Annotated in this window: 46 protein-coding genes and 7 tRNA genes; 35 read left to right on the top strand and 18 right to left on the bottom strand. The window is 54.8% G+C overall.

The annotated features are described in order from the left end of the window. The 12 genes from NR195_RS11980 to nagB form a co-directional block, all read right to left on the bottom strand. Positions 1 to 75, bottom strand: a tRNA-Gln gene (locus NR195_RS11980). A gap of 30 nt (positions 76 to 105) precedes the next feature. Beyond that, a tRNA-Gln gene (locus NR195_RS11975) sits at positions 106 to 180 on the bottom strand. Positions 181 to 186: 6 nt separating this feature from the next. Beyond that, positions 187 to 263 (bottom strand) — tRNA-Met (locus NR195_RS11970). A 22-nt stretch (positions 264 to 285) separates the two neighbouring features. Continuing rightward, positions 286 to 360, bottom strand: a tRNA-Gln gene (locus NR195_RS11965). Between the two features lie 34 nt (positions 361 to 394). Beyond that, positions 395 to 469: transfer RNA gene (locus NR195_RS11960), tRNA-Gln, on the bottom strand. Positions 470 to 491: 22 nt separating this feature from the next. Continuing rightward, positions 492 to 576 (bottom strand) — tRNA-Leu (locus NR195_RS11955). A 9-nt stretch (positions 577 to 585) separates the two neighbouring features. Next, a tRNA-Met gene (locus NR195_RS11950) sits at positions 586 to 662 on the bottom strand. 219 nt (positions 663 to 881) lie between these two features. Beyond that, entirely contained in the window at positions 882 to 2,549 is a 1,668-nt protein-coding gene (asnB, locus tag NR195_RS11945) for an asparagine synthase B (RefSeq protein ID WP_256844551.1), read from the bottom strand. 307 nt (positions 2,550 to 2,856) lie between these two features. Continuing rightward, entirely contained in the window at positions 2,857 to 3,609 is a 753-nt protein-coding gene (locus NR195_RS11940) for an HAD-IIA family hydrolase (protein ID WP_010260664.1), read from the bottom strand. A gap of 39 nt (positions 3,610 to 3,648) precedes the next feature. After that, positions 3,649 to 4,869 (bottom strand): N-acetylglucosamine repressor, encoded by a 1,221-nt coding sequence (locus tag NR195_RS11935; protein ID WP_010260667.1) that lies wholly within the window; start codon positions 4,867 to 4,869, stop codon positions 3,649 to 3,651. Positions 4,870 to 4,876: 7 nt separating this feature from the next. Then, the gene (nagA, locus tag NR195_RS11930; RefSeq protein ID WP_010671285.1) at positions 4,877 to 6,025 is read right to left on the bottom strand and encodes an N-acetylglucosamine-6-phosphate deacetylase; all 1,149 of its coding nucleotides are present in this window, start codon (positions 6,023 to 6,025) and stop codon (positions 4,877 to 4,879) included. Positions 6,026 to 6,087: 62 nt separating this feature from the next. After that, positions 6,088 to 6,888: a glucosamine-6-phosphate deaminase gene (gene nagB / locus NR195_RS11925; protein WP_256844550.1), complete on the bottom strand. Its 801-nt coding sequence runs from the start codon at positions 6,886 to 6,888 to the stop codon at positions 6,088 to 6,090. A gap of 328 nt (positions 6,889 to 7,216) precedes the next feature. Here nagB and nagE point away from each other — a divergent pair, with 328 nt between their 5' ends. The 3 genes from nagE (at position 7,217) to NR195_RS11910 (ending at position 11,695) form a co-directional block, all read left to right on the top strand. Beyond that, positions 7,217 to 9,244: an N-acetylglucosamine-specific PTS transporter subunit IIBC gene (nagE, locus tag NR195_RS11920; protein WP_031293061.1), complete on the top strand. Its 2,028-nt coding sequence runs from the start codon at positions 7,217 to 7,219 to the stop codon at positions 9,242 to 9,244. Between the two features lie 152 nt (positions 9,245 to 9,396). Beyond that, a complete protein-coding gene (gene glnS / locus NR195_RS11915) occupies positions 9,397 to 11,064 on the top strand; it encodes a glutamine--tRNA ligase (RefSeq protein WP_010260682.1) in 1,668 nt (555 codons plus the stop codon). Between the two features lie 235 nt (positions 11,065 to 11,299). Beyond that, positions 11,300 to 11,695, top strand: coding sequence for a hypothetical protein (locus NR195_RS11910; protein WP_010260686.1), 396 nt, complete (start codon positions 11,300 to 11,302; stop codon positions 11,693 to 11,695). A gap of 71 nt (positions 11,696 to 11,766) precedes the next feature. On the opposite strand, the gene fur is transcribed toward NR195_RS11910, so the two are convergent. The 4 genes from fur to ybfF all read right to left on the bottom strand — a co-directional run bounded on the left by fur (position 11,767) and on the right by ybfF (position 14,430). Then, positions 11,767 to 12,210: a ferric iron uptake transcriptional regulator gene (fur, locus tag NR195_RS11905; protein WP_009091454.1), complete on the bottom strand. Its 444-nt coding sequence runs from the start codon at positions 12,208 to 12,210 to the stop codon at positions 11,767 to 11,769. A gap of 348 nt (positions 12,211 to 12,558) precedes the next feature. Beyond that, positions 12,559 to 13,089 (bottom strand): flavodoxin FldA, encoded by a 531-nt coding sequence (gene fldA, locus NR195_RS11900; protein ID WP_010260687.1) that lies wholly within the window; start codon positions 13,087 to 13,089, stop codon positions 12,559 to 12,561. A 132-nt stretch (positions 13,090 to 13,221) separates the two neighbouring features. Next, on the bottom strand, positions 13,222 to 13,497 hold the full coding sequence (ybfE, locus tag NR195_RS11895) for a LexA regulated protein (protein WP_010260688.1): 276 nt from the start codon (positions 13,495 to 13,497) through the stop codon (positions 13,222 to 13,224). 168 nt (positions 13,498 to 13,665) lie between these two features. Beyond that, entirely contained in the window at positions 13,666 to 14,430 is a 765-nt protein-coding gene (gene ybfF / locus NR195_RS11890; RefSeq protein WP_033766681.1) for an esterase, read from the bottom strand. Positions 14,431 to 14,680: 250 nt separating this feature from the next. Between ybfF and seqA the strand changes: the two genes are divergently transcribed. Then, a complete protein-coding gene (gene seqA / locus NR195_RS11885; protein ID WP_010260690.1) occupies positions 14,681 to 15,229 on the top strand; it encodes a replication initiation negative regulator SeqA in 549 nt (182 codons plus the stop codon). 26 nt (positions 15,230 to 15,255) lie between these two features. Further along, positions 15,256 to 16,896, top strand: coding sequence for a phosphoglucomutase (alpha-D-glucose-1,6-bisphosphate-dependent) (pgm, locus tag NR195_RS11880; RefSeq protein WP_250327322.1), 1,641 nt, complete (start codon positions 15,256 to 15,258; stop codon positions 16,894 to 16,896). 272 nt (positions 16,897 to 17,168) lie between these two features. Here the strand turns inward: pgm and kdpE are convergent, their stop codons facing one another. Beyond that, the gene (gene kdpE, locus NR195_RS11875; protein WP_010260694.1) at positions 17,169 to 17,843 is read right to left on the bottom strand and encodes a two-component system response regulator KdpE; all 675 of its coding nucleotides are present in this window, start codon (positions 17,841 to 17,843) and stop codon (positions 17,169 to 17,171) included. A 257-nt stretch (positions 17,844 to 18,100) separates the two neighbouring features. On the opposite strand from kdpE, the gene NR195_RS11870 reads away from it, so the two are divergent. The 11 genes from NR195_RS11870 to nei all read left to right on the top strand — a co-directional run bounded on the left by NR195_RS11870 (position 18,101) and on the right by nei (position 27,329). Next, entirely contained in the window at positions 18,101 to 18,301 is a 201-nt protein-coding gene (locus NR195_RS11870; protein ID WP_010671290.1) for a DUF2517 family protein, read from the top strand. 154 nt (positions 18,302 to 18,455) lie between these two features. Beyond that, positions 18,456 to 19,412, top strand: coding sequence for a 2-thiouracil desulfurase family protein (locus NR195_RS11865; RefSeq protein ID WP_010671291.1), 957 nt, complete (start codon positions 18,456 to 18,458; stop codon positions 19,410 to 19,412). A 12-nt stretch (positions 19,413 to 19,424) separates the two neighbouring features. After that, positions 19,425 to 20,849: a deoxyribodipyrimidine photo-lyase gene (phrB, locus tag NR195_RS11860; protein ID WP_256844549.1), complete on the top strand. Its 1,425-nt coding sequence runs from the start codon at positions 19,425 to 19,427 to the stop codon at positions 20,847 to 20,849. Between the two features lie 18 nt (positions 20,850 to 20,867). Continuing rightward, positions 20,868 to 21,611: a type 2 GTP cyclohydrolase I gene (locus tag NR195_RS11855; protein ID WP_010260703.1), complete on the top strand. Its 744-nt coding sequence runs from the start codon at positions 20,868 to 20,870 to the stop codon at positions 21,609 to 21,611. Positions 21,612 to 21,770: 159 nt separating this feature from the next. Further along, the gene (gene pxpB, locus NR195_RS11850; protein WP_052270803.1) at positions 21,771 to 22,427 is read left to right on the top strand and encodes a 5-oxoprolinase subunit PxpB; all 657 of its coding nucleotides are present in this window, start codon (positions 21,771 to 21,773) and stop codon (positions 22,425 to 22,427) included. Continuing rightward, complete coding sequence (gene pxpC / locus NR195_RS11845; RefSeq protein ID WP_010671294.1) at positions 22,421 to 23,350, top strand: 5-oxoprolinase subunit PxpC; 930 nt, start codon at positions 22,421 to 22,423, stop codon at positions 23,348 to 23,350. The genes pxpB and pxpC overlap by 7 nt, the downstream gene beginning before the upstream one ends. Continuing rightward, a complete protein-coding gene (pxpA, locus tag NR195_RS11840) occupies positions 23,340 to 24,077 on the top strand; it encodes a 5-oxoprolinase subunit PxpA (protein WP_045140672.1) in 738 nt (245 codons plus the stop codon). The genes pxpC and pxpA overlap by 11 nt, the downstream gene beginning before the upstream one ends. Positions 24,078 to 24,130: 53 nt before the next feature. Then, entirely contained in the window at positions 24,131 to 24,859 is a 729-nt protein-coding gene (locus tag NR195_RS11835; protein ID WP_163640617.1) for a DUF969 domain-containing protein, read from the top strand. Further along, entirely contained in the window at positions 24,859 to 25,875 is a 1,017-nt protein-coding gene (locus tag NR195_RS11830) for a DUF979 domain-containing protein (RefSeq protein WP_031592206.1), read from the top strand. The genes NR195_RS11835 and NR195_RS11830 overlap by 1 nt, the downstream gene beginning before the upstream one ends. Positions 25,876 to 25,881: 6 nt before the next feature. Next, entirely contained in the window at positions 25,882 to 26,529 is a 648-nt protein-coding gene (gene pcp / locus NR195_RS11825; protein WP_256844548.1) for a pyroglutamyl-peptidase I, read from the top strand. 11 nt (positions 26,530 to 26,540) lie between these two features. Continuing rightward, positions 26,541 to 27,329: an endonuclease VIII gene (gene nei, locus NR195_RS11820; protein WP_010671297.1), complete on the top strand. Its 789-nt coding sequence runs from the start codon at positions 26,541 to 26,543 to the stop codon at positions 27,327 to 27,329. A 286-nt stretch (positions 27,330 to 27,615) separates the two neighbouring features. Here the strand turns inward: nei and NR195_RS11815 are convergent, their stop codons facing one another. Next, positions 27,616 to 28,899 (bottom strand): citrate synthase, encoded by a 1,284-nt coding sequence (locus NR195_RS11815; protein ID WP_010260725.1) that lies wholly within the window; start codon positions 28,897 to 28,899, stop codon positions 27,616 to 27,618. A 633-nt stretch (positions 28,900 to 29,532) separates the two neighbouring features. Here NR195_RS11815 and sdhC point away from each other — a divergent pair. The 19 genes from sdhC (at position 29,533) to cpoB (ending at position 48,687) form a co-directional block, all read left to right on the top strand. Continuing rightward, positions 29,533 to 29,922 carry a succinate dehydrogenase cytochrome b556 subunit gene (gene sdhC, locus NR195_RS11810; protein WP_029519433.1) on the top strand — a complete coding sequence of 130 codons (390 nt, stop codon included), beginning with the start codon at positions 29,533 to 29,535 and terminating at the stop codon, positions 29,920 to 29,922. Then, complete coding sequence (gene sdhD / locus NR195_RS11805; RefSeq protein WP_009091417.1) at positions 29,916 to 30,263, top strand: succinate dehydrogenase membrane anchor subunit; 348 nt, start codon at positions 29,916 to 29,918, stop codon at positions 30,261 to 30,263. Before sdhC ends, sdhD begins: the two co-directional genes overlap by 7 nt. Next, positions 30,264 to 32,030, top strand: a complete 1,767-nt coding sequence (gene sdhA, locus NR195_RS11800) for a succinate dehydrogenase flavoprotein subunit (RefSeq protein ID WP_256844547.1) — start codon at positions 30,264 to 30,266, stop codon at positions 32,028 to 32,030. It begins immediately after the preceding gene. 14 nt (positions 32,031 to 32,044) lie between these two features. Continuing rightward, a complete protein-coding gene (locus tag NR195_RS11795) occupies positions 32,045 to 32,761 on the top strand; it encodes a succinate dehydrogenase iron-sulfur subunit (RefSeq protein WP_010260736.1) in 717 nt (238 codons plus the stop codon). 200 nt (positions 32,762 to 32,961) lie between these two features. Continuing rightward, positions 32,962 to 35,769 (top strand): 2-oxoglutarate dehydrogenase E1 component, encoded by a 2,808-nt coding sequence (gene sucA / locus NR195_RS11790; protein ID WP_010260738.1) that lies wholly within the window; start codon positions 32,962 to 32,964, stop codon positions 35,767 to 35,769. A 15-nt stretch (positions 35,770 to 35,784) separates the two neighbouring features. Further along, positions 35,785 to 37,008 carry a 2-oxoglutarate dehydrogenase complex dihydrolipoyllysine-residue succinyltransferase gene (odhB, locus tag NR195_RS11785; protein ID WP_010260740.1) on the top strand — a complete coding sequence of 408 codons (1,224 nt, stop codon included), beginning with the start codon at positions 35,785 to 35,787 and terminating at the stop codon, positions 37,006 to 37,008. A gap of 70 nt (positions 37,009 to 37,078) precedes the next feature. Continuing rightward, positions 37,079 to 38,245 carry an ADP-forming succinate--CoA ligase subunit beta gene (gene sucC, locus NR195_RS11780; protein ID WP_003853151.1) on the top strand — a complete coding sequence of 389 codons (1,167 nt, stop codon included), beginning with the start codon at positions 37,079 to 37,081 and terminating at the stop codon, positions 38,243 to 38,245. Continuing rightward, positions 38,245 to 39,120, top strand: coding sequence for a succinate--CoA ligase subunit alpha (gene sucD, locus NR195_RS11775; RefSeq protein WP_010260744.1), 876 nt, complete (start codon positions 38,245 to 38,247; stop codon positions 39,118 to 39,120). The genes sucC and sucD overlap by 1 nt, the downstream gene beginning before the upstream one ends. Before the next feature lie 574 nt (positions 39,121 to 39,694). Then, positions 39,695 to 41,266, top strand: coding sequence for a cytochrome ubiquinol oxidase subunit I (cydA, locus tag NR195_RS11770; protein ID WP_010260749.1), 1,572 nt, complete (start codon positions 39,695 to 39,697; stop codon positions 41,264 to 41,266). 11 nt (positions 41,267 to 41,277) lie between these two features. Further along, a complete protein-coding gene (cydB, locus tag NR195_RS11765) occupies positions 41,278 to 42,417 on the top strand; it encodes a cytochrome d ubiquinol oxidase subunit II (protein WP_256844546.1) in 1,140 nt (379 codons plus the stop codon). A gap of 15 nt (positions 42,418 to 42,432) precedes the next feature. Beyond that, positions 42,433 to 42,537, top strand: a complete 105-nt coding sequence (cydX, locus tag NR195_RS11760; RefSeq protein WP_010260755.1) for a cytochrome bd-I oxidase subunit CydX — start codon at positions 42,433 to 42,435, stop codon at positions 42,535 to 42,537. After that, complete coding sequence (gene ybgE, locus NR195_RS11755; protein ID WP_256844545.1) at positions 42,537 to 42,830, top strand: cyd operon protein YbgE; 294 nt, start codon at positions 42,537 to 42,539, stop codon at positions 42,828 to 42,830. The genes cydX and ybgE overlap by 1 nt, the downstream gene beginning before the upstream one ends. A 178-nt stretch (positions 42,831 to 43,008) precedes the next feature. Next, entirely contained in the window at positions 43,009 to 43,413 is a 405-nt protein-coding gene (gene ybgC / locus NR195_RS11750; protein ID WP_010260759.1) for a tol-pal system-associated acyl-CoA thioesterase, read from the top strand. Further along, positions 43,410 to 44,096 (top strand): Tol-Pal system protein TolQ, encoded by a 687-nt coding sequence (gene tolQ / locus NR195_RS11745; RefSeq protein WP_010260762.1) that lies wholly within the window; start codon positions 43,410 to 43,412, stop codon positions 44,094 to 44,096. Before ybgC ends, tolQ begins: the two co-directional genes overlap by 4 nt. 13 nt (positions 44,097 to 44,109) lie before the next feature. After that, entirely contained in the window at positions 44,110 to 44,538 is a 429-nt protein-coding gene (tolR, locus tag NR195_RS11740; RefSeq protein WP_010260764.1) for a colicin uptake protein TolR, read from the top strand. Between the two features lie 27 nt (positions 44,539 to 44,565). After that, complete coding sequence (tolA, locus tag NR195_RS11735; protein WP_256844544.1) at positions 44,566 to 45,891, top strand: cell envelope integrity protein TolA; 1,326 nt, start codon at positions 44,566 to 44,568, stop codon at positions 45,889 to 45,891. Positions 45,892 to 46,006: 115 nt separating this feature from the next. Beyond that, entirely contained in the window at positions 46,007 to 47,302 is a 1,296-nt protein-coding gene (tolB, locus tag NR195_RS11730) for a Tol-Pal system beta propeller repeat protein TolB (protein WP_010260769.1), read from the top strand. A 50-nt stretch (positions 47,303 to 47,352) separates the two neighbouring features. Further along, positions 47,353 to 47,883 (top strand): peptidoglycan-associated lipoprotein Pal, encoded by a 531-nt coding sequence (gene pal, locus NR195_RS11725; protein ID WP_010260771.1) that lies wholly within the window; start codon positions 47,353 to 47,355, stop codon positions 47,881 to 47,883. Between the two features lie 9 nt (positions 47,884 to 47,892). Then, entirely contained in the window at positions 47,893 to 48,687 is a 795-nt protein-coding gene (gene cpoB / locus NR195_RS11720; RefSeq protein WP_010260773.1) for a cell division protein CpoB, read from the top strand. Positions 48,688 to 48,854 lie beyond the last annotated feature (167 nt).

Raw genomic sequence — 48,854 nt, 5'->3', positions numbered from 1 at the left:
TGGCTGGGGTGCAGGGATTCGAACCCCGGAATGCTGGTATCAGAAACCAGTGCCTTACCGCTTGGCGACACCCCAATAATGGTGTTTTTCAAATTGTCTTTTGTATGGCTGGGGTGCAGGGATTCGAACCCCGGAATGCTGGTATCAGAAACCAGTGCCTTACCGCTTGGCGACACCCCAATTATATGGTGGCTACGACGGGAATCGAACCTGTGACCCCAGCATTATGAGTGCTGTGCTCTAACCAGCTGAGCTACGTAGCCAAATTGTACTGCATTTCAATGATGGCTGGGATACCTGGATTCGAACCAGGGAATGCCGGTATCAAAAACCGGTGCCTTACCGCTTGGCGATATCCCATTCGTCCGTTCTCAGCCTCGAGAATCATCGAAATTGGCTGGGATACCTGGATTCGAACCAGGGAATGCCGGTATCAAAAACCGGTGCCTTACCGCTTGGCGATATCCCATCCACGCTGCCGAATAATGAAATGGTGCGGGAGGCGAGACTTGAACTCGCACACCTTGCGGCGCCAGAACCTAAATCTGGTGCGTCTACCAATTTCGCCACTCCCGCAAAAAAAGATGGTGGCTACGACGGGAATCGAACCTGTGACCCCAGCATTATGAGTGCTGTGCTCTAACCAGCTGAGCTACGTAGCCATCTTTTTTTTCGCGTTACCTTCATCGGCGTTGCGGGGCGCATTATGCGGAGTTGACCAGACAGCGTCAACAATTTTTTTACCGTTTTTTGCCAGATAATTGCTGTTTGACTGGCTTATAACCAGCCTGGATGTTTATTCGGCAATTTTTCAGTGAATACAACGCTAATCGTAAAAAAAATGGGCCACAGCGGGCCCATTCTGGCTGCTCTCTGCCGGCTTATTTATAGGCTGACTGATGCACACCCACGGCACGACCAGAGGGATCGTCCATGTTTTTAAACGCTTCATCCCATTCAATCGCTTTGGCAGAAGAACAGGCGACCGATGGACCGCCAGGCACACACTCTGCCGCGCTCGCCAACGGGAACAGCTCTTCAAAGATCTCACGATAGAGATAGGCTTCTTTCGAACCCGGCGTGTTGAACGGGAAGCGGAAGTGAGCGGTAGCCAGCTGCTGATCGCTGATTTGCTTCGCAGCCACTTCTTTCAGTGAGTCGATCCAGCTGTAACCCACGCCATCCGAGAACTGCTCTTTCTGACGCCACGCCACGCTCTCCGGCAGGTAAGAGGAGAAACATTCACGCAGAATGTGCTTCTCCATTTTACCGTTGCTGCCACACATTTTATCGGCCGGGTTGATTCGCATCGCCACATCCAGGAATTTTTTATCCAGGAACGGTACGCGGGCTTCAACGCCCCAGGCGGACATCGCTTTGTTGGCACGGGCGCAGTCGAACATATGCAGCGCCTGCAGTTTACGCACGTTTTCTTCGTGGAACTCTTTGGCGTTTGGCGCCTTGTGGAAATAGAGATAGCCGCCGAAGACTTCATCTGCGCCTTCGCCCGACAGCACCATCTTAATGCCCATCGCTTTAATTTTACGCGACATTAAGTACATTGGCGTAGAGGCACGAATGGTGGTGACGTCATAGGTTTCAATGTGATAAATCACATCGCGAATGGCATCCAGACCTTCCTGCACGGTGAAATGAATTTCATGGTGTACGGTGCCCAGATGCTCCGCCACAGATTTCGCCGCTTTTAAGTCGGGTGAACCTTCCAGCCCTACCGCGAAGGAGTGCAGCTGTGGCCACCACGCATCACTTTTATCCTGATCTTCAACCCGCTTCGCCGCGTAACGCTTGGTCACGGCTGAAATGATGGAAGAGTCCAGACCGCCTGACAGCAGCACGCCGTAAGGCACATCTGACATCAGGTGGCTTTTCACGGACTCTTCCAGCGCATGTTTCAGGTCAGCGGCGTCGGTGGTGTTGTGCTCAACGTTTTTATATTCCATCCAGTCGCGCTGCCAGTAACGGCGGATCTCGCCATCGGTGCTGGAGAGGTAGCTTCCCGGCGGGAACTCTTTGATTGAACGGCAGGCAGGTACCAGCGCTTTCATTTCTGAAGCAACAAACAGGTTGCCATGCTCATCGTTACCCATATAGAGCGGGATGATGCCGATGTGGTCGCGACCAATCAGGTACGTTTTTTTAACGGTGTCATAGAGGATAAAGGCGAACATGCCTTCCAGCTCATCGAGGAAATCGACACCTTTCTCCTGATAGAGCGCCAGAATCACTTCACAGTCAGAACCGGTCTGAAACGCGTAGCGATCGCTGAGTTCAGCGCGCAGTGCCTGGTGGTTATAAATTTCGCCGTTAACTGCCAGTACGTGGGTGTGATCGGCGTTGTATAGCGGCTGTGCGCCATTGTTAACGTCAACAATTGAGAGACGTTCATGCGCCAGAATAGCATGGTCATCGGCGTAGACGCCTGACCAGTCCGGGCCGCGATGACGCATTAAGCGTGAACATTCCAGCGCTTTTTTGCGCAGCTCAACAGGATCGGTTTTCAGATCCAGCACACCAAAAATTGAACACATAACTGACTCCTGAGCTCACCTTACGGCGATGTTATCTTTTGCGTTTGTCCGGCAGCCTGATGCTGCGTGATACATAAGAAAATGCGCTATTTGGTGCATTCAATGCAAGAGGAATCGTGATTTACTGATAAAAAGATTGCTTGCATGGCAATAAAATTGAATAAACGATAATTTTAAAGCCGTTTAGTTGATGTATCAGCAATAAAATGGCTTTTTCGAGCAGAAATCAGACAGTAAAAGTGGGAGATATAGCGCAAAAAGGGGGGACGCATCACAGATTAGCCGGATGCGTCATAAGAGAAATGAATCAGAACAGGTCAATATCGGCCACAGAAGGGTAGATCCAGTCCGGACGGAACGGCATGGCATCGATATCACTCAGCGTCGAGACGCCGGAGAGCACCAGCACCGTCTCCAGACCCGCCTGAAAACCGGCCAGAATATCGGTTCGCAGATTGTCACCGACAATCACGGTCTCTTCCGAGTGGGCCTGCATTTTGTTCAGCGCGGCGCGCATGATGTAGGGGCTGGGCTTGCCGACCACAAACGGGCGACGGCCTGATATCTTCTCAATACCCGCACAGAGTGCGCCACAGGCAGGAATAAAACCGCGCGCATGGGTATCCGGATTGGTGGCAATAAAGCGAGCGCCATTAGCCACGAAGAAGGCCGCTTTATGCATCATGTCCCAGTTGAACGAGCGCGTCTCTCCGACAATGACAAAATCGGGATTCACATCGGTAATGGTAAAGCCCGCTTTGTAGAGTTCATGAATCAGTGCGCCCTCACCAATTACATACGCCTTTTTGCCCTCCTGACGGCGCAGGAAGTCGGCGGTTGCCATTGCGGAGGTATAGAAAACGGAATCGGGCACCTCGACACCGGCCGAGGCAAAGCGGTTTGCCAGATCCTGCTCGGTTTGCGAGGGATAGTTCGTCAGCACCACCAGCGGCATCTCTTTGGCCAGAATGCGCTGTAAAAACTCCTGTGCGCCGGGAACGGCCGTGTTGTCGTGCATCAGCACGCCATCGATATCACAAATTACGCTTTTAATGGTCATAGTCAGATCCGATATGGCCCGCCACAGCAGCGGGTTAGCTTAGTCTTCCAGAAGATGTTGCAGCAGAATGCCGTTAAGCATGGCACGTTTAGCGAGCGCAAAGGCGCCAATAGCGGAACGATGATCCAGGGTGGAACGCACGACCGGCAGATTTTTACGGAAGGCCTCTAATGCCTGAGTATTAATGCAGCCCTCAATCGCGGGCAGCAGCACTTTTTCTGCTTCAGTGATCTCACCCGCCAGCACCACTTTTTGCGGATTAAACAGGTTGATCGCAATCGCGATAGCTTTGCCAAGATAACGGCCAACGTGCTCAACCACTTCGCAGGCCAGTGCATCACCCTGATTGGCCGCTTTGCAGATGTGAGATATCTGGCACGCCTCCAGCGTCAGTACGCTGGGATAGCCCTGATTCAGCAGATGCCGTACCCGATTTTCAATGGCGCCGTTGGCGGCAATGGTTTCAAGGCAGCCAAAGTTGCCGCAGTGACAGCGCTCGCCAAGCGGGTCGACCTGAATGTGTCCGATCTCGCCAACGTTGCCGTTGCTGCCGAGAAAAATATGGCCGTTGGCAATAATGCCGGCGCCCGTGCCCCGGTGTAAACGCACCAGAATTGAGTCAGCACAGTCGCGGCTTGCACCGAAATAGTGCTCAGCCAGCGCCAGGCTGCGAATATCATGACCTACAAAACTGGTAACGTTAAAACGTTTTTTCAGGCTGGCGACCAGCGGCCAGCGGCTGACAGAGATGTGTGGCATATAGCGGATCACGCCGTTAATCGGATCGACCAGCCCTGGCAGGATCACTGAAATCGCGATCAGCTCGCGAATTTTACGCTGGTGCTGCTCAATGAAGCTGCTGATGGCGTTAAACAGCGCATGTTCCAGCGTCTCCTGAGTGCGTTCCGGCAGCGCATAATCTTCCTGCGCCAGCGATTTACCGCTGAGGTCAAACAGAGTCAGGGTGGCGTCGTTGCGTCCGAGGCGGACGCCGATGGTATGGAAATGGCGGGTTTCAGTGATAATGGAGATGGCGCGGCGACCACCGGTAGACGCCTGCTGGTCTACCTCTTTGATCAGGCCGCGCTCAATCAACTGACGGGTAATTTTGGTGACGCTGGCGGGCGCGAGCTGGCTAAGTTCGGCAATCTGAATGCGCGATATCGGCCCCTGTTGATCAATCAGCCGGTAAACCGCTGCGCTATTGAGTTGCTTAACAAGATCGACATTTCCTATTTGTGACTGGCCGCCAGTGGTCATTCAGTGCTTACTCGCTCAGGACGTCGTCTCCGTTGACAAACGTCTTTATGATTTTAAAGTCGCGCGTAAACACAGTCAGGTTCGCGATTTTTCCTGCTTCGATCGAGCCTGACTGCCTTTCCACGCCCATCGCCCGTGCCGGGTAGAGTGTTGCCATGCGCAACGCTTCGTCCAGTGCGATCCCTGCATGCTCAACGCTGTTTTGTACCGCTTCAATCATCGTCAGGGCAGAACCACTTAATGTGCCGTTTTCGTCGACACAGAGCCCATCGCGATAATAGATTGTTTTGCCTGCAAAAATAAACTCGCTTATGTCCGCGCCAGCCGGTGCAGTGGCATCCGTGACCAGCACCAGTTTGTCGCCTTTGATGCGTTTTGCATTGCGCACGTTAGCGTAATGTACATGTAAACCGTCCGCAATAATGCCGCAGTATACATCAGGCGAATCAAACAGCGCACCGATAAGCCCGGGTTCACGTCCCGCAAAAGTGGGCATGGCGTTGTAGAGGTGCGTCGCGAAACTCACACCAGCAGAAAAGCCCGCTTTAGCCTCTTCATAGGTCGCATTCGAGTGACCGGCTGAGACAATAATCCCGGCATCAGTCAATTGACGAATCACATCGCTACCCGCATTTTCAGGGGCAAGCGTGACTTTGGTGATGACGTCCGCGTTGTCGCACAGGTACTGCACCATTGCCGCATCCGGCAGGCGAATCAGCGCCGGATCGTGAGTGCCTTTTTTCGCTTTGCTCAGCCAGGGCCCTTCCAGATGCAGACCCAGCGCCTGATTCTGATGTTTCTGCAGGTAGGCGCGCATGGTTTCAATCGCCCGCTTCATCAGGGCGTCGCTGCTGGTTATCAGCGTTGGTAAAAAGCTGGTGCAGCCAGACTTTTCATTGGCGCGCTGCATCGTTTCCAGCGTTTCAATGCTGAGCGCCTCAAGGCTGTCGTTGAATTGCACGCCACCGCAGCCATTGAGCTGGAGATCGATAAAGCCTGGCGCAATATTCGCCCCTGCCATATCCCGCTGCTCAATATCCGCCGGGAGCGCTTCACGCGGACAGACGCGCGCAATACGCCCATCGGCAACCACCACCGCGTGATTATCCAGAACCTCATGGCCACTGTAGATTCGACCGTTAACTAATGCGTACATCTTTCTTCTCCCGTCCTGGCCTGCTGTCACTCAGAGTAACAGCAGGGCATGACAATGTTCTGTTACACGCCTTTCATATTTTCCGCTTCCATTTCGCGGAAATATTTCACGGTTTTCACTTTCAGTTCCATGGTGGCCGGCTCATCGCACACTACCACCGATTTCGCGTGCAGCTGCAGGCAGCTGATGGTCCACATATGATTAACGTTGCCTTCAACCGCCGCCTGTAATGCCTGCGCTTTAACATGGCCGGTAACCAGAATCATCACTTCCTCTGCATCCAGCAGCGTACCGACGCCGACCGTCAGCGCATATTTAGGCACCTGATCAACGTCACCGTTAAAGAAGCGGGAGTTCGCCACGCGGGTGTCATGGGTCAGGGTTTTAATGCGGGTACGGGAAGCGAGAGAGGAAGCCGGTTCGTTAAAGGCGATATGACCGTCGTTGCCAACGCCGCCCATGAACAGGTGAATTTTACCCAGCGCGCGAATTTTCTCTTCGTACTGACGACATTCTGCGTCAATATCGGGGGCATTACCATTCAGCAGGTTGATATTTTCCGGTTGAATATCAACGTGATCGAAGAAATTTCGATACATGAAGCTGTGATAGCTCTCAGGATGCTCTTTTGGCAGGCTAACATATTCATCCATATTGAACGTCACGACGTTTTTAAAACTGACCTGGCCCGCTTTGTGCATATCAATCAGGTGTTTGTACGCTTCCAGTGGCGTACCGCCGGTTGGCAGACCCAGGACAAAAGGTTTATCCGCCGTCGGGTTAAACGCATTGATACGATTAACAATATGTCGGGCGGCCCATTTTCCCACCTGGGTTGGTGTCGCTAAAGGAATCAGTCTCATGTTTCACCTCAATTGAAAATAGAAAGGGGATGGCTAAGCCGTTGCGTGAGTCAACAATCTGAACAGATGATTCATTGTCGCCATGGCCAGCGCATAATTCAATATTTCGGATCATAAAATAAGTTTACGGTCATAGCCAGATGTTGCCGTATGAAACGATGTTTTTTAGTGATAAAAATCACATTTACCAGGCTTTTAATTTGCGAGGCGAATTAATTTATCATTACACTTCGCTGCGTGATATGAAGTGTATTAACGATCTTTGCAGCTGACATAACAACATTAAGCAGCGCAAAGCGACAAGTCAGGCTCATAGGGGGAAGGGGATATGTTAGGTTACTTACAAAAGGTGGGGCGCGCACTGATGGTGCCGGTAGCAACCCTGCCAGCAGCAGCGATATTAATGGGCGTGGGCTACTGGATCGATCCAGACAGCTGGGGCGCAGGTAATGCGCTGGCGGCGTTACTGATCAAATCTGGTGCTGCCATCATTGAAAACATGTCAGTGCTGTTTGCGATTGGTGTCGCGTATGGCATGTCGAAAGATAAAGATGGTGCGGCAGCCCTGACCGGCTTTGTCGGATTCCTGGTAGTCACCACACTCTGCTCACCGGCCGCGGTGGCAATGATACAGAAGATGCCGGTTGACCAGGTGCCTGTGGCGTTTGGTAAAATTAATAACCAGTTTGTCGGTATTCTGGTCGGTATCCTGTCGGCGGAGGTCTATAACCGCTTCAGCCACGTCGAGCTGCCGAAAGCACTCTCCTTCTTCAGCGGACGGCGACTGGTGCCGATACTGGTCTCGTTCCTGATGATCCTGGTCGCCTTTATCCTGATGTATATCTGGCCGGTTATCTTTAACGGTCTGGTGGGCTTTGGTGAACATATCCAGAAGCTCGGCTCTGCCGGTGCCGGTATCTACGCCTTCTTTAACCGCCTGCTGATTCCGGTCGGTCTGCATCACGCCCTGAACTCGGTGTTCTGGTTCGATGTTGCGGGCATTAATGACATTCCTAAATTCCTTGGCGGTGCACAGTCACTGGCTGACGGATCGGCAACTGTCGGCATCACCGGTCGTTATCAGGCGGGCTTCTTCCCGATCATGATGTTTGGTCTGCCGGGTGCTGCGCTGGCTATCTACCACTGTGCGCGTCCTGAGAACCGCGTCAAAGTGGGTAGTATCATGCTGGCCGCGGCGTTTGCTGCCTTCTTTACGGGTATTACCGAACCGCTGGAGTTCTCCTTCATGTTCGTGGCACCCGTGCTTTATCTGATCCACGCCGTCCTGACCGGTATTTCTGTCTTCATCGCTGCCAGCATGCACTGGATTGCCGGATTTGGTTTCAGCGCCGGGCTGGTGGATATGGTGCTGTCGACCCGTAATCCGCTGGCGACACACTGGTACATGCTGATCCCGCAGGGTCTGGTCTTCTTCGTTATCTATTATGTGGTGTTCCGCTTTACCATCAAAAAATTCAACCTGATGACGCCGGGCCGCGAGCTGGCGGTTGATGGTGATGAAACTGATGGTTATGACGTTAACGTTGATAAAACGGATAGCGGTGAAAGTGCCACAGAGTCACTGGCGCGCCGCTACATTGGGGCGATTGGTGGTTCAGCTAACTTAACCAGTATCGATGCCTGTATCACCCGTCTGCGTCTTAACGTGAATGACTCGGCGCAGGTGAATGAGGCGGTTGCTAAGCGCCTTGGCGCGTCCGGCGTGATCCGTCTTAACAAACAGAGCGTGCAGATCATCGTAGGTACCCAGGCAGAAAGCATCGCCTCGGCCATGAAAAAAGTGCTGACCAAAGGTCCGGTCGCTGCAGCGGCTACCAGCAGTGCGCCGGCCGAGCCGGACGTTAAACCGCAGGCGGTGCTGAACAGTGAGAAGCAGGTCATCGCCACGCTGCTGGCGCCGGTCAGCGGTGAAGTCGTGGCGCTGGATGATGTGCCGGATGAAGCCTTTGCCAGCAAAGCGGTGGGCGACGGTCTGGCGATCAAGCCCAGCGACAAATGGGTAGTGGCACCGATTGCCGGTACGCTGGTGAAAATCTTTAACACCAATCATGCCTTCTGTCTGGAAACCGACAATGGCGTGGAGATTGTGGTGCACATGGGGCTGGATACCGTGGCGCTGGAAGGTAAAGGCTTCACCCGTCTGGTTGAAGAGGGGGCCAGCGTGGTCGCCGGTCAGCGAGTACTGGAGATGGACCTTGAATTCCTTAACGCCAATGCCCGCTCAATGGTGAGTCCGGTCGTGGTCAGCAACAGCGACGATTTCGCCGGTCTGACTTTACTGGCACAGGGTCAGGTAATAGCAGGGGAAACCCCGCTGTATGAAGTGAAAGGCTAATCCCCGCAACAGAACCCCACAGGCAGGAAGCGATTCCTGCCTTTTTTGTTTTAAAGGCTTAACAAACGGTTGTTTCCCTCAGACGCTTTGTGGATCATACTCCGTTACTTCGTGGTACAAATCACCCGTTATTCGTATTGAGGATTTTTGAGATGAGTGAGGCTGAAGCCCGCCCAACTAACTTTATTCGTCAGATCATTGACGAAGATTTGGCGAGCGGTAAGCACAGCAGCGTGCATACCCGTTTTCCGCCGGAGCCCAATGGCTATCTGCATATTGGTCATGCGAAATCGATCTGTCTGAATTTTGGCATCGCCCAGGACTATCAGGGTCAATGCAACCTGCGTTTCGACGATACCAATCCGGTTAAAGAGGATATGGAATTCGTTGAATCCATCAAGCGTGACGTTCAGTGGCTGGGTTTTGAGTGGAGCGGTGAGGTCTGTTACTCATCAAACTATTTCGATCAGCTCTACAACTATGCCATCGAGCTGATTTCCAAAGGACTGGCCTACGTTGATGAACTGAGTCCGGATGCGATTCGTGAATATCGCGGCACCCTGAAAGAGCCGGGTAAAAACAGCCCTTATCGCGATCGCAGCGTGGAAGAGAATCTGGCGCTGTTTGAGAAGATGCGAAACGGTGAGTTTGCCGAAGGCACCGCCTGTCTGCGCGCCAAAATCGACATGGCCTCTAATTTCATCGTGATGCGCGATCCGGTGCTTTACCGCATCAAGTTCGCGGAACACCACCAGACCGGCAATAAGTGGTGCATCTACCCGATGTATGACTTTACCCACTGCATCTCCGATGCGCTGGAAGGCATTACGCACTCGCTCTGTACGCTGGAGTTTCAGGACAACCGCCGTCTCTATGACTGGGTGCTGGACAACATCACTATTCCGGTTCATCCGCGTCAGTATGAATTCTCGCGCCTGAATCTGGAGTATGCGGTGATGTCGAAACGTAAACTCACTCAGCTGGTGACCGAGAAGCACGTAGAAGGGTGGGACGATCCGCGCATGCTGACCGTTTCAGGTCTGCGTCGTCGTGGTTACACCGCCGCTTCTATCCGTGAGTTCTGTCGTCGTATTGGCGTGACCAAGCAGGATAATATCGTGGAGATGGCCTCGCTGGAGTCCTGTATCCGCGATGATCTCAACGAGAATGCGCCCCGCGCCATGGCGGTTTTAGATCCGCTTAAAGTGGTGATCGAAAACCTGCCAGCAGGCCATAGCGAAATCGTCACCATGCCAAATCATCCGGGTAAACCGGAGATGGGCACGCGTGAAGTGCCGTTCAGCCGCGAGATCTGGATCGATCGCGCGGATTTCCGTGAAGAGGCGAACAAACAATATAAGCGTCTGGTGCTGGGCAAAGAAGTCCGCCTGCGTAACGCCTATGTGATTCGTGCTGAGCGGGTCGCCAAAGATGAAGCGGGCAACATTACCTGCATCTACTGCACCAGCGATGTTGATACGCTGAGCAAAGATCCAGCCGATGGCCGCAAAGTCAAAGGCGTGATTCACTGGGTTTCTGCGGATCACGCGCAGCCAGCTGAGTTCCGCCTGTATGACCGTCTGTTCAGTGTGCCAAACCCGGCTGCTGCAGAGGATTTCCTGGCGGTCATTAATCCTGAGTCACTGACCATCAAAAACGGCTTTGTTGAACCCAGCCTGCGCGATGTGGAACCAACAACACCGTTTCAGTTTGAACGTGAAGGTTATTTCTGCGCCGACAGCGTTTACTCGAAACCGACGCAACTGGTGTTTAACCGCACCGTCGGTCTTCGTGATACCTGGACCAAAACGGGCGAATAAATTTTTTGGGGCTGACCTCATAAAATGACAAAAGGGCGATTTATCGCCCTTTTTTATTGCCCCGATTTTTACCATCGCCGACGTTTATTCTGCACTAACCACAACCGGTTCAATACCGCCTTGTGGGAGTAATCTGAGTTTAAAAAAATTAATCAATTTCAGGATGTGAATTGTCAGCTTTCAGGTAGGCTATGCGCTCTCAGAGGTTGCAAAGCGGGTTACAGAAGGAAAAAAAATGACAGTTCTCGCCCAGGAAGCCAAACACAGTGTCGTCGTTTTACATCAGCTCATTGAACGTATTTTTAATCAGCCAGCCGGATCTGACGACAGTTTCCAGCTGCTGATGTCCTATTTTCATCCTGAATTTCGCATGGTGACCCCAAAGGGCAAAGAGTACAATCTGAACGAGGTCGAGGATCTTTTCCAGCAGTTACAAGGGCAGCGGGAAGGGATGCGCATTGCCACCTGTGAACATGTCATTCTCTCTCATCATGAAAAAGAGATCGTCGTACAGTATCGCGAAATGCAGATGATGAACGGCAATAACCAGAGCCGCATTTCGCTGGCCATTCTGGATTGCAGCAGCTCTATTCCACGCTGGCGCTATCTGCAGGAGACGCTGGTCGCGTGAGGTGAGGGCAGAAAACAGACGAAAAAAAACCGGTGAATTCACCGGTTTTTTTATTTCAGGCCGCGCCAGCGTTACTGGTCGTGCAGCGTTTCGTCTTCACGGCAATCGCCCAGCGTACAGTGTCCATAGAGATAGAGGCTGTGGTTGGTCAGCTTGATGCCATGGCGGGTCGCGATTTCACGCTGACGCGTTTCAATCGATTCGTCGCTGAACTCGATAACCTTGCCGCAATCCAGGCAGATCAGGTGATCGTGGTGATGCTGCTGCGTTAGTTCAAAGACAGACTTGCCGCCTTCAAAGTTGTGACGAGTCACAATACCAGCATCATCAAACTGGTTCAGAACACGGTAAACGGTCGCCAGGCCAATCTCTTCGCCAATGTCGATCAGGCGTTTATACAAATCTTCCGCACTGACGTGATGGCACTCAGGTTCCTGAAGCACTTCCAGAATTTTCAGTCTGGGCAGCGTTACTTTCAGGCCAGCCTTCTTTAATGCGGTGTTGTTGTCAGTCATGCGGATTTTGTCCTGTTACTAATATTCACTTTTGTGGCTTATCGCCTTGAATGTCGATCTGTGCTCATTCTCATTTGCGTCTCATTATAGAACTGAAGCGATGAAATGAAAACCAGAGGGCGTGTCTGAATCATCATGGGCTATTGGGGATTCGTCACCGGGCCGGGGAAGATTCTGACAGAGGTCTGTTAGCACATCACTTAGTCTTGCCGCCTGAGAAAATAAGCGGAAGATCGATGCGGGTATTCTACAGATTAAACGGAGAAAGTTAAAAAAATGTGGCTATTATTTCTATAGGCATTTTCATTGCCTCAATGTGAGCTGGCGCTCACATTGAGTCGGGCAGGATCAGGCTTCGATGATCTCTTTCAGCTGCAGTTCATCAAAAATCTGCTTAACCCATTGGTCAACACGCTGGCTGGTCAGCTCAGGCTGGCGATCTTCGTCAATGGCCAGGCCCAGGAAGTGGGTGTCATCGGCCAGGCCTTTCGAGGCTTCGAAGTGGTAGCCTTCAGTTGGCCAGTGTCCGACAATCACGGCACCGTGCGGTTCGATAATGTCGCGAATCGTGCCCATGGCATCACAGAAATACTCTGCGTAATCTTCCTGGTCGCCGCAACCAAACAGCGCAACCAGCTTGCCATTAAAATCGATCTCTTCCAGCGTCGGGAAAAAGTCATCCCAGTCGCACTGCGCTTCGCCGTAGTACCAGGTCGGAATACCCAGCAGCAGGATATCAAACGCTTCCAGATCTTCTTTTGTGCTTTTTGCGATGTCATGGACTTCTGCAACATCTGTACCCAGCTGTTTCTGGATCATTTTTGCAATGTTTTCGGTATTGCCGGTATCGCTGCCGAAGAAGATGCCTACGAGTGCCATGAGTAAAATAACCTCTTAAATCCTGATGATGAGATGTGTGCCGCAGCACATTTCAGCGAATAATAGCAGACGAGAGAAAACCGGTGAACGGTTAAAGCCCCGACATTTGCCTCTGCGTGCGATTTGCCCGCATTAATCCAGTTTGAGCTGTGCCAGTAGCATCTGTTCAATCAGTTCGCTACGGCTGAGATTGCGCTGTTCTGCCAGCGTATTGAGTGCATCGACGGCGTCACTGTTCATTTTCAGTTCGACACGACGAAGCCCGCGTCCTTTGTCACGTTTCAGTTGATTGCGCTTGTTAATGCGCAGCTGTTCATCACGCGAAAGCGGACTGGTTTTGGGTCGACCAGGGCGGCGCTCATCAGCAAAGAGATCGAGCGTCGTGCGGTCAGTCTGTTCTTTTGCCATGGCTTAGTAAAACTGAATGGGGGCGGGCGCCAGACACTCACCGCGCAGATTATAAATTATTGGCCATTGCCGCAGCAAAACTGACCCGCGGCAAAATTTTAGCGCGCCATCATACTTCACGCTTACGCCGGACGCCAATCCTAAACTTTTACCGCCATCTATTTGCTTTTAAAGCGCAAAAAAGCGACGGACACTGCGCAAAACGGCATCGGGTTTCTCTGCATGAACCCAGTGTCCTGCGCCACCGATCACATGCGCCTGAGCGGCCGGGAACTGCTGCAGCAACGCATCGCGATAGCTGTTATCCAGGTAGCTGGAGTCGCCGCCGCGAATAAACAGCGCCGGGTGATTCCAGGCGGGAACCGGCTGCCAGCCAGATATCGTGGTGTAGTTATCCCACAGCACCGGGACGTTGAAGCGCCACTCCCCCTCCTGGAAGGATTTCAGCAGGAACTGGATCACCCCTTCTTCCTCGATCAGCGTTCGCATGACCTTCGCCGCCTCGCTGCGGGATGAGACGCCCGCATCGGTGACGGCACGAATGCCGGCAAATATCTGGTCATGACGGCGCGTCTGATAATCCACCGGGGCGATATCGATCATCACCAGGCGCTCAATGCGTTCCGGCACCAGCGCGCTCATGGTCATGGCGATTTTACCGCCCATCGAGTGTCCGATCACCGCGACGCGATCAATGCCATGTGCATCCAGTGTTTCGACCATATCCTGCGCCATTACAGCGTAGTTCATCTCGTCAGATCGTGGTGAAAGTCCGTGGTTGCGGACATCTACCTGCAGCAACGGACCGGCATCTTTCAGCCCGCGCGCCAGCACGCCAAGGTTATCGAGACTGCCAAACAGACCGTGAATAAGCAGGATGGGCAGAGAATCAGCAGGGGATTGTTCAGTTTGCAGACGGGCGTTCAAAATCATAGCAAAGTTCTTAAGTTTGAGACCTGAGCTTAGGTTATCATGGTTTCACCTTTTCAGGCGCGCCGGTTCCGGCGGCATTAGGACATATTCTGACTTTTGCCCGTAAACCGTTTGATTGCTAACAACCCGCCTGACTTTAACTTTATAATCCTGATGTTAGAACCCACACACCCTTTGAATTGCCTGACTATACTCAGAGCTTTTCAGGAAACAGGTGGTTCTGTCATGAGAAAGAACCGTACGGAATAAGATGAAAACGATCGAAGTTGACGAAGAGCTCTACCGTTATATTGCCAGCCACACGCAACACATTGGTGAAAGCGCATCCGACATTCTGCGTCGTATGCTGAAGTTCACGGCCGGTCAGACTGCACCCGCTTCGCCTGCACAGCCAGCCTCAAAAGATGCAGCGAAAGAGTCCCAGCCTGCGTCTGTGGGTTCGCGCCCGCAGGATCGTGTCCGCGCGGTGCGCGAGCTGCTGCTTTCCGATGAATATGCGGAGCAGAAGCGGGCGGTGAATCGCTTTATGCTTATCTTGTCAACGCTCTATCGTCTTGATACCGCAGCCTTTGCTGAAGCTACTGCATCTCTGCAGGGCCGCACCCGCGTCTATTTTGCAGGTGATGAGCATACGCTGTTGCAGAATGGCACCCATACTAAGCCGAAGCATGTGCCCGGCACGCCGTACTGGGTGATCACCAACACCAATACTGGTCGTAAATGCAGCATGATCGAACACATCATGCTCTCGATGCAGTTCCCTGCGGAACTGACCGAGAAAGTTTGCGGCACCATTTAAAACTTAAGCGTCAGGGAGCAGCGCCAATGGCCAATCACCCACGTGCCGGGCAACCCGCCCAGCAGAGCGATTTGATTAACGTTGCACAATTAACGTCACAATATTATGTCCTGCAGCCCGATGTGGCGAACCCGGAACATGCGGTGAAATTTGGCACTTCCGGCCATCGCGGCAGTGCAGGGCGTCAAAGCTTCAACGAGATGCACATTCTGGCGATCGCTCAGGCGATTGCCGAAGAGCGTAAAAAGAATGGTATCACCGGGCCTTGCTACGTCGGTAAAGACACCCATGCGCTGTCTGAACCCGCCATCCTGTCTGTTCTGGAAGTGCTGGCGGCGAACGGCGTTGATGTGATTGTGCAGCAGGATAATGGCTATACGCCAACCCCTGCGATCTCGAATGCGATTCTTGAGCACAACAAAGCGGGTGGCGCGCTGGCTGACGGCATCGTGATTACGCCGTCGCATAACCCACCAGAAGATGGCGGCATCAAGTACAACCCACCTAACGGCGGACCTGCTGATACCAACGTCACCAAAGTGGTTGAAGATCGTGCCAATCAGCTGATCAAAGATGGCCTGAAAGAGGTGAAACGTCTGCCGCTGGAGCAGGCGATGGCCAGCGGTCATGTGGTCGAAAAAGATCTGATCCAGCCTTATGTTGAAGGTCTGGCAGAGATTATCGACTTCCCGGCGATTCAGAAAGCGGGCCTGAAGCTGGGTGTGGATCCACTGGGTGGTTCCGGTATTGCTTACTGGCAGCGTATTGCTGAGCACTACAAGCTGGATCTGACGCTGGTGAATGACGCGGTCGATCAGACCTTCCGCTTTATGCATCTGGATAAAGATGGCGTGGTCCGCATGGACTGCTCGTCTGAAAGCGCAATGGCAGGCCTGCTGGCTTACCGTGACAAGTTCGATCTGGCGTTCGGCAACGATCCCGATTATGACCGTCACGGCATTGTGACCCCGGCGGGTCTGATGAATCCAAACCACTATCTGGCGGTGGCGATCAACTATCTGTTCCAGCACCGTCCACAATGGGGTCAGGATGTTGCCGTGGGTAAAACCCTGGTCTCCAGCGCCATGATTGACCGTGTGGTCAACGACATTGGTCGCAAGCTGGTGGAAGTGCCGGTTGGTTTCAAATGGTTTGTTGATGGTCTGTATGACGGCAGCCTCGGTTTCGGTGGCGAAGAGAGCGCAGGCGCTTCATTCCTGCGTTTCGACGGTACGCCGTGGTCTACGGACAAAGATGGCATCATCATGTGTCTGCTGGCCGCTGAAATTACTGCAGTGACCGGTAAAAACCCGCAGCAGCACTATGACGAACTGGCAACGCGCTTTGGCGCACCAAGCTACAACCGTCTGCAGGCATCAGCCACCTCAGCGCAGAAAGCCGCGCTGTCGAAGCTGTCACCGGAGATGGTCAGCGCTGATACGCTGGCGGGTGATCCTATCACCGCTCGTCTGACTGCCGCGCCAGGCAATGGTGCATCTATCGGCGGTCTGAAAGTGATGACGGAGAATGGCTGGTTTGCTGCCCGTCCTTCAGGCACCGAAGACGCTTACAAAATCTACTGTGAAAGCTTCCTGGGCGCTGAACACCGCGCGCAGATTGAGAAAGAAGCCGTTGAGATTGTCAGCGAAGTGCTGAAAAACGCCTGATTAGTCGGGCAGATAAAGAGGCGCATCGCGCGCCTCAGAGCTGCTGACAAACTCACATCAGAGTAAATCTGACCGCAACGGATTTATTTAACGCGCAGGGAACAGGGTCAGAAGAGGAAAGCGTCCCACGCCATGGATGGCGTGGGCCGAGCGTGTCATGGATGACGGCTTTTGCGTCTTTCCGATCTGACCCTGTTTCCTGAGCAAGCTCGGTCTCACAGCGAACCGGGCCAGAATTCGTTGACAGTCTCAGGCGCCTCTGGCGCCTTTTTTTATGGCATAAAGCGATAGCCGATCCCGGTTTCCGTCAGCAGATGAGCCGGTTGTGTCGGATTGGCTTCCAGTTTCTGGCGCAGATGTCCCATATAGATGCGCAGATAGTGGCTGTGCTCAACCGCATTGGGTCCCCAGACCTGGCTCAGCAACTGCCGCTGTGTCAGCACCTTACCGGCATTGTTCAGCAGAATACTCAACAGACGAAATTCAATCGGGGTAAGGTGAATCTCGCTGCTGCCGCGCTGTACCCGTCGTGCGGCGAAATCGACGCTGACGTCGGCGAACGTCACCCTGGCATCCGGCTGCTGGCCACTATGACGACGCAGCGCAACCCGGACGCGCGCCAGCAGTTCGCCAATGCCAAAGGGTTTGGTCAGATAGTCATCTGCTCCCGCATCCAGTGCGGCGATCTTATCCTGCTCATCGCTACGCGCTGACAGCACAATCACCGGTATGGCGCTCCACTGGCGCAGGTCACGAATGAAATCGGTGCCATCTCCATCCGGCAGACCCAGATCCAGGATCACTAAGTCCGGCTTGCGGGTCGCCGCTTCAATCAGTCCGCGTTGCAGTGTATCGGCATCAAACACCTTAAGGGCTTCATTTTCCAGCGCCAGCCGGACAAAGCGCCGGATCTCTTTTTCATCTTCAACGATCAAAACCGTGGTCACGCAATACCTGCCTTGAGTGGGGACCGAAGCGCTACTTTATCAACATTTTATGCTGGCGTCCGCGACCATAATCTGTCGGCCCTTTCAACGCTCACGCAACCAGGCGGTAACCTTTTTGTAACTTAATTACAGGTTGATTCTTAAACAGCAAAAATAGCGGTAAATAAGTGGTCAGATGAGTAGTAAAATTACACAACCTGGCGTAAAGTTGAACACAGATCACATTCACACTTTTTCACTTACCGGGAGGAGAAACCATGTATCGGGCTTATCCACGTTATAAAATTATTGCGCGACGTACGCTGGTGGTTCTTCTCGGCGTACTGGCGCTTCCTGTTATGCTGTTTCGACAGGATCGGGCACGTTTCTACAGCTATCTGCACCGCGTCTGGTGCAAGACCAGCGCCAAGCCGGTCTGGCTGGCGCAGGCTGAAGCGGGTGGTGGCGCGTTCTGGTGATTTCCCCTGCCGCAAAACAGGCCTGGTCAACTGACCGGGCTTTTTTTTGCGTTTTTTCTGAGAATAAGCGATCCGGAATCCCGTTTTAACCCTTTATTCCTGACCATTTTACGCTACACTTAAACCTCTACAAGATTTCGGAGGTTGTACAAGTATGAGCAACAAAATCCCCGTTGGAATCAGTGCATGCCTGCTCGGCGACCGCGTCAGATTTGATGGTGGGCATAAGCGTCTTACTTTTGCGACCGACGATCTCACCCCATTTGTCCGTTTTGAGCCCATCTGCCCTGAGATGGCGATTGGTCTGCCAACGCCGCGCCCGGCATTGCGTCTGGTGAAGCAGGGCGATGATGAGCTGCATCTCTGCTTCAGCAAAGATGGCGGAGAAGAGGTTACGACGCAGATGCGTGACTGGTCTGCTGAGCGGGTAAAATCGCTGCATCACCTCTGTGGCTATATCCTCTGCGCCAAATCACCCAGTTGTGGCATGGAACGGGTGCGGGTCTATGAGCCCGATAACAACAATAACCGCAAAGCAGGCACCGGTATTTTTACTGAATTCCTGCAGCGCGAGATGCCCTGGCTGCCGCTGGAAGAAGATGGTCGTCTGCACGATCCCGCCCTGCGTGAGAACTTTATCGGTCGTGTCTGCGCGCTGCATGAATTTAATCAGATGTGGGAAAGCGGTCTGACCCGGCAGGGACTGATCGCCTTCCACAGCCGTTACAAGCTGATGATGCTGGCGCATTCGCAGGAGAAATACCGCGAGCTGGGACCCTTTGTCGCCTCCATGAGCCAGTGGGAGTCGCTGGACGCCTTTGCCTTTGAATACCGAAATCGCATGATGGAACTGATGTCACGTCCCGCCTCACGTCGCAATCACACCAATGTGCTGATGCATGTGCAGGGCTACTTCCGCACGCACCTGAGTTCACCGCAGCGCCAGGAACTGGCAACGCTGATTGACCGCTATCGTCAGGGCACACAACCGCTGCTGGTGCCGATTACCATTCTCAAACACTACATGGCGGAGTACCCGCACCCGTGGCTGGCCCAGCAACGCTATTTCGATCCCTATCCCGAAGCCTTGTGCTTACGCTACGGACAGTAATACAGGAGGAGTATGACCACCCATCTGGTCTGGCTGCGTAACGATTTACGCGTCAACGACAATCTGGCGCTGCACGCCGCCTGCCGCGACAGCGATGCAAAAGTGATTGCGCTCTACCTTGCCACGCCAGCACAGTGGCAGCAGCATGACATGTCACCGAAGCAGGCGGCGTTTATCCACGCCAGTCTGTTGCAGGTGCAGCGTGCGCTGGCAGAGCGGGGCATTGAACTGCACTATCAGGCGTGTCACGCCTTCAGCGACAGTGTTGATGCGCTGCTGCAGTTCTGCGCTAAGCAGCAGGTCGATCAGCTCTTCTACAATTACCAGTATGAAGTTAATGAACGCCAGCGCGATGCGGAGGCTGAAAAGCGTCTCGACGACGCGGGCGTGATTTGCCAGGGCTTTGATGACAGCCTGTTGCTGCCGCCCGGCAGTGTGCAGAGCGGCGATCGCTCGATGTATAAGGTGTTTACCCCGTTCAGCAAAGCCTTTGTCCGCCGCTTGCAGCAGGGTCTGCCTGAATGCGTGCCTGCGCCGAAAGCGCGCGAAGGCGCACCGCTGAAAGCTACCCCGATTCCCGCCTTTGACTATCCAACCGAAACCTTTGATCAGGATCTGTTTCCGCCAGGCGAAGCGGCGGCGCTGAAGCGGTTGCGCCATTTCGCCACACAACCGGTTATCGACTATCCCGCTAAGCGCGACCTTCCGGCGCTGGACGCCACCAGCCGTCTGTCGGTTTATCTGGCGACCGGCGTACTGTCGCCACGTCAGTGCCTGCATCGCGTGCTGCATGAACATCCCGATGCGCTGGACAACAGCCGCGCGTTCACCTGGCTGAACGAGCTGATCTGGCGTGAATTCTACCGTCATCTGCTGGTTGCCTGGCCGGCGCTGTGCCGACACAAGCCGTTTATCGACTGGACGCGAAACGTTGAATGGCAGCGTAACGACGCACATTTCGACGCCTGGAAAGCGGGTAAAACCGGCTATCCGATTGTCGATGCCGCAATGCGTCAGATGAAGGCGCTGGGCTGGATGCACAACCGCTTACGGATGATCACCGCCAGTTTCCTGGTCAAAGATCTGCTGATCGACTGGCGTGAAGGTGAACGCTATTTCATGCAGCAGCTGATTGATGGTGACCTGGCCGCGAACAACGGCGGCTGGCAGTGGGCGGCCTCGACCGGCACGGACGCGGCGCCCTATTTCCGCATCTTTAACCCGACCACGCAGGGCGAGCGCTTCGATGAGAAGGGGGATTTTATCCGCCACTATCTGCCTGAACTGGCCGGGGTGCCTGACAGCGATATTCACCAGCCCCATGTGTGGGCAGAGAAGCATCATAAGAAACTCGATTATCCGGCACCAATCGTGGATCATAAGGTGGCACGTAAAAAGACATTAGACGCCTTTGAGCGCGCCAAAAGCGCAGCCTGAGGCCTCGAAGGAGCCTGAATGAACCATTACGAATTAGAGACGCTGATCAATCAGCAACTCGACAGCCACAGCTTCAGCGATTACGCCCCCAACGGTTTGCAGGTTGAGGGACGCAGCGAGATCAAAACGATTATCACCGGCGTCACTGCCTGTCAGGCGCTGCTGGATGAGGCGGTGGCGCGTCAGGCCGATGCGATTATTGTCCATCATGGCTATTTCTGGAAAAGTGAACCGGCCGCGATTAAAGGTATGAAGCGCCGTCGTCTGCGGACCCTGCTGGCCAACGATATCAATCTCTATGGCTGGCATCTGCCGCTCGACGCGCATCCTGAATTAGGCAACAACGCCCAGCTGGCGAAACTGCTGGATATCGAAGTGCGCGGCGAAGTGATGCCGCTGGTGTTCTGGGGTGAGCTGGCTGAGCCCCTGTCCGGCGAACAGCTGGCCCGCCGAATCGGTGAGAGGCTGGGACGTGAACCCCTGCATTGTGGTGACAACGCGCCAGCGCTGATCCGTCGTATTGCCTGGTGCAGCGGGGGCGGGCAGGGCTTTATCGACCAGGCCGCGGCGGCGGGCGTCGATGCCTTTATCACCGGTGAAGTTTCTGAACAGACTATTCACAGCGCGCGTGAGCAGGGGCTGCATTTCTTTGCCGCAGGCCATCACGCCACCGAGCGCGGCGGCGTAAAAGCGCTGGGCGACTGGCTGGCGCAACACCACGATCTTGATGTGACCTTCATCGATATCCCTAATCCTGCCTGACACTCTCCCTTGTCCTGCGCGCCTGCGCAGGACCTAAATCTGTTGACACATCCCTGTCACTTTCGCATAACTGTTTGCTTTACGTAGATAAGCAATGGGCTGCACCGGGCATCCGGTCAGGTCGGCCAGGCGCGATCTCAACTGAGCGGGAGGTAGCTGTTGCAACGAGCACGGTGTTATTTATTGGGTGAACGCGCTGTCGTGCTGGAGCTGGAACCGCCGGTCTCACTGGAGAGCCAGCAACGAATCTGGGGACTGAATCAGCGCCTGCACGACTATGCCAGCGTGCTGGAGGTGATCCCCGGCATGAACAACATCACCCTGATCCTGCGTGATCCTCAGCAGAGCGCGCTGGACGCGATAGAGCGGCTTCAGCGCTGGTGGGAAGAGAGTGAAGCGCAGTTGCCGGAGTCGCGTCAGGTAGAGATCCCGGTGATCTATGGCGGCGAGTCTGGCCCCGATCTGACGGTGGTGGCGGAACACGCCGCGCTGACGCCCCGTCAGGTGGTTGAGCTGCACAGCAGCAGCGACTATGTGGTCTTTTTTATCGGCTTTCAGCCCGGTTTTCCCTATCTGGGCGGACTGGATCAGCGCCTGCACATCCCGCGGCGTGCTGAGCCCAGGGTTGCAGTGCCCGCCGGCTCGGTGGGCATCGGCGGCAGCCAGACCGGCGTCTATCCGCTGGCTTCGCCCGGCGGCTGGCAGTTGATTGGCCAGACGCGCACCGCGCTGTTTGATCCCCTGCAGCAACCGCCCACGCTGCTCCGTCCCGGTGACAGGGTTCGCTTTGTGCCGCAACAGGAGGGCGTATGTTAAACATTCTGCGAGCCGGCCTGGCCGCCACTATTCAGGATGCGGGCCGTTACGGCTGGCGTCAGTATGGCATCAGCCCTGGCGGTGTGCTGGATCATCCCGCGATGTTCACCGCCAATGTGCTGGTGGGCAATGATCCCGACAGCGCGGTGCTGGAGATGGTGCTCGGCCAGTTCAAAGCGGAGTTTACCCGCGATGGCTGGTTTGCGCTGACCGGCGCAGGCTGCCATGCGGAGCTTGACGGCCAGCCGGTCTGGACGGGCTGGCGCACGCCGGTGAAACGGGGGCAGCTCCTGTCACTGGCGATGCCGCAGCGCGGTATGCGCAGCTATCTGGCAGTGCAGGGCGGTTTTGATATTCCTGCGATGCTCGGCTCTGCCAGCACCGATCTAAAAGCAAAATTTGGCGGCTTTCAGGGGCGAGCCTTGCAGGATGGCGATCAGCTCCCGCTGGGTAAACCGACCCGCACGTTTGACCGTAAAGTCGGGGTGCGGCAACTGCTATGGGGCAACCGCATCCGCGCACTACCTGGCCCGGAGTATCACGAGTTCAGCCGCGAAGCGCAGCAGGCGTTCTGGCGTACCGCATGGAAACTCAGCCCGCAAAGTAACCGGATGGGATACCGGCTTGAGGGACGCAAGCTTGAGCGCGAAAGTCCGCGCGAGCTGCTGTCACACGGCGTGATGCCGGGTGTGATTCAGGTGCCGCCGAACGGACAGCCTATCGTGCTGATGGCGGATGCCCAGACCACCGGCGGCTATCCGCGCATCGCCTCGGTTATCGAAGCCGATCTCTATCACCTGGCGCAAATCCGGCTGGGTGAGCCGATTCACTTTATTCACTGCACCCTGCCAGAAGCGATGCTGGCACGTCAGCATCAGCAACGCGCACTGGACCAGATGAAGTGGGGACTCAATGAAAATTGATTTAAACGCCGACCTGGGCGAGGGCTGCGCCAGCGATCAGGCGCTGCTGAAGCTGGTGAGTTCCGCCAACATCGCCTGTGGCTTTCACGCAGGTGATGCGCAGACCATGCTGCAGTCGGTGCGCTGGGCACAGGCATCCGGCGTCGCAATTGGTGCGCATCCCGCTTTTCCCGATCGGGAGAACTTTGGCCGCAGCGCCATGCAGCTGCCGCCGGAAACGGTCTACGCCCAGATGATCTACCAGATTGGTGCGCTGAAAAGTCTGGCGGAAAGCGAAGGTGCGCGGCTGCTTCATGTTAAACCGCACGGCATGCTCTACAACCAGGCTGCGGCCGATCCGGTGCTGGCGGACGCCATTGCCCGTGCCATCAGGGCGGTCGACAGCCAGCTGATTGTGGTGGGACTGGCTAACAGCGAATCGATTCGTGCGGCGGCGCACTACGGCTTACGCACGCGGGAAGAGGTGTTCGCCGACCGTGGCTATCTCAGCAGCGGTGCGCTGGTGCCGCGCAGCGAGCCGGGCGCGCTGATTGAAGATGAACAGCTGGCTATCAGTCAGACGCTGACGATGGTGCAGCAGGGCAAAGTTAAAAGTATCACCGGAGAATGGGTAGCGGTGAATGCACAGACCGTCTGCTTACATGGCGACGGCGCGCACGCCCTGCAATTTGCACAGCGGTTGCGTGATGCGTTTGCCGATCAGCAGATTCGTGTCACCAGCAACTGAATAACCACACTTAGCCCGGCGTATGCCGGGTTTTTCAACTCTGAGGGAAATCCATGGATAGTGCAGTAAATCTCTGGCCATTACTGGGCATCGCCGCCATCGTCGTCGGCTTCCTGTTACGGTTCAATCCGGTGCTGGTGGTGATTGTCGCCGGGTTTGTGACCGGTCTGACCGCGATGATGCCGCTGGCGGACATTCTGGAAAAGCTCGGGGCAGGTTTTCTCAACACCCGCAACCTGCCGCTGATCCTGCTGCTGCCGCTGGCGGTCATTGGCCTGCTGGAGCGTCACGGACTGAAAGAGCGGGCGCAGGCGTGGATTGCACAGATCAAAACGGCAACTGCCGGACGGCTGCTGATCGTCTACCTGTTTGTGCGCGAAATCACCGCCGCGCTGGGGTTAACCAGTCTCGGCGGACATCCGCAGATGGTGCGTCCGTTGCTGGCACCGATGGCGGAAGGCGCAACTGAAAGCCGCTATGGCGAGATCTCACCTGAGCTGCGCCATCGGCTGCGCGCGATGTCAGCGGCGACCGATAATGTCGGCCTCTTCTTTGGTGAGGATATCTTCGTGGCGTTTGGCGCGATTATCTTTATGCACAACTTTATGCAGGAGTCAGCCGGGATTCAGACCGAACCGCTGCACATCGCCTTATGGGGCATTCCGACTGCCGTCGCCGCGTTCCTGATCCACTCGGCACGTCTGGTGCGGCTGGATCGGCAACTGGCGCGAGAGCTGCAGCAGCTGAACCGTCAGGCGCTGAAAGCCAAAGGAGGTGAGTAATGTTCCAGCAACAATATCTGATGTGGCTGGCGGGCATTATCCTGCTGGTGGTGGCGGTGCTTTCCTGGCGTGACAGCGCGAATCCGCGTCGTTTTACCACCGGACTGTTCTGGGCTTTGTATGGCCTGGTTTTTCTGGTCGGTGACTGGACGACACAACTGATGAGCGCCTGGATGGGGTCAGATGCGGCGGGCACCCGTATGCTGCACATCGGCATCGGTGTCATTGTGGTGGTGATGGCGCTGATTGCCGGGTTTGGCGGTGTCAGGCTGGGTCGCTATCATCAGCGCAGCGATGAAGAGAAACAGGCCAGTGCGCTGCGTCTGCGCAATAAACTGTTTCTGCCTGCACTGTCGATTCCGGTCGTGACCGTGGTCGGTGTGCTGGCGTTTAACCATATTCCCGGTTTGCAGGATGCGGTGTTCGGCCCCGGTAACCACGCTACGCTGGTGACGCTGTTTTCAATGATGGTCGGCTGTGTGATTGGCTGGCTGGTGGCGTTAAAACTGACCCACGAGAAACCGGTGCAGTCGATGCAGGAGACCCGTCGCCTGCTGGATTCGATTGGCTGGGCTTTTATCCTGCCGCAGATCCTTGCCACCCTGGGGCTGCTGTTTACCAGCGCGGGCGTGGGCAGCGCCATTTCGCATCTGACAGAAACCTGGCTGGCGGTAGATAATCGCTTTGTCGCGGTCACCGTCTATGCCGTCGGGATGGCGCTGTTAACCATGATCATGGGTAATGCTTTTGCGGCGTTTCCGATTATCACCGCAGGCGTCGGCATCCCGATTCTTGTGTTGCAGCACGGCGGAAATCCGGCAGTGATGGCGGCAATTGGCATGTTCTCCGGCTATTGCGGCACGCTGATGACGCCGATGGCGGCCAACTTCAATATCGTCCCGGCAGCGCTGCTGGAACTGCCCGATCGTAACGCGGTGATCAAGGCTCAGATTCCGACCGGTGTGCTACTGTTAATCGTTAATATTTTCCTGCTCTATTTCCTGATGTTCCTGTGAGGTTGCATGAAAACTGTCCTGATGACCGCCTTTGAACCTTTTGGCGGTGAAACGATTAACCCTTCATGGGAAGCGGTGCGCGCGCTGGAAGGTATACAGATTAGCGGGGCGACGATAGTGATCCGCCAGTTGCCGGTGGTATTCAGCGACGTACTCAGGGTGCTGAATCAGGCGCTGGAAGAGGTGAAACCGGATGCGATTCTGTCGGTGGGGCAGGCGGGCGGCCGTAGCGACATTACCGTTGAACGTATTGGTATTAATGTCGATGACGCCCGTATCCCGGACAACGCCGGTCATCAGCCGGTGGATGAGCCCGTCGTAGCAGGTGGCCCGGCAGCCTATTTTTCCCGTCTTCCCATCAAAGCGATTGTGGCGGCGGTGCGGGAAGCGGGGATCCCCGCTTCAGTGTCGCAAACGGCGGGCACCTTTACCTGCAACCGCGTAATGTACGGCCTGCTGCACTGGCTTGAGCAGCATGACAGTCCGGTGCGGGGAGGCTTTATCCATATTCCTTATCTGCCTGAACAGGCGGCGCAGCATCCGGGCGCACCGAGCATGGCGCTGGCGTCCATTATTCAGGCGCTGGAAATTGCGGTAAAGGTCACGCTGGAGACCGGCGAGGATATCAGACAGGCTGGCGGCGCTACCCATTAAGAGGATGAACGATGCCTGAAGGACCGGAAATTCGCCGCGTGGCGGATAAACTTGAAGACGCCATTGTGGGTCAGCCGTTAACGGAAGCGTGGTTCGCGTTTCCTCAGCTCAAGACCTATGAACCGGCGTTGATTGGTGAGCAGGTTAATGCGATTGAGACGCGGGGTAAAGCGCTGCTGACTCATTTCAGCAATGGCCTGACGCTCTACAGCCATAACCAGCTTTATGGTGTCTGGCGCATTGTAAAACCTGACACCGAACTCAATTCCACCCGTCAGTTGCGGGTGCGACTGGCGACGGCGGGCAAAGCGATTCTGCTCTACAGCGCCTCTGATATTGAGCTGCTCAACGCAGATACGCTGGCGGCGCATCCCTTTCTTAATCGTATCGGGCCGGATGTGCTGAACAGTGCGCTGACAGTGGAAGAGGTGAAAGAGCGGCTGCTGTCACCCCGTTTCCGGCGGCGGCAGTTCAGTGGTCTGCTGCTGGATCAGGCTTTTCTGGCCGGGCTGGGAAACTACCTGCGTGCCGAAATTCTCTGGCTGGCACAGCTGCTGCCAAATCATCGGGCGCAGGATCTCAGTAACGATCAGCTGACTGCTTTCAGCGAAGCGCTGCTTTCAGTGCCGCGCCATGCCTATCGGATGCGTGGAACCATGAAGAAATATCATGAGGAAGCGGCGTTTCAGTTTGAGGTGTTTCATCGACAGGGCAAAAAATGCCGGCGCTGCGGCACGGTGATTGAGAAGGGCACGCTCTCATCACGGCCTTTTTACTGGTGTCCGGGTTGTCAGAGATAGGAGCGACCGCATTGGCGAACAAAACAGGAAAAGGTTCTTACTGCAAACAGCTGACAAACTCGAATCCGGGTGAGTCCAGCCGCTACGAAGAAGTCTGACGCGCAGGGAATACGGTCAGAGGAGGAAAGCGTCCCGCGCCAGGGACGGCGCGGGCCGAGCGGCCATGGATGGTTTAAGCGACTTTCCGATCTGACCGTGTTCTCTGCGCAGGCGCGGTATCACAGCCAACCGCCCCCGGCTTTAAAGCAACATCAGGCGGAGATCCCTCTCCGCTATCCACTGAACCTTACTTTTTCAACTGTGAGCTGAATTCGCGCTCGGTATAACCGGTGTAGAGCTGACGCGGACGGGCAATCTTCATGCCTTCGTCATGCATCTCTTTCCAGTGTGCAATCCAGCCAACAGTACGGGCCATCGCGAAGATCACCGTAAACATGGAGGATGGAATACCCATCGCTTTCAGAATGATACCGGAGTAGAAGTCCACGTTTGGATAGAGTTTACGCTCGATGAAGTACGGGTCGTTCAGCGCAATGTGTTCCAGCTCCATCGCCACTTCCAGCAGGTCATCCTTCATACCCAGCTCATTCAGGACTTCATGGCAGGTATCGCGCATCACGGTTGCGCGTGGATCGTAGTTTTTGTAAACGCGGTGACCAAAGCCCATCAGACGGAAGGAGTCATTTTTGTCTTTGGCGCGTTTAACAAATTCCGGAATATGCTCAACGGTGCTGATCTCTTCCAGCATACGCAGGGTCGCTTCGTTGGCACCGCCGTGTGCCGGTCCCCACAGGGAGGCGATCCCGGCGGCGATACAGGCAAACGGATTCGCGCCGCTTGAACCAGCGGTACGAACGGTAGAGGTTGAGGCGTTCTGCTCATGGTCAGCATGCAGGATCAGGATGCGGTCCATGGCGCGTTCCAGCACCGGATTCACTTTGTACTCTTCGCACGGCGTGGCAAACATCATGTGCAGGAAGTTACCCGCATAGGAGAGATCGTTGCGCGGATAGACAAACGGCTGGCCGATAGAATATTTGTAACACATCGCTGCCATGGTCGGCATTTTAGAAAGCAGACGGAATGCTGCGATTTCGCGGTGGCGCTCAATGTTTACATCCAGCGAATCGTGGTAAAACGCAGCCAGTGCACCAGTAACACCGCACATCACCGCCATCGGATGCGAATCGCGACGGAAGCCGTGGAACAGGCGGGTAATCTGCTCATGAATCATGGTGTGGCGGGTAACCGTGGTACGGAACTCATCAAACTGTTTCTGGTTTGGTGCTTCGCCGTTCAGCAGGATGTAGCAGACTTCCAGATAGTTAGAGTGGGTCGCCAGCTCAGAAATAGGGAAACCACGGTGCAGCAGGATACCTTCATCCCCATCGATAAAGGTGATTGCAGATTCGCAGGACGCGGTAGACGTAAAACCGGGATCGAAGGTGAACAGGCCACTTGAACCCAGAGTGCGGACATCAACGACATCCTGGCCCAGCGTACCTTTCAGCACGTCCAGTTCAATAGATGTTCCATCTTGCAGGGTTAGCGTTACTTTTTTATCTGTCATTTTCGTCTCCATAGCGCCTTATGTAGGTAAGGATCTTTAGACACCTGAAACGCGTTCATGTTGCGGTTGGCAAAACTACACAGTATCACTCTGCGGGGATAAAACGGGTGCAGGGTACAGAGTGAGCGGCGCGTTCCCAGCGGGAACCGGTGAGCCATGGACATGCTGCATATCGCGGTTGTTAAAGATCCGGTCAGGACATAACTTCTTGGTAACCAATAACCTGATGCTTTTTAATGCTCATTATCGCAATGTTACATAACTTGCGCTTAGGGGAAAGTGTATCCCCATAACTTTTGCGCATCATAGGAATTTACAGGCTTAGTTTGTAACTGAATTGTTGAACTATTGTCAAATCAGATAATTAAAATTGTATCAATTGTGAAAATCGTGAGTAGGATCACTGTTCCACCTAAAATATACCAAAGAGTTTGTAGGGGAATTGTAATCAGAATGTGATCCTCCTATACTCCAGGCAGGTCTCCGGAACACCCTGACACCAGGAGCCACCCAGCGTTTACTACCGCGTCAATTAACACTGGATGTTGCTTTTTTGGTGACGGTTAAAGTCTGCCACGCGTTGTGATTAGACTCCGCCTCAGGTCCGGAGGAAGCAAAATAAAAAAGAGCTGTGTGGGCAAAACCGTGAAAAAACAAAGACCTGTCAACTTGGATCTCTCGACGATCCGGTTTCCCGTTACTGCAATATCGTCCATTCTTCACCGCGTCTCCGGCGTAATCACATTGGTTGCCATTGGCATCCTGCTGTGGCTGCTCGGTCTCTCTCTCTCCTCTCCTGAAGGTTTCCAGCACGCTGCGTCCATCATGGATGGCTTCTTCGCGAAGTTCATTATGTGGGGCATCTTAACGGCGCTGGCCTATCACGCGGTGAGCGGGATTCGTCATATGTTGATGGATTTTGGTTATCTGGCCGAAACGCTGCAGGTTGGTAAGCGTTCCGCTCATATGACTTTTGTGATCACTGTCGTGCTGGCAATTCTGGCGGGAGTCCTCGTATGGTAAGCAATGCATCCGCATTGGGTCGCAACGGCATTCAGGACTGGCTGCTGCTGCGGGCAACTGCAATTCTCATAACGCTCTACATCGTCTATATCCTCGGTTTCGTGGTGATGACAGACACGCTGACTTATGACCTGTGGCGTGGCTTCTTCGCTTCCGCATTCACCAAAGTGTTCACGCTGCTGACGCTGTTCTCCATTCTGATCCACGGCTGGATTGGCATGTGGCAGGTGTTAACAGACTACGTTAAATCACTGCCAACCCGCTTGTTGTTGCAGTTTGTGATTGTCGTGGCGCTGTTGTGGTATGCGATTTATGGATTTGTTGTGGTGTGGGGTGTGTAAATGAGTTTGCCAATCAGAGAGTTCGATGCCGTGGTAATCGGCGCAGGTGGCGCAGGAATGCGAGCCGCACTGCAAATCTCCCAGGGCGGCCAGAGCTGTGCCCTGTTATCTAAAGTTTTCCCGACCCGTTCCCACACCGTATCTGCGCAGGGCGGTATTACCGTTGCGCTGGGTAATACCCATGACGATAACTGGGAATGGCACATGTACGACACCGTCAAAGGTTCCGACTATATCGGTGACCAGGACGCGATTGAATATATGTGTAAAACCGGACCGGAAGCGATTCTGGAACTGGAACACATGGGTCTGCCTTTCTCGCGTCTGGAAGATGGTCGAGTCTACCAGCGTCCGTTTGGTGGCCAGTCAAAGAATTTCGGTGGCGAGCAGGCGGCGCGTACGGCGGCTGCGGCTGACCGTACCGGTCACGCATTGCTGCACACCCTTTATCAGCAGAACCTGAAAAACAAAACCACTATCTTCTCTGAGTGGTATGCACTGGATCTGGTGAAAAACGCCGATGGCGCAGTCGTGGGTTGTACCGCTATCTGCATCGAAACCGGCGAAACGGTTTATTTCAAAGCGAAAGCGACCATTCTGGCCACTGGCGGCGCGGGCCGTATCTACCAGTCCACCACCAATGCGCATATCAACACCGGTGACGGCGTAGGTATGGCACTGCGTGCGGGCGTACCGGTGCAGGATATGGAGATGTGGCAGTTCCACCCAACCGGTATCGCCGGTGCAGGCGTGCTGGTCACCGAAGGCTGCCGTGGTGAAGGCGGCTATCTGCTGAACAAACATGGCGAACGCTTCATGGAGCGTTATGCGCCGAACGCCAAAGATCTGGCGGGCCGCGACGTGGTTGCGCGCTCAATGATGATTGAAATCCGTGAAGGTCGCGGCTGTGATGGCCCGTGGGGTCCACATCTCAAACTGAAACTGGATCATCTGGGTAAAGAGGTGCTTGAGTCACGTCTGCCTGGCATCCTTGAGCTGTCACGCACCTTTGCGCACGCCGATCCGATTAAAGAGCCGATTCCGGTCATTCCGACCTGCCACTACATGATGGGCGGCATTCCGACCAAAGTGACCGGCCAGGCACTGCGCGTCAATGAGCAGGGCGAAGATGTAGTGATTCCAGGCCTGTTCGCCGTCGGTGAAATCGCCTGCGTATCGGTACATGGTGCCAACCGTCTGGGCGGTAACTCACTGCTCGACCTGGTGGTCTTTGGCCGTGCAGCGGGTCTGCATCTGCTGGCAAGTATTCAGGAGCAGGGCGACCTGCGTGATGCCACAGAAGATGAGATCGCCGGGGCGATGGCGCGTTTCAACCGTTGGGAAAACAACACCACGGGTGAAGATCCGGTTGAGATTCGTAAAGCGCTGCAACGCTGCATGCAGAATAACTTCTCGGTATTCCGTGAAGGCGAAGCGATGGCACAGGGTCTGGAAGAGCTGAAAGAGATTCGCCAGCGCCTGAAGTCAGCGCGTCTGGATGACCGCTCACCGGATTTCAACACCCAGCGTATTGAGTGCCTGGAGCTGGATAACCTGATGGAGACGGCCTTTGCCACGGCGGTAGCGGCTAACTATCGCACCGAAAGCCGCGGTGCGCACAGTCGCTTCGACTTCCCGGATCGTGATGATGAAAACTGGCTGTGCCACAGTCTTTATGTCCCGGAAACTGAAAGCATGACGCGCCGTGAGGTGAACATGCAGCCGAAACTGCGCGCGGCCTTCCCGCCGAAAGTGCGTACCTACTAATTTCGGAGACGATCATGAGACTCGAGTTTTCAATTTATCGCTACAATCCGGACGTCGATGACAAACCGCGCATGCAGGATTACACCCTGGAAGCGGAAGATGGTCGCGACATGATGCTGCTGGACGCACTGATTCGCCTGAAAGAGAAAGATCCGACCCTGGCGTTTCGTCGCTCCTGTCGTGAAGGCGTCTGCGGTTCCGATGGCCTGAACATGAACGGTAAAAACGGACTGGCCTGCATTACGCCCGTCTCGGCGCTGGGCAACGGCAAACAGAAAATTGTTATCCGTCCGCTGCCAGGTTTACCGGTGGTGCGTGACCTGGTTGTAGACATGAGCCAGTTTTATGCACAGTATGAGAAAATTAAGCCTTTCCTGTTGAATAATGGGGAAAATCCACCAGCTCGTGAACATCTGCAGTCGCCGGATGAGCGTGAACACCTGGATGGCCTGTACGAATGTATACTCTGTGCCTGCTGCTCAACCTCATGCCCATCATTCTGGTGGAATCCTGAGAAGTTCATCGGTCCTGCTGGCCTGCTGGCCGCGTACCGCTTCCTGATTGACAGCCGCGACACCGAAACCGAGGCGCGTCTCGACAATCTGAATGATGCTTTCAGCGTATTCCGCTGCCATAGCATCATGAACTGTGTGAGCGTATGTCCGAAAGGGCTGAACCCGACGCGCGCCATCGGCCATATCAAGTCGATGCTGCTGCAGCGCGGCGCATAAGCAGTTTCTGCCGGGAACCTCAGGTTCCCGGTGTTTTACGGAAGCCTCTGTAAGCGCGGTGATTACCACGTTTACAAAGGTTCCCTTACGGGCCACGCGCGCTGCGCAAAGTGCTCGTATCGCTGAACTCACTACGGCAAACCGCGAAAGCGGCAACAAATGAAACCTCAAAAAAGCATAGCAATGCTTAAGGGATCACAATGCAGAACAGCGCGATGAAGCCCTGGCTGGACTCTTCCTGGCTGGCCGGCGCGAATCAGTCTTACATAGAGCAGCTCTATGAGGATTTCCTGACCGATCCTGACTCTGTCGATGCAGTGTGGCGCTCGATGTTCCAGCAGTTACCGGGCACCGGAATGAAACCTGAGCAGTTTCACTCCACCACACGTGAGTACTTCCGTCGCCTGGCGAAAGACGCATCTCGTTACACCTCATCTGTCTCCGATCCTGAAACCAACTCCAAGCAAGTAAAAGTGCTGCAGCTGATTAACGCGTTTCGTTTCCGCGGTCATCAGCACGCCAATCTTGACCCGCTTGGTCTGTGGAAACAGGACCGGGTAGCCGATCTCGATCCCGCTTTTCACGATCTGACCGAGGCCGATTTTCAGGAAAGCTTTAACGTCGGCTCTTTTGCCATTGGCAAAGAGACCATGAAGCTGGCCGAACTGTTCGAGGCGCTGACTCAGACTTACTGCGGCTCGATCGGTGCAGAATATATGCACATCAACAACACTGATGAGAAACGCTGGATTCAGCAGCGTCTTGAGTCAGTCGCGGGCCGTGCAGCCTTCAGCAATGAAGAGAAAAAAGGTTTCCTGAAAGAGCTGACCGCGGCCGAAGGGCTGGAAAAATATCTCGGAGCGAAATTCCCGGGTGCCAAACGCTTCTCGCTGGAAGGCGGCGATGCACTGGTTCCGATGCTGCGCGAAATGATCCGTCATGCCGGTAAGAGCGGAACCCGTGAAGTCGTACTGGGTATGGCGCACCGTGGTCGTCTCAACGTGCTGATCAACGTGCTGGGTAAAAAGCCACAGGATCTGTTCGACGAGTTCGCCGGTAAGCACAAAGAGCATCTGGGCACCGGTGACGTGAAGTACCACATGGGCTTCTCGTCTGACGTGGAAACCGAAGGCGGTCTGGTTCACCTGGCGCTGGCGTTTAACCCGTCGCACCTGGAGATCGTCAGCCCGGTAGTCATGGGTTCAGTACGTGCCCGTCTGGATCGTCTGGATGAGCCAGCCAGCAATAAAGTCTTACCGATCACCATTCATGGTGATGCGGCCGTGATTGGCCAGGGCGTGGTTCAGGAAACTCTGAACATGTCACAGGCGCGCGGTTATGAAGTGGGCGGTACCGTTCGCATCGTCATCAACAACCAGGTTGGCTTCACCACCTCCAACCCGAAAGATGCGCGTTCTACCCCTTACTGCACCGATATCGGCAAAATGGTGCTGGCACCGATTTTCCACGTCAATGCTGACGATCCGGAAGCGGTCGCGTTTGTGACCCGTCTGGCGCTCGACTATCGCAACACCTTTAAGCGTGATGTGTTTATCGATCTGGTCTGCTATCGCCGTCATGGTCACAACGAGGCGGATGAGCCAAGTGCGACCCAGCCGCTGATGTACCAGAAAATCAAAAAACACCCGACGCCGCGTAAAATCTATGCCGACCGTCTGGAAGGTGAAGCCATTGCCACGCAGGAAGATGCGACCGAAATGGTCAATCTCTACCGTGACGCGCTGGATGCGGGTGAGTGCGTGGTGCCGGAATGGCGTCCAATGAGCCTGCACTCCTTTACCTGGTCACCTTACCTGAATCATGAGTGGGATGAACCTTACCCGGCTCAGGTCGACATGAAACGTCTGAAGGAGCTGGCGCTGCGTATCAGCCAGGTGCCTGAAGAGGTGGAAGTGCAGTCGCGTGTTGCCAAGATTTACAACGACCGTCGTCTGATGGCTGAAGGCGAGAAAGCCTTTGACTGGGGCGGCGCGGAAAACCTGGCATATGCCACGCTGGTTGATGAAGGCATTCCGGTGCGTCTGTCGGGTGAAGATACCGGTCGCGGAACCTTCTTCCATCGTCACGCGGTGGTCCATAACCAGGCGAACGGCTCAACCTATACCCCTCTGCACCATGTGCACAGCGGTCAGGGTCAGTTCAAAGTGTGGGACTCCGTGCTGTCAGAAGAGGCGGTACTGGCCTTTGAATATGGTTATGCCACCGCAGAGCCGCGCATCCTGACCATCTGGGAAGCGCAGTTTGGTGACTTCGCCAACGGCGCACAGGTTGTTATCGACCAGTTCATCAGCTCCGGTGAGCAGAAATGGGGCCGGATGTGTGGCCTGGTGATGCTGCTGCCGCACGGTTATGAAGGTCAGGGGCCAGAGCACTCCTCTGCGCGCCTGGAACGTTATCTGCAACTCTGCGCTGAGCAGAACATGCAGGTCTGCGTGCCGTCTACCCCTGCGCAGGTTTACCATATGCTGCGTCGTCAGGCGCTGCGCGGTATGCGCCGTCCGCTGATTGTGATGTCGCCGAAATCACTGCTGCGTCATCCGCTGGCGATCTCCACGCTGGATGAACTGGCTAACGGCAGCTTCCAGCCTGCGATTGGCGAAGTCGATGATCTGGATCCGCAGGGCGTGAAACGCGTCGTGCTGTGCTCCGGTAAAGTCTATTACGACCTGCTGGAGCAGCGTCGTAAAAATGAGCAGACCGATGTGGCTATCGTGCGCATCGAGCAGCTCTATCCGTTCCCGCATCACGCGGTACAGGAAGCATTAAAAGCGTATGCTCACGTGCAGGATTTTGTCTGGTGTCAGGAAGAGCCACTGAATCAGGGCGCCTGGTATTGCAGCCAGCATCATTTCCGTGAAGTTGTGCCGTTTGGTGCCACTTTACGTTATGCAGGCCGCCCGGCATCCGCCTCACCGGCCGTGGGATACATGTCCGTACACCAACAACAGCAGCAAGACCTGGTTAATGACGCGCTGAACGTTAATTAATTAAAAGGAAAGATAATGAGTAGCGTAGATATTCTCGTTCCCGACCTGCCTGAATCGGTTGCCGATGCCTCTGTGGCAACCTGGCATAAAAAACCAGGCGATGCAGTCACTCGCGATGAAGTGCTGGTCGAAATCGAAACTGACAAAGTTGTACTGGAAGTGCCAGCCTCTGCGGACGGTATCCTGGAAGCCGTTCTGGAAGAAGAGGGCGCCACCGTCACTTCCCGCCAGATCCTGGGTCGTCTGAAAGAGGGCAACAGCGCCGGTAAAGAGAGCAGCGCGAAGTCTGAAAGCAAAGAGTCTACCCCGGCTCAGCGTCAGACTGCGTCACTGGAAGAAGAGAGCAACGATGCGCTCAGCCCGGCTATCCGCCGTCTGATTGCAGAGCACAATCTTGATGCCTCGCAGATCAAAGGCAGCGGTGTCGGCGGTCGTCTGACCCGTGAAGATGTTGAAAAACATCTGGCCAACAAACCGCAGGCTGCCAAAGCCGCTGCGCCAGCTGCTGATGCGGCCGCCGCGCAGCAGCCAGTGGCTAACCGCAGCGAAAAACGCGTGCCGATGACCCGTCTGCGTAAGCGTGTTGCCGAGCGTCTGCTGGAAGCGAAGAACAGCACCGCGATGCTGACCACCTTCAACGAAATCAACATGAAGCCCATCATGGATCTGCGTAAGCAGTATGGTGAGGCCTTCGAGAAGCGTCACGGTGTACGTCTGGGCTTTATGTCCTTCTACATCAAAGCGGTTGTTGAAGCGCTGAAACGCTATCCGGAAGTGAATGCTTCCATCGATGGTGAAGATGTGGTTTACCACAACTACTTCGACGTCAGCATTGCGGTCTCTACGCCACGTGGTCTGGTTACACCCGTCCTGCGTGACGTGGATGCGCTGAGCATGGCGGACATCGAGAAGAAAATCAAAGAGCTGGCAGTGAAAGGCCGTGACGGCAAGCTGACAGTTGAGGATCTGACCGGCGGTAACTTTACCATTACCAACGGCGGCGTCTTTGGTTCACTGATGTCCACCCCGATCATCAACCCACCGCAGAGCGCCATCCTGGGCATGCACGCCATCAAAGATCGTCCGATGGCGGTCAATGGTCAGGTTGTGGTGCTGCCGATGATGTATCTGGCGCTCTCCTACGACCACCGTCTGATCGATGGCCGTGAATCAGTTGGTTATCTGGTTGCAGTGAAAGAGATGCTGGAAGATCCGGCGCGCCTGTTGCTGGATGTCTGATTTTCACCGGGCGCGCCTTGCCGCGCGCCCAACCTCATTACTCTTTTCAGACCTGAATGGATAGAACATCATGAACTTACACGAATACCAGGCGAAACAACTGTTTGCACGGTATGGCATGCCGGCACCAACGGGTTACGCCTGCACTACACCACGTGAAGCGGAAGAAGCAGCCTCTAAAATTGGCGCAGGCCCGTGGGTAGTTAAATGTCAGGTTCATGCCGGTGGCCGCGGTAAAGCGGGCGGTGTGAAAGTGGTTAACAGCAAAGAAGAGATTCGCGCTTTTGCTGAAAACTGGCTGGGCAAACGCCTGGTTACCTATCAGACAGACGCAAACGGCCAGCCGGTAAACCAGATTCTGGTTGAAGCGGCGACCGATATCGATCAGGAGCTCTATCTGGGCGCTGTGGTCGATCGCGCAACACGTCGCGTAATTTTCATGGCCTCAACTGAAGGCGGCGTGGAAATTGAAAAAGTGGCGGAAGAGACCCCGCACCTGATCCACAAAATGGCGCTGGATCCACTGACTGGCCCGCAGCCTTATCAGGGCCGTGAGCTGGCGTTCAAACTTGGCCTGACCGGCAAGCTGGTTGGCCAGTTCACCAAGATCTTCATGGGCCTGGCGACACTGTTCCTGGAGCGCGATCTGGCGATGGTTGAGATCAACCCGCTGGTGATCACCAAACAGGGCGACCTGATCTGCCTGGATGGCAAACTGGGTGCCGATGGCAATGCCCTGTTCCGTCAGCCAGAGCTGCGCGAAATGCGCGATCCAAGCCAGGAAGATCCGCGTGAAGCCCATGCTACACAGTGGGAACTGAACTATGTTGCGCTGGAAGGCAACATCGGTTGTATGGTTAACGGCGCAGGTCTGGCGATGGGCACCATGGACATCGTTAAACACCACGGCGGTCAACCGGCCAACTTCCTTGATGTCGGCGGCGGCGCAACCAAAGAGCGCGTGACCGAAGCCTTCAAAATCATCCTGTCTGACGATGCGGTTAAAGCCGTATTCGTTAACATCTTCGGCGGTATCGTACGCTGCGACCTGATTGCCGACGGCATCATCGGCGCAGTCGCTGAAGTGGGTGTGAACGTACCAGTTGTGGTACGTCTGGAAGGTAACAACGCCGAGCTGGGCGCCCAGAAACTGGCGGACAGCGGTCTGAACATCATTGCAGCAACCAGCCTGACAGACGCCGCACAGCGTGTTGTTGCTGCCGCGGAGGGTAAATAATGTCCATTCTGATCGACAAAAACACCAAAGTCATTTGCCAGGGTTTCACCGGTGGCCAGGGGACTTTCCATTCTGAGCAGGCGCTGGCATACGGCACCCAACTGGTTGGCGGCGTGACGCCAGGCAAAGGTGGCACGACCCATCTCGGCCTGCCGGTGTTCAACACCGTACGCGAAGCGGTAGAAGCAACAGGCGCGACCGCCACCGTGATCTACGTTCCGGCTCCTTTCTGTAAAGATGGCATCCTGGAAGCGATCGACGCGGGCATCAAACTGATCATCACCATCACCGAAGGCATCCCGACCCTGGATATGCTGACCGTGAAAGTGAAGCTGGATGAAGCAGGCGTGCGGATGATCGGTCCAAACTGCCCAGGGGTTATCACCCCAGGCGAATGTAAAATCGGCATTATGCCGGGTCACATTCACCAGCCGGGCCGCGTCGGTATCGTGTCACGTTCAGGCACCCTGACCTATGAAGCGGTTAAGCAGACCACGGATATCGGCTACGGCCAGTCAACCTGCGTTGGCATCGGTGGTGACCCAATCCCAGGCTCTAACTTCATCGACATCCTGAAAATGTTCCAGGATGATCCACAGACTGAAGTTATCGTGATGATCGGTGAAATCGGCGGTAGCGCAGAAGAAGAAGCTGCAGCCTTCATTAAAGAGCACGTGACCAAGCCGGTTGTAGGCTACATTGCTGGCGTCACCGCGCCGAAAGGCAAGCGTATGGGCCATGCTGGCGCCATCATTGCCGGTGGTAAAGGTACAGCAGATGAGAAATTTGCTGCGCTGGAAGCGGCAGGCGTGAAGACCGTCCGCAGCCTGGCGGATATCGGTGACGCAGTTAAAGCCGTATTACCTGCTAAATAAGTCAGCGTCATCTGAGCCTAAGCCACCTTCGGGTGGCTTTTTTTATGGCTGTAAATGAGAGCTATAACGCAGGAAGCTAAAGTGAAGAGTGCGCGGTTAAATAGCTGGCCCGCGGCTCATCACGTTAAGAAAAAGTGTCAAAGGTAAATGATTCCTTCGCGTTTTATTTCATTACTGACATCTCATTAACAAGAAACCTACCTGACCCTATCTGGAAACTTATTGCGTTAATCCAGATCAATTAATCGCGACTTATATCCAACTATATCTCTGGCAAAGCGCAACGCTAAGGGCGTAAATTGCGCTGCATCAATCCAGCCTTTTACACAAATTTTCAAACGTCTGCTCAACCCGGGATAACACCCGCTTTCCTCCTGTTAAAGCACGCGTTAACGAAAGCGCTGATTGACAATTTTCTGAGCTGCTTCATTCGCTACTCGCCTGTTCGGGCAGCTCACAGACCTGTTCTGCGGGTAATAAAAAACTGGAATCAATAAACAGTCGTTGCTGACTCTGATTGCGTTCGATCTGTTCGCGCGCGTGACGGAGACAAAGCGAGGAGCAAGGAGTCCTTATGTTAGATATCGTCGAGCTGTCGCGGTTACAGTTTGCCTTAACGGCGATGTACCATTTTCTGTTCGTCCCTTTAACGCTGGGTATGGCGTTCTTGCTGGCGATCATGGAAACGGTATATGTCCTGAGCGGTAAACAAATCTATAAAGATATGACGAAGTTCTGGGGCAAGTTATTTGGTATTAACTTTGCGCTGGGTGTCGCCACCGGCCTGACCATGGAATTTCAGTTCGGGACTAACTGGTCATATTACTCTCACTACGTCGGCGATATCTTCGGCGCGCCGCTCGCCATCGAAGGTCTGATGGCGTTCTTCCTGGAATCCACCTTTGTTGGCCTGTTCTTTTTTGGCTGGGATCGCCTGGGCAAAGTGCAGCACCTCGCCGTCACCTGGCTGGTGGCGCTGGGCTCAAACATGTCGGCGCTGTGGATTCTGGTGGCTAACGGCTGGATGCAGAACCCGATCGCCTCTGAGTTCAACTTCGAAACCATGCGCATGGAGATGGTCAGCTTCTCAGAGCTGGTGCTGAACCCGGTCGCGCAGGTGAAATTCGTGCACACCGTGGCAGCCGGTTACACCACCGGTGCAATGTTTATTATGGGCATCAGCGCCTGGTACATGCTGAAAGGCCGTGACTTCGCCTTTGCTAAACGCTCGTTCGCTATCGCGGCCAGCTTTGGCATGGCGGCGGTGCTGTCAGTCATCGTTCTTGGCGATGAGTCAGGTTACGAGATGGGGGATGTGCAGAAAACCAAACTGGCCGCTATCGAAGCGGAGTGGGAAACCCAGCCGGCACCGGCCTCGTTTACCCTGTTTGGCCTGCCCGATCAGGCAACTCAGGAGAACCGATACGCAGTACAGATCCCCTGGCTGCTGGGCCTGATCGCCACCCGATCAACCGATACGCCGGTCACCGGCCTGAAAGATCTGATGGCACAGCATGAAGTACGCATCCGCAACGGCATGAAAGCCTATGCCCTGCTGAATGAGCTGCGCGGTGGCAGCCAGGATCCGGCGGTGCGTGACGCGTTCAACAGTCACAAACAGGATCTCGGCTACGGTCTGCTGCTGAAGCGTTATACCGACAACGTGGCTGATGCAACCGAAGCGCAGATTAAACAGGCGACGCAGGACTCTATCCCGCGTGTCGCTCCGCTCTATTTTGCCTTCCGCATCATGGTGCTGTGTGGCGTACTGCTGCTGGGCATTATCGCGCTGGCGTTCTGGAGCGTACTGCGTAACCGCATCGGCAAAAATCGCTGGTTACTGAAAGCGGCGCTGTTTGGTATTCCGCTGCCGTGGATCGCTATCGAATCAGGCTGGTTTGTGGCGGAGTATGGTCGTCAGCCCTGGGCTATCGGTGAAGTTCTGCCGACTGCGGTAGCCAACTCCTCCCTGACCGTTGGCGATCTGCTGTTCTCCATGATCCTGATCTGCGGACTCTACACAATGTTCCTGGTGGCTGAGATGTACCTGATGTTCAAATTCGCCCGCCTTGGGCCGAGCAGCCTGAAAACCGGGCGTTATCATCATGAGCAGATCACGGCAATCACCCAGCCGGTACAGGGATAAGGAGAGCGACCATGTTTGATTATGAAGTTCTGCGCTTTGTCTGGTGGCTGTTGATTGGCGTACTGCTGATTGGCTTTGCCGTCGCAGATGGTTTTGATATGGGTGTCGGGATGCTGACGCGCATTCTGGGCCGGAATGATACTGAACGTCGTATCATGATTAACAGTATCGCCCCACACTGGGACGGTAACCAGGTCTGGCTGATCACCGCAGGTGGCGCGCTGTTTGCCGCCTGGCCGATGGTCTACGCGGCAGCTTTCTCTGGCTTCTACGTGGCGATGATTCTGGTGCTCGCGTCGCTGTTCTTCCGTCCGGTCGGCTTCGATTATCGTTCGAAGATTGAAGACAATCGCTGGCGCGGTGCCTGGGACTGGGGGATTTTCATTGGCAGCTTCGTGCCGCCGCTGGTGATTGGCGTAGCGTTTGGCAACCTGTTACAGGGCGTGCCGTTCCATGCCGATGAGTATCTGCGCCTGTTCTATACCGGTAACTTCTTCCAGCTGCTGAATCCGTTTGGGCTGCTGGCGGGTGTGGTCAGTGTGGCGATGATTCTGGCGCAGGGTGCAACCTATCTGCAGATGCGCACTACCGGCGAACTGCATCTGCGTTCACGCACCGCAGCACAACTTGCCGCCCTGGTGATGATGGTCTGCTTTATCCTGGCGGGCGTCTGGGTGAAATATGGTATCGATGGTTATGTGGTGACCAGCACTATGGATCACTTCGCCGCCTCTAACCCACTGGGCAAAACCGTGGTGCGCGAAGCGGGGGCCTGGATGGTCAACTTCCAGAACCACCCTGTGCTGTGGCTGGTCCCGCTGCTGGGCGCTGTGCTGCCGCTGCTGACCATACTCTGCTCGCGGGTTGAGAAGGGCGCCTGGGCGTTCCTGTTCTCCTCACTGACGCTGGCCTGCGTCATCATGACAGCCGGTATTGCAATGTTCCCGTTCATCATGCCATCCAGCACGGTGCCGGGTGTGAGCCTGACCATGTGGGACGCAACGTCCAGCCTGCTGACGCTGCAAACCATGACCGTTGCCGCCGCTATCTTTGTGCCAATCATTCTGGCCTACACCACCTGGTGCTACTGGAAGATGTTTGGTCGTATCACTAAAGAGCATATTGAAAGCAACAGTCACTCACTCTATTAATTAAGGAGACGTCGCATGTGGTATTTTGCCTGGATTCTCGGCACGTTGCTGGCCTGTGCCTTTGGTATCGTGACCGCGCTGGCGATTGAGCACATTGAAGCGCAGGATGAGCCTCACTGATGCGAACGCTAATTCGGATGCTGTATGATCTGATGGATAAGGGCCCGTTACGGGCCCTTTCACTGCTGCTGGCGCTGCTGACCGCAGGCGGCGTGATCTGGGATCCGACACGCTTTGCCAGTCAGGCAGGCCAGTTACCGGCTCTGCAGGGGCTGGTGCTGATCTGGGCGGTCTGCAGTGGGGTGATCCACGGTGTGGGCTTCCGGCCACAGCAAACCCGATGGCAGGCGCTGTTTAACCCGTTACCCGCCATGCTGGTGCTATTTATTGCGCTTTACCGTTTTTATCTTTAAGACCCCGCCTCATCGGCGCTGTCAGTGAATTTTTGTCAGCGTCTGGTCAATTAATCTCCCTGAAATCGTTCCGTTTGTTACGGAGCGATAATTATTTTCGCCTGGCTCTGACGAGCCATTCCCAACCCCAATTCTCTTGCGTATAGTAACAACGTTTAAAACGAGGCCGGGATGTAGAGTGAGTACAACGCTGTTTCGCTGGCCGGTTCGGGTCTACTACGAAGATACTGATGCCGGTGGTGTGGTTTATCACGCCAGCTATATCGCTTTTTATGAACGAGCACGTACTGAAATGTTGCGACAGCACCATTTCAATCAGCAGACGCTGTTAGAACAGCAGATCGCTTTTGTGGTACGGCGTATATCGGTGGACTATCTGGCGGCGGCGCGTCTTGATGACCTTCTGGAGATCCAGAGCGAGGTTACATCAATGACACGGGCTACCATGACGTTCACTCAGCGTATCGTGAATACTGAAGGCAAAGTGCTCAATGAGGCAGAAGTCCTGATTGCCTGCATTAACCCACATCTAATGAAGCCGATTGCGCTTCCCAAGTCTATTGTCGCGGAGTTCAAGCAGTGACTGACATGAACATTCTTGATTTGTTCCTGAAGGCGAGCCTTCTGGTCAAACTTATCATGTTGATTTTGATCGGCTTTTCTATTGCCTCCTGGGCCATCATTATTCAGCGCACACGTATTCTGAATGCGGCGGGAAGAGAAGCGGAGGCGTTTGAAGACAAATTCTGGTCCGGCATCGAACTCTCGCGCCTCTATCAGGAGAGCCAGGAGCGCCGGGAAGAACTGGGTGGTTCGGAGCAGATTTTCTATTCCGGCTTTAAAGAGTTCGCCCGCCTGCATCGCGCCAACAGCCATGCGCCGGAAGCGGTCATTGATGGTGCGAGCCGTGCGATGCGTATCTCAATGAACCGTGAGCTGGAAGCGCTGGAAAACCACATCCCATTCCTCGGCACCGTCGGTTCTATCAGCCCTTATATCGGACTGTTCGGCACCGTCTGGGGGATCATGCACGCCTTTATCGCACTGGGTGCCGTGAAGCAGGCAACCCTGCAGATGGTTGCACCGGGTATCGCTGAAGCGTTGATTGCGACCGCTATCGGTCTGTTTGCCGCAATTCCGGCGGTGATGGCGTACAACCGTCTGAACCAGCGCGTAAACAAACTGGAGCAGGGCTACGACAACTTCATGGAAGAGTTCACTGCCATTCTGCATCGCCAGGCTTTCTCCAGCGATAGCGCTAAGTAAATAGAGGTTAATGATGGCCAGAGTACGTGGTCGCAAACGCCGCGACCTGAAGTCGGAAATCAACATCGTTCCGCTACTGGACGTCCTGTTGGTGCTGTTGCTGATCTTCATGGCAACGGCGCCCATTATTACCCAGAGCGTGGAAGTGGATCTGCCTGATGCGACCGATTCGAAAACCGTTGCCAGCGATGATAATCCGCCGGTGATTGTCGAAGTGGCGGGCGTGGGTCAGTACAGCCTGGTCGTGGATCACGATCGTATGGATCAACTTCCGCCAGAGCAGGTAATCAGCGAAGCGCAGCGTCGACTGGAAGCGAATCCTAAGACGGTCTTTTTGATCGGGGGCGCGAAAGAGGTGCCTTACGATGAAATTATTAAAGCGCTCAACCTGCTGCACCAGGCGGGTGTTAAATCTGTCGGTTTGATGACGCAGCCGATTTAAAATCGAACCGTTTTTTGGGAACCGAGTGTGTCGAAGGCAACCGAGCAAAACGAGAAGTTAAAGCGCGCGATAATCATTTCGGTGATTCTGCATATCGTGCTGATCGCGCTGCTGATTTGGAGCTCGTTTAATGAGCACATTGACGCCAGCAGTGCGGGTGGCGGAGGCAGTGATATTGATGCAGTGATGGTCGATCCCGGTGCCGTCGTGAGTCAATACAATCGTCAGCAGAACCAGCAAAGTGACAGCCAGCGGGCTGAGCAGCAGCGTAAAAAGCAGGCGCAGCAGCAGGCTGAAGAGCTGCAACAGAAACAGGCTGCTGAACAGCAGCGTCTGAAAGCGCTGGAAAAAGAGCGTTTAGCCGCGCAGGAAACCGCGAAAGAAGAGGCGAAACAGCAGGCTGAGCAGCAGAAGGCTGCCGAAGACGCTGCTAAGCAGGCGCAGGAGCAGCAAAAAACGGCGGAAGCGGCGGCTGCCAAAGCCAAAGCGGATGCAAAAGCTCAGGCAGATGCGCAGGCAAAAGCCGCGGCTGAGCAGGCGAAACAGGCCGCAGCCGAAGCAAAGAAGCAGGCTGATCAGCAGGCGAAAGCTGCCGCTGCCGCTGCTGCAAAAGAGAAGGCCGTTGCGGAAGCGAAGGCGAAATCTGAAGCAGATGCGAAAGCCGCAGCTGAAGCCAAAGTGAAAGCGGCGGCGGATGCCAAAGCCAAAGCGGCTGAAGAGGCTAAACAAAAAGCTGCTGAAGCCAAAGAAAAAGCCGCAGAGGCGGCGAAAGAGAAAGCCGCAGAGGCGGCGAAAGAGAAAGCCGCAGAAGCCGCAAAAGAGAAAGCTGAAGCGGCTAAAGAGGCCGCCAAAGAGAAGGCGGAAGCAGCCGCGAAAGCGAAAGCCGATGCCGCGGCGAAAGCCAAAGCCGATGCTGCCGCTAAGGCCAAAGCGGATGCTAAAGCGAAAGCCGCCGCCGATGCTGCCAACGACAGCGATGTCGATGATTTGCTGGGTGGACTCGCTTCCGGTAAAAATGCACCGAAAAGCGGCACCTCTGGCGGCGCAGCAGGGCAGGGAAACCAGAAGAAAGCGGGTGCATCAGGCGCGGAAATCAACTCCTACATGGGTCAGGTTGTGAGTGCGATTCAGAGCCGATTCTATGATGCGGATCTGTATCGCGGAAAAACCTGTGATTTGCGGATTAAACTTGCGCCTGATGGCTTGTTGATTGATGTTAAGTCAGAGGGTGGCGATCCCGCGCTCTGTCAGGCCGCGATTGCTGCCGCAAAACAGGCACGTATTCCGAAGCCGCCTTCGCAGGCGGTCTACGAAGTGTTTAAAAACGCCCCAATGCGTTTTAAACCGCAATAATGCAGTAACGGGCGGCAAGTTGATCTATGTTTAGCGTGCCGTACTTAAGTTGTACTCGTGGTTTCCAGGAACAGTGCCAATTATCGTGGACTGAGGTTCAGATAAGGGAGATAAAATGAAGCAAGCTCTTCGCGTTACGTTAGGCTTTTTTATCCTGCTGTGGGCAGCCATGCTGCATGCAGAAGTTCGAATTGAGATCACCCAGGGTGTCAACACTGCGCGCCCGATTGGCGTGGTGCCGTTTAAATGGGCCGGTGCTGGCGCAGCGCCGGAAGATATCGGCGGCATCGTTGCAGCTGACCTGCGCAACAGTGGCAAATTTAATCCACTGGATCGCTCGCGTCTGCCACAGCAGCCTGCCAGCGCGCAGGAAGTTCAGCCTGCCGCGTGGAGTGCACTCGGCATTGATGCCGTGGTCGTCGGTCAGGTCGCGTCTAACCCGGATGGCAGCTATCAGGTTTCGTACCAGCTGGTCGACACCGGCGGTGCACCCGGTACCGTGCTGGCACAAAACAGTTATAAAGTGACGAAGCAGTGGCTGCGTTATGCCGCTCACACGGCCAGTGACGAAACGTTCCTGAAGCTGACCGGCATCAAGGGCGCTTTCCGTACCCGTATCGCCTATGTGGTGCAGACCAACGGCGGCCAGTTCCCGTATGAGCTGCGCGTTGCTGACTACGATGGTTACAACCAGTTTGTCGTGCATCGTTCACCACAGCCGCTGATGTCGCCAGCCTGGTCTCCGGATGGCAGCAAAGTCGCTTACGTGACCTTTGAAAGCGGCAAATCTGCGCTGGTGGTACAGACGCTGTCGAACGGTGCTATCCGTCAGATCGCCTCCTATCCACGTCACAACGGTGCCCCAGCGTTTTCGCCGGATGGCTCTAAACTGGCGTTTGCGCTCTCTAAAACCGGCAGCCTGAACCTCTATGTGATGGATCTGGCCTCAGGTCAGACGCGTCAGATTACCGATGGTCGCTATAACAGCACCGAACCGACCTGGTTCCCGGACAGCCAGACGCTGGCTTACACCTCCGATCAGGCTGGTGCTCCACAAATCTACAAAGTCGGACTTAACGGTGGCGCGCCACAACGTATTACCTGGGAAGGCGGTCAGAACCAGGATGCGGATGTCGCAACAGATGGTAAGTCTATGGTGATGATTAGCACCAACGGTGGTGCTCAACACGTCGCCAAACAGGATCTGGAAACGGGAGCCGTTCAAACGTTAACGGACACGTTCCTGGATGAAACGCCGAGCCTGGCACCCAATGGCACAATGGTAATCTACAGCTCTACTCAGGGTATGGGTTCCGTGTTGCAGTTGGTTTCTACCGACGGCCGTTTCAAAGCGCGTCTTCCGGCAACTGATGGACAGGTAAAATTTCCTGCCTGGTCGCCGTATCTGTAATGTCTGACAGTTCAGACATCACAAACAATAAACAATAATGGGATTTTGAAATGCAACTGAACAAAGTGCTGAAGGGTTTGATGCTGGCTCTGCCGGTTCTGGCAGTAGCGGCTTGTAGCTCACACAAGAACAACAACAATGACCAGACGGGCATGGGCGCTGATGGCGGCGCTTACGGTGCAAATTCTGGCATGAACGGCAACGGCGGCAACATGTCTTCTGACGAGCAGGCTCGTCTGCAGATGCAGCAGCTGCAGCAGAACAACATCGTGTACTTCGGCCTGGACAAGTATGACGTTCAGTCTGATTACGCACAGATGCTGGATCAGCATGCAACCTTCCTGCGCAGCAACCCGTCATACAAAGTGACCATCGAAGGTCATGCGGATGAGCGCGGTACGCCGGAATACAACATCGCCCTGGGCGAACGTCGTGCTAACGCGGTTAAAATGTACCTGCAGGGCAAAGGCGTGTCGGCTGATCAGATGTCTATCGTATCTTACGGTAAAGAGAAGCCAGCCGTTCTGGGTCATGACGAAGCAGCGTATTCTAAAAACCGTCGTGCCGTTCTGGTCTACTAAGAGAATCACATGGTTAGTAACTTCAGACATCACCTGTTGAGTCTGTCGTTACTGATTGGCGTAGCGGCCCCCTGGGCCGCTAATGCCCAAGCGTCAATCAGTAGCGTTGGCTCCGGCTCGGTCGAAGACCGTGTCACCACTCTTGAACGAATTTCTAATGCCCAGGCACAGCTGATGCAGCAATTGCAGCAGCAGATGAGCGATAACCAGCGTGATATCGATGCGCTGCGTGGGCAAATCCAGCAAAACACGTATCAGTTGAATCAGGTGGTTGAGCGGCAGAAGCAGCTTTACCAGCAGATTGACAGCCTGAGCAGCGCCAGCACCAGCGGCGGTCAGCAGGCAGCCGGCAGTAATGCCGCAGCGGATACCGGCGCAGCAGCAACCGCAGGCGCGGCAGCATCAACGGATAGCGCACCTGCGCAGACCGGTGACGCTAACAGCGATTACAATGCGGCTGTGGCGCTGATTCTGGAGAAGAAACAGTATGATCAGGCGATCAGCGCGCTCCAGGCGTGGGTAAAACGTTACCCGGATTCGACCTATCAGCCGAACGCCAATTACTGGCTGGGACAGCTGAACTATAACAAAGGCAAAAAGGACGACGCGGCTTACTATTACGCCACGGTAGTGAAAAACTATCCGAAGTCGCCGAAAGCTGCAGAAGCGTTGTTGAAAGTGGGCGTCATCATGCAGGAGAAAAAAGACACAGCGAAAGCTAAAGCGGTCTTCCAGCAGGTGATCAAACTTTATCCAGACACCGAATCTGCTAAGCAGGCGCAAAAACGTCTGACCAGTCTGTAATCTGTACGGTTCAGGCCAGATATCGTGTGATTTCTGGTCTTGCCGTATGAAAGGTAAGCAACTGAAGCATTTAGCAGAAATAAGAGTTGCGCTACCCCGCTAAATCAGTAATATATGCCGCCGTTGCCGGGACACATTGCAAAGTGTCTGGTAAGCCTGAAGATGGG

This window comes from Pantoea sp. Ft-CA_14 (assembly GCF_024520875.1).
Taxonomy (GTDB): Bacteria; Pseudomonadota; Gammaproteobacteria; order Enterobacterales; family Enterobacteriaceae; genus Pantoea; species Pantoea agglomerans.
The sequence above is the reverse complement of the archived record's forward strand: the minus strand, read 5'-3'. Positions and strand labels throughout refer to the sequence as shown.

Coding starts and splice junctions, on each gene's coding strand:
- pgm (WP_250327322.1), top strand. CDS start 15,256: ATGGCCAATCACCCACGTGCCGGGCAACCCGCCCAGCAGAGCGATTTG.
- seqA (WP_010260690.1), top strand. CDS start 14,681: ATGAAAACGATCGAAGTTGACGAAGAGCTCTACCGTTATATTGCCAGC.
- NR195_RS11835 (WP_163640617.1), top strand. CDS start 24,131: ATGGATAGTGCAGTAAATCTCTGGCCATTACTGGGCATCGCCGCCATC.
- pxpA (WP_045140672.1), top strand. CDS start 23,340: ATGAAAATTGATTTAAACGCCGACCTGGGCGAGGGCTGCGCCAGCGAT.
- NR195_RS11855 (WP_010260703.1), top strand. CDS start 20,868: ATGAACCATTACGAATTAGAGACGCTGATCAATCAGCAACTCGACAGC.
- ybfE (WP_010260688.1), bottom strand. CDS start 13,497: ATGGCAAAAGAACAGACTGACCGCACGACGCTCGATCTCTTTGCTGAT.
- nagA (WP_010671285.1), bottom strand. CDS start 6,025: ATGTACGCATTAGTTAACGGTCGAATCTACAGTGGCCATGAGGTTCTG.
- sucC (WP_003853151.1), top strand. CDS start 37,079: ATGAACTTACACGAATACCAGGCGAAACAACTGTTTGCACGGTATGGC.
- nagE (WP_031293061.1), top strand. CDS start 7,217: ATGTTAGGTTACTTACAAAAGGTGGGGCGCGCACTGATGGTGCCGGTA.
- pal (WP_010260771.1), top strand. CDS start 47,353: ATGCAACTGAACAAAGTGCTGAAGGGTTTGATGCTGGCTCTGCCGGTT.
- NR195_RS11865 (WP_010671291.1), top strand. CDS start 18,456: ATGAGCAACAAAATCCCCGTTGGAATCAGTGCATGCCTGCTCGGCGAC.
- tolB (WP_010260769.1), top strand. CDS start 46,007: ATGAAGCAAGCTCTTCGCGTTACGTTAGGCTTTTTTATCCTGCTGTGG.
- NR195_RS11910 (WP_010260686.1), top strand. CDS start 11,300: ATGACAGTTCTCGCCCAGGAAGCCAAACACAGTGTCGTCGTTTTACAT.
- sdhD (WP_009091417.1), top strand. CDS start 29,916: ATGGTAAGCAATGCATCCGCATTGGGTCGCAACGGCATTCAGGACTGG.
- NR195_RS11815 (WP_010260725.1), bottom strand. CDS start 28,899: ATGACAGATAAAAAAGTAACGCTAACCCTGCAAGATGGAACATCTATT.
- nagB (WP_256844550.1), bottom strand. CDS start 6,888: ATGAGACTGATTCCTTTAGCGACACCAACCCAGGTGGGAAAATGGGCC.
- cpoB (WP_010260773.1), top strand. CDS start 47,893: ATGGTTAGTAACTTCAGACATCACCTGTTGAGTCTGTCGTTACTGATT.
- sucD (WP_010260744.1), top strand. CDS start 38,245: ATGTCCATTCTGATCGACAAAAACACCAAAGTCATTTGCCAGGGTTTC.
- pcp (WP_256844548.1), top strand. CDS start 25,882: ATGAAAACTGTCCTGATGACCGCCTTTGAACCTTTTGGCGGTGAAACG.
- tolR (WP_010260764.1), top strand. CDS start 44,110: ATGGCCAGAGTACGTGGTCGCAAACGCCGCGACCTGAAGTCGGAAATC.
- pxpC (WP_010671294.1), top strand. CDS start 22,421: ATGTTAAACATTCTGCGAGCCGGCCTGGCCGCCACTATTCAGGATGCG.
- ybgE (WP_256844545.1), top strand. CDS start 42,537: ATGCGAACGCTAATTCGGATGCTGTATGATCTGATGGATAAGGGCCCG.
- cydX (WP_010260755.1), top strand. CDS start 42,433: ATGTGGTATTTTGCCTGGATTCTCGGCACGTTGCTGGCCTGTGCCTTT.
- ybfF (WP_033766681.1), bottom strand. CDS start 14,430: ATGATTTTGAACGCCCGTCTGCAAACTGAACAATCCCCTGCTGATTCT.
- nei (WP_010671297.1), top strand. CDS start 26,541: ATGCCTGAAGGACCGGAAATTCGCCGCGTGGCGGATAAACTTGAAGAC.
- NR195_RS11940 (WP_010260664.1), bottom strand. CDS start 3,609: ATGACCATTAAAAGCGTAATTTGTGATATCGATGGCGTGCTGATGCAC.
- NR195_RS11870 (WP_010671290.1), top strand. CDS start 18,101: ATGTATCGGGCTTATCCACGTTATAAAATTATTGCGCGACGTACGCTG.
- cydB (WP_256844546.1), top strand. CDS start 41,278: ATGTTTGATTATGAAGTTCTGCGCTTTGTCTGGTGGCTGTTGATTGGC.
- cydA (WP_010260749.1), top strand. CDS start 39,695: ATGTTAGATATCGTCGAGCTGTCGCGGTTACAGTTTGCCTTAACGGCG.
- fldA (WP_010260687.1), bottom strand. CDS start 13,089: ATGGCACTCGTAGGCATCTTCTTCGGCAGCGATACCGGCAATACCGAA.
- sdhA (WP_256844547.1), top strand. CDS start 30,264: ATGAGTTTGCCAATCAGAGAGTTCGATGCCGTGGTAATCGGCGCAGGT.
- NR195_RS11830 (WP_031592206.1), top strand. CDS start 24,859: ATGTTCCAGCAACAATATCTGATGTGGCTGGCGGGCATTATCCTGCTG.
- fur (WP_009091454.1), bottom strand. CDS start 12,210: ATGACTGACAACAACACCGCATTAAAGAAGGCTGGCCTGAAAGTAACG.
- odhB (WP_010260740.1), top strand. CDS start 35,785: ATGAGTAGCGTAGATATTCTCGTTCCCGACCTGCCTGAATCGGTTGCC.
- glnS (WP_010260682.1), top strand. CDS start 9,397: ATGAGTGAGGCTGAAGCCCGCCCAACTAACTTTATTCGTCAGATCATT.
- asnB (WP_256844551.1), bottom strand. CDS start 2,549: ATGTGTTCAATTTTTGGTGTGCTGGATCTGAAAACCGATCCTGTTGAG.
- phrB (WP_256844549.1), top strand. CDS start 19,425: ATGACCACCCATCTGGTCTGGCTGCGTAACGATTTACGCGTCAACGAC.
- sucA (WP_010260738.1), top strand. CDS start 32,962: ATGCAGAACAGCGCGATGAAGCCCTGGCTGGACTCTTCCTGGCTGGCC.
- NR195_RS11795 (WP_010260736.1), top strand. CDS start 32,045: ATGAGACTCGAGTTTTCAATTTATCGCTACAATCCGGACGTCGATGAC.
- NR195_RS11935 (WP_010260667.1), bottom strand. CDS start 4,869: ATGACCACTGGCGGCCAGTCACAAATAGGAAATGTCGATCTTGTTAAG.